The sequence below is a fragment of the Collimonas sp. genome (genome assembly GCF_035566555.1).
In the GTDB taxonomy this organism is placed as follows: Bacteria; Pseudomonadota; Gammaproteobacteria; order Burkholderiales; family Burkholderiaceae_D; genus Collimonas.
Genome location: NZ_DATMRB010000030.1, coordinates 1 through 49,003, shown reverse-complemented (window position 1 = coordinate 49,003; position 49,003 = coordinate 1). Strand labels below are relative to the sequence as shown.

The following is a 49,003-nucleotide window of genomic DNA, read 5'->3' as shown; positions in this document are numbered from 1 at the left end:
CTGTTGAGGATTGCTTAAAATTGACCCAGCGTTATCGTCGAAATTTAACCCACCCTTTGACGTTCAAATTACTCCGTGCCTGTGGATAAGTCATCTGTCTGAGGTAGCATTTCTCCTTTCTTGATTGATTTTTTTTGGCCTGTTTTTTGACTTGATCCGCTGTCTCGGAAGCGCCAGGAGTCATTGCCAGTCTCAATAATATGGCAATGATGGGTGAGCCGGTCCAATAAAGCAGTCGTCATTTTTGCATCACCAAAGACCGACGGCCATTCGCTAAAGCTTAAGTTGGTCGTGATGGCAACGCTGGTCCGCTCGTATAATTTCGACAGCAGATGAAACAATAAAGCCCCGCCAGTCTGGCTAAACGGTAAATATCCCAACTCATCCAGAATCACCAGATCCACATACATTAGCCGGTGAGCAATTTGTCCTTGCTTGCCAGCTGCCTTTTCCAGTTCCAATGCATTGACGAGTTCGATAGTCGAGAAGAAACGGACTCTTTTATTGTGTTCTCCGATAGCCTCCACTCCCAAAGCCGTCGCCAGGTGTGTTTTACCGGTGCCTGGTCCGCCAATAAATACCAGGTTGTGGGCAGCGTCGAGAAACGTGAGCGACTTCAATTGCGTAATCAGATTTTCATCAACCTTTGACTCCGTAAGATTGAAGCCGTTGAAGTCACGATGTGCAGGAAACCTTGCTGCCATCATCTGGTAAGCCATCGATCGTACCTCCCGTTCAGCGATTTCTGATTTGAGCAGCTGTTGCATAAATTTATCTGGATCGAAATCGGTCAGGCGTGCTTGCGCAATCAGCTCGGGCCAACTCTGCGCCATGCCATGCAATTTCAAGGATTTTAATTGGCCGATGATTTCATTTGACATTGTCGATCTCCGAAGAAGAGCGTAGCTGTTCATAACGTGACACATTGGCCTCTGGTTCCTCTTGCAACACCAATGGAATAGACAGGATATTTTCTTGCGGTGGCGGCCCCTTCAATCGTCCGAGAACGTTGAGAACGTGTTCACCACTTGGGCGCCCGGACTCCAAGGCGATTTCCACGGCGACCAGCACGGCTTCCAGCCCATGAATGGGAATGACGGACAAGACCTGGGCCATGACCCGGTCGCCGCCTGGATGCTTAAGTAGATGTCGTTGCAGGCTTTGCAGTGCTTCCGGCATGGTGGCAAATGGCGCACCGTTACGTAAGGCTCCTGGTTTCTGGCCAATCAAGGGAATGTAATGCTGCCAGTTGTAGATGGTTTGGTAACGTTCAAAGCTGCGAGGATGCCTGGCAATTTCCCTGCCATCGGCCACCAATACCAGCAGATCTGGATAGATGTGCAGGCTGACCACTCGATGCGCATAAGGAGTCGGCACGCTGTAGCGGCTGCGCATGAAGTGGATCAGGCTGGTGGAGGAAACCCGTACCGGCTGCTCGACATAGCCGTCAAATGGCTTTGGCATCGGCATCAATTGCAAACGCTCATCCTGTAGAACCTCACCTACTGTCATGATTTGCCATTGCGGATGCCGCAATGTGTCCCAGGCATTTCGGCAGCGTTCGGCCAGCCAGATGTTTAATTCGGCCAGCGAAGTCCAGCGCATAGTGCTAGCCTCAATCCAGATTTGCCGACGTCGATCCTGGACATTTTTTTCGACAATGCCTTTTTCCCAGCCGGAAGCGACATTGCAGAAATCCGGCTCAAAAAGGTAATGCCCGCACATGGCTTCAAAGCGGGCATTCACACTGCGCTTTTTACCTTTATGCACCTTGTCCACGGCGGTCTTCATATTGTCGTAGATGCCGCGACGAGGGATACCGCCGAATGCCTCAAATGACCGTGTATGAGCGTCAAACAGCATTTCGTGGCTTTGCGTGTAATACGCTACTAGCCAGAAGGCCCGCGATGAGGCCAGCTTGCAGTGGGCTACTTCAATACGCCGGCGCAATCCACCGATCCACGCATATTCGCAACTCCAGTCAAACTGGAATGCTTCACCATGCGCAAAGGCCAGGGGGACAAAGGCTTTGCGGAGGGGAGCATTCTTTATCTCTACTTGCAGCTTGCGGACATGGACGGCCAGCAGTACATAGCTGCCAGTAAAGCCCTGTGCCTTGATTGCTTCAAACATCGCCTTTGCCGTGCGGCGATCTCGCTTAGGGCGATGCGTGTCAGCTTGGATCCATTGACGCAATTGCTCAATATACGGGTCGACAATGCTTTCACTTTGACGCTCTGCATATTGGGGTTCTGACATTTCCGGCTCTCGCAGCCATCGTCGAACCGTATTGCGTGCCATATTGCAGCGACTGGAAATTTCTCGTATTGAGAGTTTCTCGCGGAAATACATCCGCCTAATCTTGGCTAACATGCCCACTGTGATCACTCCTTGTTCTCCTGCTCAAATACTGAGCAGATGATTCAATCACGTGGGTCAAATTTCAGCGATATTTATTGCCCGAAGTGGGTCAATTTGGAGTGATCGTCAACAGGTGTCGTCAATCGATATGCTGGCCTATTGTGGTTCACGTTTGCTGGATCTAGGTTGTGATCAAGTTGAACTCCCATTGATCGCACACATGCTTGTGTCTATATCTCAATGGGATGTCGATTTAATAGAAGTTTTTTTTGCGAGCGGCACGAAATCTCTGTATAAACCGCATGACGTATTGAAAGACTACGCGACGCAGAGAGGGTGGACAGACGCGAAACGAGTTTCTTTAGACAAAAGCTGGCATCAAGGCGTTATGGATTGCTTCGACGGCGTAGAAAGCTGCCACGCAGCATGGCACAATGCCGCTGGGGATAAGAGTAAAGTAGATAGGATGCTTTGGAGAGCTCAAGCTGCAGTACTCCTGCCAAAAATTGAAATGCACCGCATGGCTCTTGCCCCATTGATTTGCAAGAAGATGAGATTCCCTTATATTAAAGGAGAGTACAAATTTAACGATGTGAATGATGTTGAAATTGGAAATTTAGCCTACTTCGCTTCTGATACGCGTCATATGGCTGCAGGGCCAATTGTTGACTTCGTGAGAAAATTACGCGAAGTACGTAACGATCTAGCTCACTTAAAAGTTCTAGAGGAACACCGAGCTACCGATAGGGAATTGTTGCTACCTTACGATTTAACGCGCCGATAGAAAGTTTCCTTTAATTCAATTCGCTCTCCCGGCGCTCGCTTTGTTTCGGTATTTGGAGCGGTTTGTCTTGTATCAGGTCATCGTCGGGGCGTGTCCAAACGAGCCGTTTCACGAGGCTAATACGATCAGCGCGTCGTGGTTTCGGAAGGCGCCCGTCCATCGAGGTAGGCGCGCAGCTCAGCCAAAACTTCCTGTTGCGCGGTGAGTTTTGCATCGGCTGCCGCCTGCGCCAGCTCAAGGTCACGTACCTGACTTGCCGGCGCTTCTGCCTTCGCGGTCGAGGTGCCGAGTTGCGCATTCTGTGCTTGAAGCTGGATTTCCCTGTCCGCGAGCCGTGTCTCGGCAGCTTTGGCCTGTTGCTCGACGGTCTGGAGTGCTTGTAGCTTTTGTTCCAACCGCCGACTCTGGGCCTGTTGTTCGTAGAGAGCCTTTTGCGCATGCGACAGCTCAGCTACCAGACGCGCGCCTTCCTGGTTCAGGCGTGTCACAACGTCCTGCTTGACGATCAGGCCTTGCTGTAACTGGCGCATCTCCGCCTGCAGTTGCTGGATCTGCTGCTCATGCCGGCGCTGGTCCTGGTCGCGCTGCTCCTTGACCGATTGCCGGTAATGTTCGAGCACCTCGCGTGCATGCTGGTGTTTTTCTTCCAGCGACTGGCAATGCATCACATTTTCGGCCAGGCGCTCCTTCAAGTCGGCTGCTGAGTTGATTGAGCGTAAAAATCCAAGTTCACCGGCAAAAAAATAACTCGCCTTCGATTGCTAAATTGCGCAAGGAACATCGGCTTCTGTAATCTTGACTGTGCAAGATCGAATGCTGGAAACGGATTATTTTCGGACAGATATGCGGTCCAGTTAGAACGCGCAAGAATGCTTTTCCCGTAGACCTTTACGTAAGTAGTTTTGGACCTCGTTTTCCCACATGCAATTACCTAACTTCGCTTTTCCATCATGTTTTTACGTAAATCAGTTTTTACGTGAAGTCGTATGTATTAAATTACCTCATTCATAAAAATCAAAGGCTTAGGTGCATTTTTCCAGTCATAACTTTACGTTAGAGCACTTTCGCATAAGCCCTGCCGTTTTTTTCGCGCAAGACTCACAAATCCCATGATGTGAAAATATTTCGTTTTTTGTGGAAAATATGCGAATACGCTGATCAGAACCCCTATTCTTGCCGGGGACCTCAAAGATATGTATGCTGAAGTTACCACCACTTGAAAGAAATTAATGCTCCAGCGTGAGAGCTGCAATTTTTTCCAGGATGGCAGGCAATAGCTTCATGCCCGATAGCGTAACGCATTCCGGCGCAGACCGCCCGCGCAGCGCTTCGCTAAGTCTTCGCGTAGGAAACAGTAAAACAGGCCGTCAGCATTCCGCATATCGAAGCAACCGCCGCTAGCGCACCGATTCCGCCCCACACAGTCTGGACGCCGACCAAGCCGGTCAGATAACCCAACAATACGGATGACAGCATGCCGCCTAGCTGGAAAACGAGGGAAAAAAAGGACAATGCGCTAGAGCGCAAATGGTCGGGTGTGCATTGATGCAAAAGTGCATTGATGACCGCGCCGGCAATACCCAGGAATAAGGCGGTGACCATCAGGAAAATGCCTAGATCCGTGGCATGCTGGGCCCTAGCCATCATGCACAGGCCGCCTGCCAGGCCGAATAAAGAAAATGCTACGGCCAGCGCAGGCTTGCCGGAACATATCCGCAATACAATAAAAGAAAGCCAGCCGCCAAATCCCTTGACCACCAGCATCAAGGTAAGAAACACGCCGAACATCCAGGTATTGCCGGTCGTCGGCACCATGTTTTTGAGCACTACCGGCCAATAGCTTTCCAGGATAGAGATAATGCCTCCCAGTAGCATGAATCGCAGGATCAGCGGCCTGAGGCTTGTCTCTTGCCAGGCAAAGATGAGTAATTGCCGCAGCTGGCCTGACAACTTCACGGCACCTGTACTGCTCTCGCTACGTTCAGGCTCGGGGAACAGCCGCGGCGTGAGCCACAATAGAAGCAGGAACAGCAAACCGGACAAGCCAAAACCAGCCTTGTAAGGATTGGCAAACAGGCGCTGTCCGAGCAAATCCGGCACAAAGCCGCCCACCAGGGAAAATGCCGCCATTCCCAAGGCGGCAGACAGTTCCGCATAGCCGAGATGATAAGGTATGCGCTGCATCAGGCCGCGGTCGCGCAATACCTCGACATACCACGCATCTACGGTGCCCGAATTCATGGCTCTGGCCATGCCGAAACAGCCGGCGGCGAGAAACAGCAAAGGTTTCTGCTCACACAGGAGCATGATGCCGCAGCCGGCACAATTCGTCAGCAAAGACCAGCGATAGGCTCGGATGCGGCCGAGCCGGTCTGCCAAGGCCCCGAATGGCAGCTCCAGGATCACAGTGGAGAGGCTGAACAAGGCGGCGAACAAGCCGATCTCGAACAAGGAAAACCCTTCATGCACCAGCAGCAACGTCAATACAGGCAGGATCAATCCGAAACTGCCCCACATCAATGCCTGCTGAAAACGGAAGCGCAGATGAACGGTCATGAACCCGGACCCGCGCCGCTGCCGGACTCGAAGACGATATAGTCGCCATCCTCTCCCACGCCTCGCTCCGTCTCCGCAAAGCCGCAGGCGCGATAGAAGGCAGTCGCGCCATGGTTGCGGCACAGGCATTTCAGCGAATATTTCTGCAGCGGCCAACCGGGAAGCGCGGCCAGCAATGCGCGCCCTACCCCCATCCGGTGGTGACCGCGATCAACATACAGATGGTGGATGAAATGGTCCGCATCCCATATCGACACGAAGCCGGCTATCGCCCCCCGGGCATCTTCCGCCACCAGTATGGTTTCACCCCGGGTCTGCTGTTCCAGGTCAGCTAGGCGGAAAGCATCTCCAGCCATCCAGGTATATGTCTGGCGACGCGATGCCAGGAACAACTCTTGCAACACGGCCAAGTCCCGCGCCGCGGCCACGCGGACACTAATCTGCATACAGATCCTTCCTACGTAAAATCATATTCGCTTTAGCTTGGCAAGCTTGCCAGCACATCGGCGATAAAGCGCTCAGTGTCCCAGCTGCCGTCGACCGTCGCCCCCAGCCGGGTAATGACCAGTTGGCGCGACGGAATGATCACCACCAGCTGATGATTGAAACCATCCAGCCTGACCATGTCGTCTGGCAGCGACATGAAATGTTTTTTGCCGTTGCGCGACGCGTTCAGCCACAGGTGAGCGCCAAACAACCCTTCCGACTGGTTGGTTTGCGGCGTCGACATAAAATGGATCCAGTCGCGACTGACAATTTGCTGCCCATTCCAGTTCCCCTGCTGCAGAATCAGCTGTCCGATACGGCTCCAGTCCCTGGCCGACGCCAGCATGTAGCTTCCTCCCACCAGGTTGCCGGCGACATCCGGCTCAATGCTGGCGCTCCGGATCCCCAATGGCTCGAATAAGCGACGGCGCGCAAAACCGACAATACCCAGAGGCTGGTCAGAGATCGCGCGCGCCACCACCTTGGCCAGCAGGACACTGCCCCCGCTCTGATAATTGATGTGACTGCCAGGCGCGTCTTTCAACGGACGGCTGGCGACATAATGTGCCATATCGCCCGATTCATACAGCATGTTTGTGGTATCCGACCCTGGCATATAGTCTTCCTGAAAATCCAGGCCACTAGTCCATTGCAGCAGATTCTGCAGACGTATCCGGCGCCGCGGATCGGCCGGCGACGACCAGTCCGACAGCAGCGCATCCTGCTCTAGAGCCAGTTTGCCATCCTGCACCAGCACGCCTGTCAGCAACGCCGTGACGGTTTTTGTCATCGACCAGCCAAGCAGCGGGGTTTCCGGGCCGATTCCGGCCGCGTATCGCTCTGCCAGCAAGCGTCCTTGATGCATCACTACCAGCGCTTGGGTATTCCTGAGGGAAGTTGCGCTAGGCTCCTGCATGGCCTTGTCCAGCACCTCGCGCAAGCGCTCGTCGTGGCCGGCGGCTTCGCTGACAAGAGGGGTTTCGGAGAGGTGCCGGGCCTCAGGCAATCCAATGCCGGCAGCCTGACGAATCAATGTGGCGGCATCCGTACCCACCAGCAAGGTACAGCCTAGTCCCGGCCGGTACAAAGCGCTGACAGGACGGATAAATCCCAGGCCCGCGGCACGCACGGTCGCGCGGCTGCGGTCGACCCGGTATCGCACCAACAGCAGCAAAGGATTGATCGGCTCGACTTCGCGCCGGAACACCGCGTCGGCATCGCGTCCGGCCACCAGGGATTGCGTGCACAGATAATGCGCCGCATAGCCGGTTGCCGCCGGCATGGCCCAATACAATGCCGCAGCGGCAGCAAGCAAGAGCAGCAAGGCGATTGCCATCACCCCTTTCCAGATCAGCGGAACCAGCCGCCGTTTGCCGCGATAAGATTCAGACATGGCATTCCTTTTTTAAATGATCGTGAGGGATACGGCGTCCAGGATGAACCTGAGGATCGCGCTCATAATTTGATTTCCTTTTTCAGATACAAACGCTCTGACCAGATATCCTGCGCCCTGCAACGTTCGATGAGCTTGTCGGATTCGACGATAGGCAAAGACTGCTCGGTGTAGTCAATGCTGGAAATGAATTTGAGCCAGGGCTCCGCCCCCATGGCATAGATGAACACCTGGCGTGGCGAAAAACACTGAATGAACGGCCATGCGCGCTCGCAATTGGAACCGTTGAGACGGCGGTTCTGGTCGAATTTTCGCCCCAGAGGCTGCTTCAGCAACGCGCCATACAGCCACGACATGGGAGCGCCTTCACATTCCATTCCCAGGAACATGGTATCGATGCGGCCGACGATTTTTGCAACGCGCTGATACAGCTCTGGCTGCAGATTGTCAGAATCAGCCGCGAACAGCAGGCTTTTCCCGGCAACTTTGAGCGCAAATGCCATTTTGGCAGCGATATGCAAATCGCCGTGTTCGCCGAGAAACGGCAAGGCGACAATCTCGCCGCCAGGAACGGCTACCGTATCCATCTCCCCCACTTCGATGATTCTTTCGAAACCGCATGCCTGCAAGGCAAGTTTGATGGAAGGATCCTGCAGGAAGCCGACATGGCTGCGCGGCACAATCAGGGTGCCGATCCGGTGGCGCAGCTGCAACAGGCTTTCCAGAACAATGTGGTCCTGGTGATTGTGGGTTAGCAGGACATAGTCGATGCGTTCGGGCAGATCGGAAAAAGTAAAGGGATCGCTGCCGGGTTCGAGCGGATAGCCGACGATGGGATCGGTCATCAGGCTGAAGCCAGCGCTTTCCACCAGCACGGTCGCATGGTTGAAATAGCGAACCCGCACCTGACCGGCGGCGCGCTCAGGCGCAGCCGGACGCGGCAAAGGCGGGGCATCCGAGAACCAAGCCTCCACCACCGCCCGCTTCGCCGCGCCTCCTTCGACATGTTCCAGCAATGAATCGACCAGCGCCGGGCTCGCGCCATCAATGCGGGATGCAAACAAGTCATCGTACAGTGCATCTCGGAACGGCAATCGGATCCGCGCCATATGTTCCTGCGCCGTCCTGGGCGTACTCATCATGAAACTGCGGTCATCGCTGCTGGCGAGAAAACCATTGACGCTTTGCAGCGCAGGCAGGTAATACTCGCTGGCATACAGCAGGCTTTCAATGAAACGGACTGAAGGATGTCCATGCAGATCGTAGCCAAGCTCTACCAGCCCCCGGAGCGCAACGGGAATTTGCGCGTACAGCGGCGCAAGGCTGTCGCCGTCCGCCTTTTCAGCCAGCAAGGCATCGAGATCACGGACTGCATCCGCCAGTTCCAGCAATGCGGCGCACTGCACCTTGCTGCCGGCGATCAAGCTCTCTATCGCACCGACCATTTCCTTGCCGCCGTTCAGAAACGGTCCTCCGGCCATCTTTTCAGCCGAACGCTTGTGCAGCTCGGGGGCCTTGACAAAGGATTCCATGATACGCAGTTGCGAATTCTTTAGCAGCATGGCATAGGTCGCCGGCTGCAACAGGAAAGTCCAGGCATACCATTGGTTGATCAGGGGCTCGAACACAACATTGGATTTCAAGTAGATTTTCTTATTCATCGTTATGGTCAATTGCAGTAGATAGTTCCTCGCCAGCCTGTAAAAGAATCGCCGACAGACGCTGGCGCCATGCCAGCATGATGGCGTCGATGGAGGCCGCATCATGCAGCGCTTCGCTGTAACGGCACTCCAGCAGCACTTCGCCGTCGCGCACCATGGCCACCAGATTCAGGTAATGCGAGCGCTGATCCAGCGGCGCCCTGTCCTCCGCGACATTTTCCAGCGCTTGAGAAAACAGGCTGGACGCATGAGCTGCCGGCGCCGAGACGAAATCGACGCTGACTTCCGGTTGCGCGATGCGCATCCATGCAGCGGCCCCGCTACTCTCGGTCGGCGCCGGCAAGCGTTCGAATCCGAGCGCCGCCAGCGGCATCTCTTCCAGTGTCGCCTCAAGCGCATGCAGTCCCGAAAAGCGCTGGTAATCCCTATCCGGATGCAGGTAAAGCGGCAAATCGCACACAAAGCAGCCTACCGTACGCCCCACCGCCGGCTCGTCCAGCCAGCCGCGCCCATGGCGTCCGACATCCACCACCAGTGGCCCTTGCGCCCAGGCGCACAAGGCGCCGGCGGCAGCGGCGATCACCGCTGTCGCTGCCTTGAGCCTGAATTGAGCCGGCAGCTCGACCAATAGCGTCCTAGCGCTGGCGTCGTCCAGCACATGACGGATCAAGCGCTGGCTCGATTCGGTATTTTCGTCTTTGCGATCGCATGGAATTGCGACGTTATCCGTCATCTTTGCAAAATAAGACGCTGCCACGCCGGCCTGCACGCTATGAGACAATCGCCGCTCCAGCTGCCGCAGATAGCGTGGATAGGCGTCGTCGGCAAGCTCGGCCTGCACTCCCGGCGCACCCGCATTGTTCATTTGCAGCTGGTAATCACGCGACAGATCTTCCAGCAGCACGGACCAGGCATGGCTGTCGGCCAGCAATCCATGCACCAGAATGAACAAGCGGTCATGGCCGTCCGCATAACGCAGATGCGACACCCGGATCAACGGCCCCCTATCCAATTCAAAGGAAAGTTGCAAGGCAGCGCTATGTTCCTGGATAAATTTCTCCGGGGCGTTCAGTTCGCGCAGGTCATGGCTGCTGAAGACCATCTCCAGCATGCGCTCCTCAAACGGCAAGATCCGGCCTGTTTCAAGAGAACGGTCAAAGACGCAACGCAAACCGGCATGCCGCAGCAGCAAGATCCGCAGGGTGCTGAGCAAAGCCTCAGGCTGCAGTTCCTGAGCGGCCCGCACCAGCAGTGAGCGATTCCAGTGCGCGGCGGTTTGTCGCCGCAACTGGCGTCGCTGGTACGGACTGACCGGAAAATCCAGCTTTTCCATCTCTGCCGGCATCGGCCGCTCCATCGGTTTCATGCATGCGGCCAGGTCGGCAATGGTCGGACAGCTGAAGAACTCTTGCGGATCGATGGACCAACCCTGCCGGTTCAACTGGGATATGGCTCGCAGCACCAAAATCGAATCGCCGCCCAAGCCGAAATAATTATCGTCAAGATCGACATGAGACAGCTGCAGGACAGCACGCAGCACCGCCAGCAGCGCTTGCATGGCCGGAGTGGCCAGCGCTTCTTCATCGACCTCGCCAGGGGCGTCGATCAGCGGCAATTGCTGATAATCGGTTTTATCGCCGGCCGTCTTTGGCAACGCTGGCAATATGGCGAGCGCATGCGGCAGCAGATGGGCTGCAGCGGCAGCGCGCAATTCCTGCATCAGCTGGCGCACGTCGGCAGAATCGCCGGCTTCAAGGACGACGAAGGCTTCGATCCGCGCCTCCGGCCTCTCATTATCATGGCTCCTCGCCACGCGCGCGGCAGCTTCGCGGACCGACGGCAAATCCAGCAAAACACGCTCCACCTCGGCCAGTTCGACCCGTATGCCGCGTACTTTGACCTGGCGGTCGCGCCGTCCCAGAAATACAATGTCGCCTTCGGCGTTGCGCTTCACCATATCGCCTGTGCGATACATCCTGGCTCCCGGCTCAGTACAGAACGGATCCGGAATGAAAGATTCCGCGGTCAGCTCCGGGCGCCCCAGATAAGCGCTGGCCAGCGCACTTCCTCCCAGATACAGCTGCCCGCGGCAAGACGGCGCCACCGGCTGCAAGTGCTCATCCAGAACATAGGCAAAGCTGCCTGCCAGCGGCTGTCCAATCGGCACATCCCGAAGCGAAGCCGAACCGCTCAGATCGCAGGAATGCACAATCGAGGTAATGACGCTTTCTACCAAGCCGTAGGCGTTGAGCAGTTCGACCTGTCTGCCGGCGAGCTTCCGCCAACCCTGGATTGCAGCCGGATCGACCCGTTCGCTGCCCGTCACCAGCAGTCTCAGCGTGGCCGGCACCCCCCCCCCGCCCAAGGTCATTTCAGCCAGCCATGCGCGCCAGAATGATGCCGGCAGATTGACTACGGTGGCGGCATTTTCCTCCAGGCAGCGGCTGAAAGCGGTCATCGACGGCCATGCAGCCTTGTCGAACATCAGCAAACAGGCCCCGGTATGCAGCGCGGTGAAAATCTCCTCGAGAGAGACATCGAACACCGGTGACGAAAATTGCAGTACCCTGTCGCTCTCTGTCATGCGATAGGCACGATGCAAGGCTTGTATTTTATGACTGAGCGCACGATGGCTGACCTCCACGCCTTTCGGCGTACCGCTCGAACCGGACGTGAACAAGGTATAGGCGCAGGCCGCGGGAGCCAGGTCCCAAGGCAATGGCGCCTGGTCCGCTCCGCCATCTGCCTCCATCAATGCCTCGACATGCAGCCGCGGGCAATGCTGCCAGGCTGGCGCCGCTGCCGCGCCGGCAACCAGCAATACTGGCATCGCCTGCGTCAGGATCTCCTGCTGCCGCGCCTGCGGCGCCGCCGGATCCAGCGGTAGGTAGCTCGCACCGCAGCGCAAAATGCCCAGCATAAGCGATACCGCCTCAATACCGGATGAACCGCATACCGCAACTCGGCCTCCGGCTCCGACGCCGAGCGCGGCCAGATTGCGGGCCACGGTATCCGTGCGCTGCGCCAGTTCGCGGTAAGTCACGCTCCGATGTTCCGTAACGATCGCGACAGCGCTGTTATCGGCACGCAAACTGGCGCGCAGCAAGGCCAGCACATCATGCGCTTCCGGCTGCATTGGCGGCAGAGGATTGCAACTTGTCAGCAAGTGCTGCTGCGCGGCGTCCGGCAGCAGGCAAACTTCATGGAGCGGCATGGCGCCGCGGCTGCTCATCAGCATCAAAGCGTGCTGGAACTGCTGCGCCATTTGAACCATGGCACGATCCTCAAAAAGACCCGTGCGATATTGCAGGACCCCGGAAAAACCTGCGCCCTGCCGAAACAGGTTGAGTGTCAGATCGTACTCCGCCACCACTTCGCCCAGCTCTTCAAAAGCGATTTCCACGTCGCCCAAGACGAAATTGCGGCTTGGTTCTTCCTGCATGGAAAAAACCACCTGGAATAATGGCGTCAGGCTGGCGTTACGCGGGCTCGCATGCTGTTCCACCAGCTTCTCGAACGGATAGTCTTGATGGCTTTGCGCGGCCAGCACGCTGGCGCGCACCAGATCGATCCAATGCCGCAGATTAGCGGCGGCACCCAGATCGACCCGCAACACCATCATGTTGACGAAAAAGCCGACCAGATTCTCGACCTTGCTCGCTGAACGGTTCGCAACCGGCGAACCGAGCACTAGGTCGCGTTGGCCGCTATGCTGTGACAGCACCAGTAAAAACGCCGACAGCAACACCACGTAAGGCGTCGCATGAACCTCGCGGCACAGCTGCTCCAGCAGGGCGGACTGAGCGGCATCGATATTGAAGCGATATTCGCGGCCGATACCGGAAACGCCATTGCCGCGGCTGCGGTCTGCATCAAGGTCAATCAGGGGCAGACCCTGAAGCTGGCGCTGCCAGAACCTCTGCTGCACGGCAAATCGGCCGCCGGAGAAATCAGACAACTGAGCGCTGCTGTAATCGGCATAGTCCCAATCAAGCTGGGGCGCCGGCGGCAGTTTTCCGCGGCGGATGCCATCATATAACGCGGCCAGGTCGCGAGCGATCAGCTTGAATGACCAGCCGTCAACCACCAAGTGATGAAACACCATCAGCAGACAGACATGGTCTGCAGAAAATTCGACCAGCGCGGCACGAAACAAGGGCGCCCGGTCCAGACGGAAAGGGATTGCCATTTGCTGCGCCAATTGCCTTGACAAGAAGATTTGTGCTGATTCCAGCGAACCGTCCGAAAATGGAATGGCCTGCAGTTCAAACGCGGCAGAGTGACGAATGCATTGATAATCAGCATCGCCGTCGCCAACATGAAAAGAAGTGCGCAGGGCCGGGTGTCGCTTCACCAGTTCGGCCAGGGCAAGTTCGATGGCTTGCCGGTCGACGCGGCCGCGCAGGCGGATGCATTGCGGAAGATGGAACACCTGCCCGCCCATGCCCAGCCGCTCCAGGGTCCACAAGCGTCCCTGCTGAAATGAAAGCGGCGCCTGGCGACTGACGGATGGTTGCGCCTCTTGCGCCTCGGCTGACGCGGTTTCCTGCACCGGCGGCGAGTCTGCGGCCCCGGACATTGCTTGCGCTAAGCCGGCGATGGTCGGGTGGTCGAAAAATGTCACCAGCGGCAGTTCGATTCGCAAGCGTTCCTGGATGCGGACCAGGATGCGTCCAGCTAGCAGGGAGTCGCCTCCCAGTTCAAAGAAGTCGTCGGCGGGCGCGATGTGTTCATGTCCCAGGCATTCCTTCCAGATTTCCAGCAAGACCGATTCAACTGCGGACAAAGAACGCACAGGGCCGCCCGTTTCGGCACGGGCCGGCACAGCCGCGGCGACCTCCGCGCCAGCTTCCGCGGTCTCGCCCAGCTGGACCTGTGATGGGCGATGTGCCGCCGCCGAAGGTGGCGGCAACCAGAAGCGGCTCGGCTCGAAGGGATAGCCCGGCAGCGGCAGGCGTCGCCGAGCCTCGCCCTGGTAGCCATGGCGCGTATGCAGCCTGGCACCGCACGACCACAGACGGCCATAACTGTTGCTCAAGGCCTCTGCGTTCTGGATACCGCGTTCGAAGCTCGCCAGCACCAGTTCGGCCGGGCAAACGCGATGGATACGCACCAGCGAGGCCAGCAGGTCGCGCGGACCGACTTCAAGCCAAATTGCCTCGCCCATGGACGCAAGCTCTCGCACACCATCAGAAAACCGCACCGTCTGCAGCATGTGCTCGGCCCAGTAGCCAGGATCGGTTGCCTGCTGCGCAGTAATCATCCGTCCGCTGAGATTCGACACAAAAGGAATCGCCGGTTCTGCCAGCGTCATGGCAGCACAGCGCGCCGCCAGCTGCTCGGCCGCAGCCGCCATCAGCGGCGAGTGAAATGCATGTTCTGATGCGAGGCGGGATTGGCCGATGCCTTCTTCGCGCAGTTGCTGTCCGAACCGCTGAATATCATCCACGCTGCCGGAGACCACGCACTGCAATGGAGCATTGACAGCAGCCAGGCTAAGTCCGGCAGGCAAGCGCGCTAGCAACTCGTGTTCCGGCATTGTCACTGCCAGCATCGCCCCGGGCGGCTGAGCCTGCATCGCCGCGGCCCGCCAGGCCACCAGGCTGACGGCAGCCTCCAATGTAAACACCCCGGCGCAACAGGCCGCCACCAGCTCGCCCAGGCTATGGCCGATCATGTAGTCGGGCCGCACGCCGGATGCCACCCAGGCTTGATACAGGGCGTACTGATAGGCGAACAACAGCGGTTGTACGATCCGGGTCTCAGTGGCGGCTGTCTCGGCAAACATCAGCGATATGAGCTGGATACCTAGTTGCTGATCGAACAGCGCGCAAACCTTGTCCAGCGCCAGGCGAAATGCGGGCACTTCCTCGTACAGCTCACGCCCCATGCCTGGCTTTTGCGCGCCCTGGCCGGGCAACAGGAACACCACCGGCAAGTTCTGCTGCCGGTTTTCCCGCTGCTTCAGGTCGCCAGCGCTCAGCCGCTCTGCCGCCGCCTCAAGCGTATCCGCCACAAGATAAGCGCGCCAGGAAAAATCCCTGCGGCCGACCTGCAAGCTGTAAGCGACATCGGCCAGCTCCAGGCCGGTTTTGCCCTGCAGGGCGGCGCCCAGATCGGCCGCCATGGTTTGCAGGGCATGCGGAGTCCTGGCCGACAGCCGCAGGCAATGGAAGCGTTGCGCAGACGGCTCCGCCGCGCTTTCCTCTACCGCTTCCAGTACCATATGGGCGTTGGTGCCGCCGATACCGAAGGAACTGACGGCGGCACGCAGCGGTGCCGCGCTCCGCGCCAGATCCAGCGGGCTGGAATTGATGGCAAAGCCACCCTCCTCCAGGCCAAGCAGCGGATTGAACGATTGAAAATGGAGAGTCCCAGGCAGCTGCCGCCGCTTGAGCACCAATGCCGCCTTGATGGCTCCCGCCACGCCTGCAGCACTATCCAGATGCCCGATACTGTTCTTTACTGCGCCCAGCAGACAGGGTGCGGCCGCAGTACGATGCTGTCCATAGGTCGCCTTCAGCGCGGCCACCTCGACCGGATCGCCCAGCACGGTGCCGGTGCCGTGGGTCTCGACATAGGCAACCGACTCTGGCGCTACGCCAGCCTGCGCCAGCGCCGCCCGAATCACTCTGGCCTGGCCCTCCGGACTCGGCGCCGTATAGCCTATCTTGTGATGGCCGTCATTGTTGACGGCCGATCCCTTGATCACCGCATAGACATGATCTCCATCCAGCAGCGCCTGGTCATACCGCTTCAGCAGCACCATGCCGACCCCGCTGCCTTCAACCGTACCACTAGCCTCGGCGTCAAAGGCGCGGCAATAGCCATCGGCCGAAAAAATCCCGCCGCTGCGATGCAGATAGCCCGGCAGCTCGTCTGTACCGATCGACGCCGCGCCGGCCAGCGCCATCTGGCATTCGCCGTTAAGTATGGCCCGGCTTGCCATGTGCATTGCCACAAGCGATGTCGAGCACGCCGTATCCAGCGTGATCGCCGGTCCCGTCAGATTCAGCCGGTAGGCGATCTGAGTGGCCGGCTGGTTAAGTACATTGATCTGATAATGCCCCAGCGCAGCCACCACCTGCTCGTTGCCCAGCACATGGCTCAGCAGGTAATTGCTGGCGCCGCTGCCGACATAGACGCCGACGTCAATGCCCGCTTCCGGCAGCGCATAACCGGCATTTTCCAGCGACAGATAGGCGTGCTCCAGCAACTTGCGCTGCTGCGGATCCATGATTTCCGCTTCGCGCGGCGTGTAACCGAAGAAAGCCGCATCAAAATTGCCGGGATCGGCCATCATGCCTTTGGCGGAAACGAAACGCGGGTTGGCAAGCACAGTTTCGGCCACGCCAAGCTGCCGCAGGCTGGCGTTGTCATGGCGGGTGATGCCATCGCGTCCGTCCATCAGCATCGACCAGTATTGATCAAGCGTCACTGCGCCCGAGACACTCGCACTCATGCCGATGATGGCCACGTCCGCGCCGTTGCCGCCGACCTGCTTGGCGACGGCTGCCGGCGCAGCGGCGGCGCCATGAGAGCCATCGCCGGAAATCCATCTCGCCAGCGCCCGCACCGAAGTGTGGCGGAACAGCTGGTCGATATCGATTTCCCTGCCAAAATGCCCGTGCAGCCGCATCTGGCATTGAATCAGGGCCAGGGAGTGGCCGCCGATATCAAAGAAATTGGCATCCGGATCCACTTCCTGCAGCCCCAGGACGTCGCGCCAGATGGCAGCAATCGCTGCTTCCGAGGCATTGAAGTCGTATTGGCGCGGCTGTGCCAAAGGTGTATCAATAGTGCAAGTCAGCAAGCGCTTGCGGTCGATCTTGCCGCTGGCGGTAAAAGGCAACGTTGCCAGCTCGACAATGACATCCGGCACCATGTAAGCCGGTAAATACTCCTCGGCATGGGCCTTTAGCTCGCCTGCGGCAAATCTCGCCTTCCCGCTGCTTTCGACGAACGCACACAGCTGGGCGGCCTGCGCGCCGTGGGCGCGGACCACCACGGCGACCTTGGCAACGCCGGCGTGGCGCCCAAGCACGGATTCGACTTCACCCGGTTCGATCCGAAAACCTCTCAGTTTCACCTGTTGGTCATTGCGTCCCAGGAATTCAATATTGCCGTTGCGATCAAAGCGAGCCATGTCGCCAGTACGGTATAGCCAGGGATCGGCGGCGCCGCCATAAGGATTGGGCAGGAAACGTTCGGCCGTCAGCTGCGCCTGATTCAAGTAACCGCTCGCCAGCGCGCGGCCGGACAAATACAGTTCCCCTGCCGCGCCAATTGGCAAACGCGACAGGTCGTCTGCCAGGATATGCGTGCCAATGTCGCCAACCGCTTTGCCAATCAGCACCCGCTCGCCGGCGCACCGCCAGATTGTCGCGTAGATGCTCGCCTCGGTCGGGCCGTAGGCATTGAACAGCACAGTCTGCGGCAATGCCTGCTTGGCCAGCGCCGCGGTCGCCGGCAGCAATGCTTCACCCGCGGCAAAGATCGCCTTCAACGGACTGCCGGCATCGAAACGGTTCGCCTGCAGGAACAGGTGCAGCATCGACGGCACGAAATTGACCAGCGTCACCCCGCTATCGGCTATCAGTCGCGCCAGATAGATTGGATCGTATTGCCCATCCTGGCGTGCGATCACCACGGCAGCGCCTGCCACGAAGGGCCACAGCATTTCCGTCAGCGAGACGTCGAAGGAGACCGCGGTTTTCCACAGCACCCGGTCGGCGCCGGACAAGGCGTAATGCCGCTGCAAGTCCTGGAACAAGGCCAGGATGCCATCCTGCCGGCACAGCACTCCCTTGGGCTGTCCGGTGGAACCGGATGTATACAGGATATAGCCGGGGTCGCTGGACTGGACTAGCGCCGGCGCCGGCAAACAGTCAGGAGCCAGCGCTGCCAGTGCATCGCAGGTAACAAAGCGGATCGCATGCTGCTGCAGGAATTGCGGCGCCGCCTGCGTACCGACAATCAGGCAAGGCTGGGCATCCGCTAGCATGTAGTCCATGCGCATGGATGGCAGCGCCGGATCGAGCGGCAAGTAAATAGCGCCTAGCCGGAACAGTGCCAGCACCGTCAGCAGCCCGGCGGCCGAGCGTTCCGCGCATACCGCCACAGTGGAGCCTTTTTGCACGCCCATGGCGGCCAACGCCGCGACCAGTTGCCCGCTGCGTTCGGCCAGCTGCGCATAACTGATGTGCTGAGCGCCATCGATGATCGCCACCGCTTCCGGCTGGCGGCACGCAATCGCCAGCAAGCGGTCGCCCAGGCTATCGGCGCTCACCGCACAGTCCGGAGCGCCCCAGGCAGAAAGCAGCTGCTCGCTAGCCGAAGGCAGCCACGCTGGCGCATGCGGCAGGCCCGCCAAGCGCAGCAATGCCTGCTGCTGCACGTAAGCCAGTTCCGCAACATCTTCAGCATCGAAGACATCGGTCCGGTAGCTGATCCAGCAGACCAATTGCTGGTCGCTGGCGGCTACCGAGAAATCGAACTGGATTGGAAAGCTGTTGACCGCATGGCCATCGCGCGACTGCAGCATCGCCAGATCGGCCGGCGCCAGCTGCCGCAGAATATGGAAACTTGTATAGTTGAACAGCACCTCGCCCAACTCGACGCCGCCGGCTTCCTGGCGAATTTTCTGCGAAGGATAGAAACGATGCCGATAGATGCTGGATTCAGTCTCGAATACCGAACGGACCTGGTCGATGGCCGGCGCGCTCCTGCTGCAGACAGCACGCAGCGGCACCGAGTTCAGGAACAGGCCCACTACCTTGTCGGCATCTTCGGTTTCCGGCCGCACATGCGTCACCGTCGACACCACGACATCGTCGTGTCCGGTCAACACGCTGAGGGCATGCAGATGGGCGGTCAGCAGCACGCTTTTGAGCGGCACATTGGCGCTGCGGGCCACACCCCGCAACGCAGCGGCCAGCTCCGCGGATATGGCAACCTGCAGATACGCGACCTGCTCGCCAGCCTCTGCCGCCAGCACCGGCTTGCGCCGCAAGGATGTCGGCCTGACCCCGGCCAGCATCGTCCGCCAGAAATCCCGATGGCTGCCGCTGGCGAGCGCAGCTCTTTCCAAGCCGATGAAATCACGATAAGTAGTCCGCACAGGTTCGAAGGACAGGGGCGTTCCCGCCAGCAACGACACATACTGCTGCAAGAATTCCGTGGTCAAGGTCGCTTCGCTCCAGCCGTCCAGAATAGCGTGATGAAAGCTCCAGACCAGCTTGAAGCGGCTATCGTCCAGTTTAAAAACAAAACTATGGAATAACGGCGCCTGAGCCGGGTCAAAGCGCCGGAATCTTTCCTGGTTCATGAATTCGCTGATGCTGGCCGTCTGCTGCCCGTGGTCCAGTTCCCGCAGGTCGCTTACCGTCAGCGGAATTCTGGCCTGCTCATGCACCAGCTGCAGCGGCACCGAGAAATTTTCCATATCGAGCGAAGTCCGCAGCAAAGGATGGCGTGCGGCCAGCAGCGCCAGGCTCTCGGCGAGATATGCTTCATTGCAAGGATGTGCGACGACATAACCGATTACATCGTGGTACAGGCTGGAATTGCTGTGGCGATGGCTGTGAAAAAGCATGCCTAGCTGCAGCTGGCTTAACGGATATGCATCGCTGACGCCAACCGGAAGGCGTGCCGCGTCGGCGGCGCTCAGCAGCGCCGGCTGCGGCGCGCTGCAGGCCTCAGGCACAGACGCCAGCGGCTTGCGCTGTTCCAGCAACACGCTCAGCGCCTCGATGCTCTGGCTGCCAAAAAGATCCTGGATATCAAATTCAATTCCCAGTTCCTGCGCCTTTGCCTTCAGCCGGATGGCTAGCAGAGAATCGCCGCCGAGATCGAAAAATCCCTCGCTGATGTCAAAACCGCTGCGCCCCAGCACGTCTTCCCACAACTGGTACAGGCGTTGCTGCAGGCCGCTAAGCTGTCGGGCAGCCGGAACTCGCTCGACAGCAGAAGTCACCAGGCGCGGCAATGCCGCGCGGTCGATCTTGCCATTCGCCGTGAGCGGCATGGACGGTACCCGGCAATAGCACGTCGGTTGCATATACTCTGGCAATCTGCCCTGCAGATGGCGGCGCAATAGCGCCTCTTCCGGCACCACGGCCGCATCCGCATCGGCGCTCCAGTAAAGCAACAATTGCTTGTCGCCCTGGGCCGTGACATCCGCCACGGCCACAGCCGCCAGCACGCCTTTGCATTGCAGCAGTGCCGCTTCGATTTCCGCCGGTTCGATCCGGAAGCCGCGCAACTTCAGCTGCCGGTCGCTGCGTCCCAGATAACTGAGCTGGCCGTCGTGACGCCAGATGCCAAGATCGCCGCTGCGGTACATGCGGGCGCCTGGCTGCTTGCTGAACGGATCAGGCAGGAAGGCCGCGGCAGTCAGTTCTGGCCGGTTGAAGTAGCCGTGGGCCAATCCCGCGCCACCGATATAGATATGGCCGACAGCGCCAGGCAAAGCCTGCTCCAGCTGTTCGTCCAATATATAGACAGAGGTGCCGCGGATAGGCGCACCGATCGGCACCGTCGCGCCATTGATTTTTCCCCGTATCGGATAGGTAGTCGCGAAGGTGGTGGTTTCGGTCGGTCCGTAGCCGTTCACTACAGTGCCGTCAAGCAGCAAGGCCTGAGCCCTGGCCACATGGTCAGCAGACAGCACGTCGCCGCCGCACAGCAGGTAACGCAGCCGGCTCAGGGAAGCCGGCGCATAGTCCACCATCGCCGAAAACAGGCCGCTGGTCAACCACAGGATCGTGATGCCCTCGTCGTCGATCAAGCTGCCCAGCTTGTCCAAAGGCGTATCCGGCGCCTCCGGCACAACCAGCGTTGCACCGTTGAGCAATGCAGCCCAGATCTCGAAAGTGGAAGCGTCAAACGCCGTCGGCGCGAACTGCAGGAATACATCGTCCGCGGAGACGTCGACATAATCGGGTTGATAAGCCAGGCGCAGTATTGCCTGTTGCGGCACAAGCACTCCTTTTGGCAGGGCGGTAGTGCCTGAGGTGTACATCAGGTAGGCCGCAGCCTGCGGCCGCAATGGAATATCGGGCAACTCCCCGGAATGGCTGGCAATTTCCTTGCGCTGCTCTTCCAGCACCAGCAGATTCAGGAAACTGTCCTGCAGGACGGCCACCCGTTCAAGCATCGCCTCGCTGGTGATAATGACGCCGGCGTTACTGTCGTCGATCAGATATTGCAACCGCTCGGCCGGATAGCGGCTATCCAGCGGCACATAGGCGCAGCCTGCGTTCAGCACCGCCAGCATGCTGACCACGGCATCAATGCCGGGATCCAGCAGGATGCCGATATGGCTGCCTGGCGCAATGCCCAGATCGAGGATATGCCGGGCCAGCTGGTTGGCGCTCTGGTCGAGGCCGGCAAAATCGAGCTGGCGCGCACCGCAGCGGATGGCGATGCGCTCAGGCTGAGACTGTCGCAGCTGCTTGATAACGCTACCTATGGAGGACGGCAACAAAGGCCAGGGATGGTTGTGCTGCCAGTCTTCCAGCAGTGGCTGCAACGACGCGGGAAGCAGCCCGATTTGCTGCATCGGCCGCTCAGGGTAGCTAGTGAGCGCCTGCAGATAATGGGTATACGCCTGCCCCATGCGTTCAATGTCAGTCAGCTGGAACAGATCGGTATTAAAAGCCAGGCAGCAATCCATTCCCGCCGCTGTCTGTTCCGCGAACAAGGTGAGCTCGTATTGCGCGTAGCGGTACAGATCATTACGGCGCACCATGGTCAGCGCGCGATCGCTCGCCTTCGCCTGCGGCATTGCCGCCGTCGCGTCCTGCGTATTCTGCAGCACGAAATTGACTTGAAACAGCGGACTGCGGCTGTAGTCGCGTTCCGGGTCGATATGCGCCACGACCTGGTTGAAGGACAACTCCTGATGCTTCAGCGCATCCAGCGTGGTCTGCTGCTCGCGCTGCAGCAGATCGGTAAACGACACGCAGCCGGCGCACGAGGTGCGCAAGGCAAGCAGATTCGCAAAGAAGCCGACGATTTGTTCGCTGCCGGGACGCAAGCGATTTGATGCCGTGGTGCCGATGCAAAAATCGTCCTGGCCGGAGTAATCGGCCAGCAGGCGGCGCCAGGCCGCAAGCATGACTGTAAACAAGGTGCTGCCATGACGGCGCGCCAGAGCTTCGGCCTGGGCGCGCAGTGGCGGCGCTATCGGAAAGAAATGCAGGTCTCCGCAATGCGACTGCAGCTTCGGCCTGGCGGCCGCCAGCGGCAGGTTCAAGCTCTGCACTCCGCGCAGCTTGCCGCCCCAGTAATCAAGGCTGGCGTCAAATGATCCGGCTGTTACGGCCTGTTTTTGCCACAAGGCATAATCCGCATACTGCAATGCATCCTCGCCAGGCGCCGCCAGCGCGTGGCCCTGCCGGCGCGCATCATAGGCGGCCCACAGCTGTTCCAGCATCAGGTCCAGCGACCAGCCGTCGGCAACCAGATGATGCACGGTCAGGACGACGAAGCGACGTTCTGCGCTGACATGATGCAGGCTTACCCGCAGCAGCGGTCCATTGGCCAGATCGAAAGGCAGCGCGACATCGGCGGCGACATGCCGGGAAATCTGTTCTTCCGATACCTGCGCATCGTGATGATGTTCCTCAACCGTAATTTCAAGCAGCGGACGGATTACTTGGAACAGCGATCCTGCAGTTTCGGTAAAGTTGCTGCGCAGCACCTCGTGCCGCGCCGCCATATCCTGGACTGCGGCCACGAACGCCGCGCGATCCAGCATTCCATGCACATCCAGGACATGGGGGATATGGAAATGGCTTGAAACTCCGCTGATGGACATCTGCAGCCACAAACGATGCTGCTCGTCGGAAGCAGGAATCGCCGCCGGGCGCGCCTGGCGGGAAATCCCGGCGAAGGCTTGATCCGGGCTGATACGCGAAAAAGCGGCCAGCAGCCTGTTGCGTTTTGTTTCGATGGATTCATTCAGCGACATCAGACCGGCACTCCCGAAGATGAAACGATTTTGAGCAAGGCATCCATATCCTCCGGCGCCAGTTGCTCGAACAGGCTTTCAAGCCGGTTTTTCTGCTTTGCATCCATGGCAATCGCCATCAGGACCTTGCTGCCGTAGTCGTCTAGCAGAGGCGCTGCAAAAAGCAATTGCGGCGACAGCGACAGAGCGTAGCGCCGGTTTATCCGGCCGGTCAGCTGGATGACCTGGATCGAACTGCCGCCCAGCATGAAAAAATTGTCGCTGCAGGCGATATCCGCAACGTCAAGCACGGCTGCCCACTCGCTTGCGAGCTCGCTCTGGAAGGCAGTCTTTTCACGGCTCGGCGGCGCATGTTGCCGGTCATTGGCGTCGAGGATCTGGCGCAGGCGCCGACGGTCCATTTTTCCTGTCGGCAGCATCGGCATGCTGTCCAGCACATCGATGCGCTGTGGCCGCATATAGTCAGGCAGACAGGCGGTGACGTGATCGTGCAAGCGTTCCGGATGACAGCCGGCGCTGTCGCGCACCGTTTCGACATAAGCGTGGAGCTGCCTGACGCGCCCCTGGATTTCGACCGGCACCACCGCGCACAAGACCACGCCAGGAAATGCCAGCAGGCAGGCTTCGACTTCGCGCAACTCAATCCGGTTGCCATTGATCTTGACCTGCTCGTCAAGACGGCCCAGATAATGGATGACGCCGTTTTCGTCCAGCGTCGCCAGATCGCCGGAGCGGTACATGCGCGCTCCGGCCGCCGCGGCATAGGGATCCGGCATGAAATTTTCCGCAGTCAGGTCGGCCCGGCCGACGTAGCCGCGCGCCAGACCCGTTCCGCCGATATACAGCATGCCGCGTCCGCCCAGCGGGCAAGGGTCAAGATTGGAATCCAGCACATACAGGGAAACGTTGTCGATCGGCCGCCCGATCGGCACACATGCGAGCGCGGCGGTACTGCTCGGCAAGCAGGCCCAGGCGCTGACATCGATCGCTGCCTCGGTAGGGCCGTACAGGTTGTACAGCCGGCAGCCGGGCAGTTTCCGGTAAAACATGTCGGCCTGTTCGGCATACAAGGCTTCGCCGCTGCACACCACCAGCTGCAACTGAGGAAAATCCTGCTCATCAAACGCATCGAGAAATGCGCTCAGCATCGACGGCACGAAATGCACGACGCCGATCCCCTGTTCCACCAGCAATTTCTTTAAAGCTTCCGGATCTTTATGGATGGCAGGCGGCGCGACCAGCAGTTCAAAGCCGCTTTGCAGCGGCCACAAGAACTCCCAGACGGAGACATCGAAGTAATACGGTGTTTTCTGCAGCACGCGCGGCGCTTTTCCCTGCTCCAGCAAACTTCCGTGCCAATCGAGCCGATTGATCAGAGCGCGATGCGTATTGGCCACGCCTTTGGGCGTGCCGGTTGAGCCGGAGGTATAAATGACATAAGCCAGGCTATCGAGATGAATCGGCTGAGATTCCAAGGGTTGGGCCGACAGCCATTCCTGCCGGTGTTCCAGCGCGCAAATCGCCATGCCGCTAGCGGCCAGATGCTGCGGGCAGGCAGCCTGGGTCAGCAAGATGCTCAGGCCGGCGTCGCGCACGATCTGCCCGGTACGTTCCGGCGGCGCTTCGGGATCCAGCGGCACGTAGGCGGCGCCGGCGCGCAGGACGGCGACGATTGCCAGTACCATTTCGATAGAACGTTCGCAGCACAACCCGACCAGGGAATGCGGCACGACGCCGCGCTGCCGCAGGTAGCCCGCCAACCGCGCCGACTGCTGGTCCAGTTCCCGGTACGTCAGCCACTCGCTGCCAAAGCCCAGCGCCATGGCATCCGGCGTCCGCGCCACCTGCGCGGCAAAGCGCTCGACCCAGCTCGCACCGTCCGCGTCGCTGCCCGCGCCATGCCAGTATTGTTCCAGGCGGCTCCGCTGCTCTGCCGAATGCACTTCGATAGCATAAGCTCCGCTATCGTCTGCTTGCAGATATGCCGCCACTACCAGCTCGAAACTGGCAGCGAAAGCAGCTGCCTGCTCGGCTGACATGCGGGCCCGGTTGAATTCGATGTTGAGTGCAATGCCATCCGTCACCTGGTAGGCCAGGTTAAGGTCGAACGGACGCTCGTTGCTGCTGACGGGCAGCAGTTCCGCTTCGACGCCATGGAATCCGATGGGCGCATCCTGGACAAAAAAGGCTTCTGATATGCTGACATTGAAAATCGTTGTCTCTGCTAACGCGCCGGCGCCGCGCAGGGCAGCCACCATCTCGGTCAGCGACAACTGCTGGTGCAACTTGCTTTCCGCCCGCTGGGCTGTGATCTGCGCCACCACTTCGGAGAGAGTCTGCCCGCGCTGCAGCGAGATCCACATCGGCAGGTTGTTCACATAGCATCCGCTGGCTCCCTTGAAGCCGCGCGGCCGCATGTTGACTGGGTAGGTGATGACGAAATCATTCAAGTCATGAACACGCGCCAGTGTCACCGCATACAGACTGGACATGATCAGGAACAAGGTAGTCCGATTCTGCTTCGCACTGTTTTTCAGCCGTCCCAGGGTGTCGGCATCCAGGGCGAAGCGGTGACTGCTCCAGCCCTCCTCCTGCTCAGAGCCGGGAGCAGGCAGGACAACGCCCAGCTGGCGTCCGCTCAGGGCCTGCCGCCAGTAGGCAATATCCTGCTCTTGCTGTGAAGAATGCAGGTATTCCGCTTCGAGCGACAGATAGCTGGAGAAATCCGCCATTTCCGCCACCGGCATCGCGCCGCCAGCCGCAAAGTGGTTGTACAACAACGTGAGGCATTGAATGATGTAGGCTGCGGAAAAGGCATCCGAGATGATATGCGGAAAAGCCAGTACCAGGATATGCTGGTCGTTGCCGGTTCGCCGCAATGAAAAGCGGAACAGCGGCGCCTTGTCGAGGGCGAAAACCTGCGAGGTCCTGGAGGCTATCCATTGTTCCGTATCCTGCTCGCCAGGTGCTGGATCGCCGCTGGCGTCGACGAAATCAAGAAAGACGTCGATCCGCCCTGCCACATGCCGCAGCACCCGGTCGCCGTCGGCCTTGAAGCTGGACCGGCATCCTTCATCGTAGTCATGAACGAAGCACTCCAGCGCACGCCGCAGGGCGTCCGGCTCCAGATGGCCGGACAGACGAAACACCAGCGGCGTTGTGTAAGCCGCAGAAGCTGGATTCAACGACCATTCCAGCCAAAATCGATACTGGAATGTGGAAAGCGGAGTAGTACGCATGGGGAAACCCTGAGGTTGATTCAAGTGGATACAGTCAATGACGGCTAGTGCGAGGGATCGTTGTCAAGCCGGGGTCGCCGAGTCTTGCCTGGAAAATGAACGCTTGAAGAAATCGCTATAGCAATGCGGCAGCCGCGGGCCGAAGACATTCGCGATATCGCTTTCACTGAAGGTCAATGCGCCATCCAGGTACCCAAGCGACTGGTTCAGCTGGTTCTGCAAAAACTGGAATATCTGCGCCGCGCAATATTCGCTGTGGCGGTACGTGTGCAGGGCAGTCATCGCCATGCCCGCTGCAACCTGATCCAATCCCATGCCGATAAAATCGTCGAGCCCGGGCGTCGCCGTTTCCTGTGGGTGGTTTCTCAGTTCATCGATGTGGGTCAGCAGCAGCTCACCCTGGGTGCCCAGATTGGCGCGGCACAGCTGGTCGGCAACGCCGACGATCTGCGACAGGCCGGCCAGCATGTGAGCACGTACCGTACCGACTGGCCATTGCGACGCCGTATCGCATGCGGCTAGATCTCCTTGCAGTAGCATGGACAAGTCTTCACGGGCAATCTCATGCGCCAACGGGCTGGTATTCTCCGCAGACCAAGACTCGAAGCCCAGCAGTTCCTCCCGAAACGACTGGCTGCGCGGATTGGCTGGCGCGCCCTCCAGGGCATCGACCAGCGACCTGAGCTGGATTGCCGCCCGCACTGCAAACATGTATTTTTCAGCTTCCAGCTTCATGAAAAGCGCAGCATAGCGATAAAAGCCGGGATCATTGGAAGAGGCTTCCGCCGAACCAGGCACGCTAGGGCCGATCATGGCGCCATAAGCCTGTCCGACCATCGCCTGCGGCCCCGCGCAAACCGAATTGCGGCCGATCAGCAGACCGGCGTTTTCGGCAATATGATAATACTGGCCGGCATCCAGGCAGGCAGCGCCGGGATCGCCGCCGGAAGCCATCATCTTGACCAGCGAGATATGGACGATGCGGTGCATGCCGAGCGACATGCGATAGATAATCGACGGCACCACCGGTATGCTGTCGGCATCGATCTTGTCTTCGCGGCGACGGATCAGGTAGGCCGGCAGCAATTGGCAAAGTTTGCTGATGAACCACAGGTCAACCGTGGACACGGCTCCCGGGCGGCCGCGGCTGGCGCAATAATTTTCACGGATCGCAGAGATGGTTGGCAGCACCGCATCCCAATGATTGGCGAACTGTCGTAGGGACGACAGGTTCATGGGCAGCTCGTGATGGAAACGACTGCCATCGTAGTTGCAGCGGATAGCTTCCATCTCGACGCCTTCACGCGAATCCTTTGGCGCAATTTCCTCCCCCAAGGGCCGAAAATAGCTGTCGCGGTACGGCACCATTGCTCCCAGCATCGAGCGCCAGTAAAATTCCGGCTGGTCGAGCGCGCGCGGGCCGTGATATCCCGACTCGTACAAGCTGTCGATTACCGCGAAATCAAATTTTTTCTGCATTGCAGTTCCCCACAAAGATGGCTGTTCGGACAATTGGAAGTTGTTCAGATGAGAAGCATGCGAGTTTCAAACCAGCTCAGGCGCCCGCGATCGAGGCTGCCAATCGCCATGCCGCGTTTCAAAGCGGCATTGAGGTTGGCTTGTTGCTGTTGCCAAGTTCATGCCGGCGCCTCAGTTTGCCGCGCAGCGCACGCCACAGGCTGGCCCATTCAATCCGGCAGACAGTCCTCACCGCGCGCGGCGACCACCACCAGTAGTTGACATTGATCGCGTCGCTTTGTGATTCAACGTAATGCCACCATCCAGGCGGCAAATACAAGACCTGCCCCGCTTCCAGCACGAAGTCATGGCGCTCGGCGCCGGCAAGCAGGGGAAAGCGTTCAAGATCCGGCGCACTCATGTCGACCGGGCTGTAGATCACGGGCATGCCGCTGTCCTGCTTGTAGTAGACACGGGACGACTGGCCAGGGGCAAACAAAACCCAGCGCTTGCTGCCGTACAACTGGACGTTCAGGTTTTCGTGACGATCGAAATGCATCGGCGAGGACATCCCTTTCGGTCCAAGCCAGAAGCCTGGTCGCAGCACCAGTTTCTTGCGCAGCCAGCCGGGCATCCAGCGGGGGAATCCCGAATCTTCATGCAAAGGCGCAATCTCAGACTTCAGCTCTGGTAGCTCGTTGAATATCGCGGCATAAGTGATATACCCGCCGTAAGCGCTGCCCTGCTCCAGCATGCCCTGTATTGTCGTTCCCAATTTCGCCTTTGCATAATGGCGTTGCCCGAGATACTCGGCGGGCTGGGTCGGCACCGGCGACACTCTGGACCTTTCCACCAGGACCTCGCGCGCGCCGTGCTGCTGAGCGAAGAAGGATGGCGTCCAGCGTCCAAACGCCGGCCAATGTTCTATATACCCTTCCAGCAGCGCTGGCCGGGTCCGGCCTTTCAACACCTGGCGCAAGTCTGGATGCTGGTCGCGGCGAATGCGCGGAATATCAATGACCATGCGTTTATCCATCACTCAAGCCTCCAGACCGGCCGCCGCAAAGCCGGACGCATTCCAGCGGCCGTCCTCGCCCAGGCGCAGGACATCGCCTGGCACCCAGCGGATTACCTCGGTCTCGCCTTGCAACAAGCGGATGCGCTGCTCGATCAGCGCCAGTACTTCGGCTTCCGTCGGCTCGCCATTGACCCAGCCGATATCGCTGATCTCGACGCCGACGCCACAGTAGCCGTTAGCGTATGGCGCAAATGCGGGCGTCCGCGCGCGCAGGCAGGTTTCAGCGATCCCCTCGGGACCCAGCGTAATGGAAGGGCCGTCGCCTGACTCGCCGGCCTGGGGAAGCTGCTGCAGCTCGGTCAGTGGCAGCACCATCCAGAACGTGAACAAGCCTTGCCAGAACGGCGCCTTGGGCAATTCCCGGCAGCAGCTCAGAATCAGGTCCGGCGGACCGCGCTTTGCCAGCGATTGATCGATAACGTCGCTGACCGAACCCATCGCATCACAGCCGCTGTCGACTAGCAGGATGACTGAGAACTGCGGAGTGGTGACGCGGTAGCAGTTCCCCCAGTTGCGGATATTCCCCACCGGCACCGCCGCCCCTACCGTGGGCTGTTCACCGTAGAAAGGCAGGATATCGATCTCGATATCGCCGATCTGGACAGTCTCTCCCCACGACGGCGACAACGCTGCCTGCCCCACTTCGCGCAGCGACTGATGCATGTCTTCCTGCGACAGCAGCGAGGCGAACGGGATGTGCGGGACGATGACCGGAACGCCGCCATCGCCGCCATTGCGCAAGATGGACGGCAGATGCCAGTGGTCGAGATGGCCGTGTGAAATCAGGATTGCGTCAACCGGGGCCGACAAGTTGGATGGTGCAAGGTTCAGATCAGGCAGGCCGACATTGCCGCCGATCGCCAGGCTGATGGGATCGATCAACACCCGCGTCGTGCCGGAGGAAATCAGCAGAGAAGCGTGTTCCAGGCGCTGGACGCCCGGCCCCTCGAACTCCGGCCAGGACAAGGCGGCTGCCGCCAAGGGGCGCCGGTATTCCAGCAGGCGCGGCTCGGCCAGCGCCTCGGACAGCGGCTGCCATTCGTTCCGCTGCAATGCCCGGCGCAGCAGCGCACCCAGTTGCGGCAACTCGGCAGCACCGGCCTGGCATATGTATGGCTCGCGATCATCCGTCAGCAGCGCCAGGGTCCACTGGCTGCGGTCCTGGTGCAGATCGTAGAGCAACGCCTTGCTGGCGATGCAGCCGCCCTCAGCGACCGATTCGATATCGAACAGCTCTGCCAGCGCGGGATGCAGGATAAAAGCTGCGCGCAGTATTTCGGCACATGCCGCCGGTTCAAAATTAGCCTTGAGGAAGCGCAGCATGATGTCTTCCTGAAGCTGGATCAACTGCCCGACATCGTGGGTCCGTGTTGCCAGGATTCCCGTATTCAAAAACACACCTAACTCATCGTTGACTGCCATGCGAATCCCCGGAATCATAAAATATGAGAGCTGCCTGCGTTCAAGCGCCTGTCGGCCAGGCGCCATGCGCGCAGCGCATTGAGACTTAGCGCGGCGACGCCTCACGCACGCTTAAAGGCCGCATGTCGACCCAGGTTGTCCGTATCCATTCGAGACATGTTGCCTTGTCGCCGGCCAGGCCGGCGCTGCGCCAGCCGTGCGGCACGGCTTTGTGCTGCGGCCAGATGGAATACTGCTCTTCATGGTTGACGACAACCTGAAAGACGACCTCATTTTCCAGCGTTTTTTCCGATCCCATTCTGCCTCCTTTGGCGACTGAAGAACGCCATGACCATGCCAGGCGTCGTGCTTTTCTTGAACAAAATGTCGTCGGCCAGCGGCGGGAAAGCCGCGGTGACGATGACAGAATTTACTCCAGGCAACGCGTGGAATTCGTGGCGCCAGAAAGCAATACATGGACTTCGCCTGCGTATTGCCTACCTAAAAATCACCGACATCCGGCAGCGGAAACGCGGTACCGGAACAAAGGGAAGTTATATAAGCAGACGGACAAGAACTTGAGACACGCAACACCGGCCTTGAGCTGAATTTTGGTTTCACTACCTCAACGCTATTGGTGTTGGAATATATATAATCAGGCGGAGATTGCCATCCTGTAAAAGTTTACAGGTGCCCAGGCCGCGGAATTTTTGGCATGATCGGCAATATCATGGATGGTCTTCAGGCTGGTTAGATACACCCGCGGAATGGCCGCAACGTTAACGCCAGCTTCCGGAGCAGAACAGCATGACGACGATGCCCAACGCCATACTGATCCCGATAAAACGGCCCGCTGCGCTTCACCGCCTGCTGGTTCTTCATCACGCCTGCGGTTCGGCTTCGAGCTATTTCCGCTGGGTCGCCGCCTTTCCGGAAAATATCGAAGTGTGGCTGATCGAACTGCCCGGCCGCGGCCGCAGCGCAAACTCGCCTGCACTGTCTACGTTGACGGCGGTGCGCAACCACCTGATGCAATTGCAGCCCTTGCTGCCGGATCGTTACGCTGTCTTTGGCCATAGCATGGGCGCCCTGCTAGCCTATTGCTTTGCGCACGACATGGAGCAACTGGGCCGGGCGCCAGCATGGCTTGGCGTGTCCGGCGCGAACTCGCCATTTTCACCCCGCCCGCGTGCGTCCGGGCCGCTGCATACGCAGGGCCGCGAAGCTATTCTTAACTATCTCAAAACGCTGGGTGGAACCCCGGACGAGATTTTCGAGCATAAGGAGATTGCCGAGATGCTGGTCCGGATGGCGCAGGCAGATTTTTGTCTAGTAGAAAAATATTTTCCGCTTCCGCGGATTGCTCCGCTCGCGCTACCGATGACTGTATTCGCAGGCCGTCAGGATCATTTGCTGAGCACAGGCGGCCAGCAAGCCTGGTCGCATGCCAGCCGCACCAATGTCGGCTTCCGTCACTTCGAGGGAGGTCACTTCTATCTCTTCGACGACGCCAATCAGGTGCAGGCATCCATTGCGGACGCCTTGAACCGCGCCACTGCTGAAATAGAATCCAGCGGTGGCTGATGCGGCAAGCACAAGCAGTAGCGCCTACTGTCGGCGACATGCTGGCTTCCATTGCTCTACCTGTTCCTTTGCTTGCGAAGTTGACCCTATCCAGTTGATCCAGGCGTCACTGCCGCGCAAAGGCAGCAACCCGGTCGTACGATCCCTCAAAGCCCAGCGCACATAAAGCAGCATGGATCTGTTACAAGCTGCGGCGTTGCTTTCGAGATTTGGTCGCTTCGATGTCGGTGCCCGAAGCGTACGAAAACCGACTAGATTTTTAATGTAAATTCCGCATCGCCTACCCTCTTTCTTGGTGAGAACCGGCCGCTATATTTAGCTTCCCGGATCGGTGGTTTGCTTTTCCTCCACAGTTGTGAAGGCGTTGCGCGTAGGCGTGGTTGGTTGCGGCGGCACCGGCAGTGCCGTGGTTTCATTGCTGGCACGGCTACGTTCACATCCTATCAATGTCATTGGAATTGTTTGTTTTGTGATGACCTCGCAAATCAAGCATAATTGAGCACCTATTCCTCGGTTGAATGAGGTTTTTTCGGTATCCGGCACCGTTTTTGATTGAGGGTGCCTATCTCTTTCAATATTACTTACATTACTTACGACGAAAAATTTCCATGAGTCAAACAAATAACAAGAATACGGTAGCAAACGCCAAACGCAAGCGCTTCTCCCGACGTAAATTTCTTGGGGCTGCCGTTGGCGCAGCAGCCGTATGGGGCGGCTACTCGGTCCTGTTCGGCGGCCAGTTCCGCGCCGCCAAGGCGGATCGCACGGTGGACGTGCTGCTGATCGGCGGCGGCATCATGAGTGCGACGCTCGGTGTCTATCTGTCCGAGCTGGAGCCTGGCTGGACCTATGAAGTGTTCGAACGCCTGGACAAAGTGGCGGAAGAAAGTTCGAATGGCTGGAACAACGCGGGCACCGGCCACTCGGCGCTCTGCGAACTGAACTACACCCCGATGGACGACAAGGGTGAAGTGCATATTACCCAGGCGATCGGCATCAACGAGAATTTCCAGATTTCGCGCCAATTCTGGTCGCATCAGGTGCGCAAGGGCGTTCTGGGCAATCCGCGCGAATTCATCAATTCGACACCGCACATGAATTTGGTCTTTGGTCCGGAGAACCGTGAATTCATTCGCAAACGCGTCGCGGCCCTGAAGGCGTCGCCGCTGTTTGCTGGCATGGAAATGACGACGGAACCGACCAAGATTGTTGAATGGATTCCGATCATGATGGAAGGCCGCAAGCCGGACGAGATGGTCACCGCCACCCGTTCGCCGCTCGGCACCGATGTCAACCTGGGCTCGATTACCCGCCAGTTCTACAAGCATCTCAGCAGCAATGCGGGCAGCAAGATCACCACCGGATATGAGGTGCGCTCGATCACCCGCAATGAGGATGGCTCCTGGCGTGTATCGGCTTTCGACATCAAGGATAGTTCCAAGATTCAGACCGTTGACGCACGCCACATCTTCATCGGCGCCGGTGGCGCCGCATTGCCGCTGCTGCAGCTGTCGGGCATTCCTGAAGCGAAGCAGTATGGCGGTTTCCCGGTAGGCGGCGAATTCCTGGTCACGGATAATCCCGCCATTACCTCGCGCCATCTGGCCAAGGTCTACGGCCTGGCGGATACGGGTTCGCCACCGATGTCGGTGCCGCATCTGGATACCCGAGTGCTGGATGGTAAAACCGTGCTGCTGTTCGGGCCGTTCGCCACCTGGTCCACCAAATTCCTCAAGAACGGATCATATTTCGATATTGCAAAGGCAACCACGCCGTCCAATATCATTCCGCAACTTCAAGTCGGCGCCCATGAGTTTGCACTCGTCAAATATCTCGCGCAGCAATTGGAGCTGTCCAGGGAAGACAAGATGGCGGCGCTGCGCCGCTACATGCCTGAGGCAAAGGACGAAGACTGGCGTTTGTGGCAAGCCGGCCAGCGTGTGCAGATCATCAAGAACATCCCCGACAAGGGCGGCGTACTGAAGCTGGGTACCGAAGTCGTGGTTTCCGAAGATCGCTCCGTGTCTGCATTGCTGGGCGCGTCACCTGGTGGCTCTACCTCGCCAGCGATCATGCTGTCACTGCTGGAGAAAGTTTTCCCCGATCAGATGAAGACACCTGCCTGGCAGAAAAAAATTCGCGAGATCGTTCCCACTTATGGACAAAAGCTCAATGAGAACCCGCAGCTGCTTGCGACGACATGGGCAAGCACCGCTGAAACTTTGCAATTGACTATCGCATCGCCAAGTTTGGAGGGCTTCGTTCAAGGGGCAGTTCCCATCGAGCACCCTGGACAAGTGAAAAAAGTGCCGGATATCGCGCTATAGTGCTGCGAAGCTCGGTGTAAGCGATATCCACTTCTCCAGTTATGCGAATTGCGGATGTGCCAGTACTCCCTCAGATGCAACCAACGATTTCTCGAGACCTCCCTAGTGAACGCTGTTTCCTTGGCCAGCACAAGGAAACAGCGGACCTGCCTCAACTCTATGACAACGAGACCGTGACGATTACGTCAATGATCCCCGAGCTAGTGAATTTCGGCTCTGACGTGAATGGCGTCGTTGATAAACGTTGCTATCTCGTCTTCCGACCGCCCTCCCACGATGGTCAATGATCTGACCTTGAAAGTTGGAACGGACGACACGCCAGCGTTCCGTGTTCTTGCAATTTCAGTCTCCGTCTTCTTGATCTCCGCCTCGTCCTGCAAGAGCGCATGGACCTCCTCGCGTTGGAATCCGTAATGCGAGGCGATCTCGCTGAGCGTCTCCAGGTCCGAAATATTGCGCCGCTCATGGAAGAATGCGTGCATCAGCGCCGATGCTAAGGCGTGCTGCGTGCCACGTACCCTGGCGGCACGCAACAAAGTGTGGGCGTATATCGTCCTATAGACGTATGTCTGCTTGCTGAGGTCCAGGTGCAAGCCGGAGGCTCGCGCCTCTCCTTCAGGTCGTTCGAAAGCGTGCACCATGTTCGTAATGCCTTTACCCCGAAAATAGTCCGCCAGACTAAGACCTTCTGGTGGTGCATGAGGCATCAACTCATATGGGTGGTGTTCGACATCGACATCCAAATTCGGGAATCGTTCGGACAAAACCTTGTCCAGCCGATGCTGCCCAATGACGCACCATGGGCACACGATATCTGAATATAGATCTATTTTTAGCCTAGACATACCTTCTCCAATTGATAGAAAAATTCAAGCCGCAGCACGGCAACGCATGCCTTATCGGAAGCCAGGGATGGCGAAGATGCGATCGACGTTGCCGATAGTCGTTTCGCAGTTGTTGCGTTCGATGTGCAAACGCCAATGCAAGTCGGCGATTTCCTCTGCCTTGATGCGCGGTACTTCTGGCGGAAAGTACGCGGCATTGGGTGCATCGTCGTGTCCAGAGGGAACAACAATCCCGGCGATCGCGACGAAGCCCGCAAACACTCCGTCTGCGGCGACATCGCGATTGAGGATGCGGACGTAGTTCAGCAGCGCGCCGGCAGCTACACCAAAGGGCGCTGTCAGGATGAGGGGGCGCTGCGCCGATGCGGCGCTGGTAAATAGAATGGTTCCCGATTTCTGCGCCACCATGTCCGGCAGCACGGCTTGCACGGCGACGATGGGAGCCAGGACGTTGAAGTTCAGGTGATACTCCTGTTCTTCGACGCCAAGCTTATGTGGTGGCGACATCTGGCCGGCGGGGCTTGGACTGTACTCCAGCACGTCGATCGGGCCGAAGCGCTCCTTCACGCTGTTAAGCGCGGCAGTCAAGCTAGCTCGATCCAGGACATCCGCCTTGAAGCCCTTGGCCGTGATTCCCTGATGGGCCAGGCGCTCGGCGAGACTGCTGGTCTTCTCAAGATTGCGGGCCAGTAGCGCGACCTGAAAGCCTTCCCTGCCAAAGCGTTCGGCAATGGCGAAGCCCACACCCTCACCGGCGCCTACGATAGCGATCGTTTTTTTCATTTAAAACTCCATGGATGACATCGACGCAAGTCGCCAGCGAGTTGGATCAGTGCGTCGATTGGTTACGAACAATTTGTACGTGACACTATCTTTGATATCGCATACATTCACAAGAACGCACAATTAAGTGCGGAACGAACACCGATGTTCCTTACTGAAGAATTTGGAGAGTGTCGTGGCTAATTCGAAGCCGTCGCAAGTTAAGACGCTTGAACCCGATGTCGAGACCGAGGCCGAGTGCCGGGCGCTGGCGCAGGTGCTGGACCGAATCGGGGATAAATGGACCGTGATGGTGGTCGGCGTTCTTTCGGGCGGACCACAGCGTTTCACCACCATTCTGCGCACCATCGGCGGGGTGTCGCACCGCATGCTCACGCTGACCTTGCGAGGCCTGGAACGCGATGGCCTCGTCACCCGGACGATCTACCCCACTACTCCTCCCAAGGTGGAGTACGAACTCACGAGCATGGGGAGTTCCTTGATAGGGCTGCTAAGGGCGCTTTCATCCTGGGGAAGGGACAATCGTCCGGGGATTGAGGAAGCCAGGGCGCGCTACGATACGCAAGCAGAAGCGTCGGAGGCGTGAGATGTCTGCCGCTGGCTGGTCTTCGCCTGAGGTCGATATCCCAAGACACGCTGTCGCCACGCACCGTCGAAGCAAACTGCCTGTCCTCATAGCTATTGCTCCAAACCTTCGATAATACGGAAATCGCGTTCGGCAGCAGTCCCCAACGCTCGCAACGCAGCTTGATAGGCCTCACTGGCATACGTCCGTTGCGCCAGTTCAAAACTGGCGAATTCGACGACAACCGTGCGCTGCTTCAGGCCCGCTTCATGGACTTCTAGTCCGCCCGTGGTTCTTGCCAAAATGGTTCCGCCGTTCGCCGCAATCGCCACCTCGGCCAGCTCGCCATAATTTTTCAATGCGGACTCGTCCGATACCGATCGATACGCAACTACCCAATATCCCTTGTTCATTTTCTTTCCTTTAATGTGCGCCAAAATTAGATAACGATTGCCACCGTCCGTCCGGCTTTCGAGTCTTCCACAAACCGGAATGGGACAGCCTTCTACATTGTATTGTCCTATCCGCTTCGGCCACGAAAACCAGGCCGATGGCGGAATCGGTTGTTCTCGCAGCTGCCGTCTACCACTTGCCGAGGTGCGCGCCGCCGTCAACGCGCAACACTTCGCCAGTGACTTGTTTTGCTTCGGTCAGATAGACGACGGCATCGGCGATGTCTTCGGTGCTGGAAATCGTGCCCATGGGCGACAGCGACTTGAGGAAATCCTTCGGATTGTCTTTGTGTAGCGGGGTATCGACGGTGCCAGGCGCTACCACGTTGACGCGGATGCCGTTTTTCGCATATTCCATGGCCAGGCTGCGGCTGATCGCATCGATGCCGCCTTTGGTGATCATCGGCACGGTAGTGGTCAGAGCGGCGTTCGGAGTATTGACCAGGATGCTCGTGATGCCGACGATGCTGCCGCCGCGTTTTTGCTCCAGCATCTGTCTGATCACCAGCTGGCTGATATACAGATAACCTTCTAGGTTGGTGTGCACCAGCGCATTGAAGTCTGCCGGCGTGTAATCGGTGAAGGGCTTGGCGAAGAAAATGCCGGCATTATTGACCAGCCCGTCAATGCCGCCGAATTTCTGCCTGGCGCTCTCGACCACCTTGACGGCGGTGGCCAGATCGCCGATATCGCCGTCCACCAGGACCAGCCGGTCGGAAGGCTCGAATGCCTCGGACTTGCTGACGTTGCGCGAGGTGGCGACGACGTTATAGCCGCGCGCCAGGAAAGCACGAGCGATTCCTGCGCCTATGCCCTGCGAGGCGCCGGTAACGATGATGGTTTTTTGCTGTTGCGTCATGATGAGCTCCAAAATAGTTGGTTTCAGTGAAATCCGGTCTTGCATCAAGTTCCGGTGAAGTTCACTTTACGTCGACGATTCAGGGCGATAAAGGCGGTTTCCAGAGTTATAGTTATTCCTCGATGTAATCAATGACGCCTTCATTCCGCGGATATGAGCCTGGGCCGGGCTCGGTTCGTGGCTTGGACGTTGATCGACTATACTTGCCGCTATTAGTGAAATAAGCGGCCTCTCCGACCATCGAGTTAATACATCAGGTAGCGCATCCGGCATGAAACGCAACTTCCACAATGTCCTGCTAGGCAGCATCGAGCTGTTCTGTCTGGCGGCTGAACATGGCAACTTCACGTCCGCGGCAAACGCCGCCGGGGTGACGCCGGCCGCAGTTAGCCGCTCGATCTTGCGGCTCGAGGAGCGTCTGGGAGTGCGCCTGTTTGTACGGACGACACGACAAATCCGCCTGACCAGCGCGGGGCAAATATATTTCAACCAGTGTCGGCTGGCTTTGGACCAGTTGGTCGACGCCGAACACGAAATCACCGGCGGGCAGAGTGCGCCGTCCGGGGTGCTGCGCATCAGCATGCCTACGCCCTACGGCCACTATCGTGTGCTGCCGCTTCTGCCAGAGTTTCGAGCGCGCTATCCCGAGGTTCAGGTCGAGACCCATCTGAGCAATCGCAACATCGATTTCGCCGATGAAGGCTATGACCTGGCCATCCGCGGCCGCTCACCTCCCGATTCCACTCTGATCGCTCGCAAGCTTGAGGACGCCGAGCTGGTGCTGGTCGCCACGCCGGCTTACCTGAAGCGCGCCGGTGTACCGCAGACGCTGGAAGATTTGCAGCAACACGACTGCATACAATTTGAGCTGCCCAGCACCGGGCGTAAAATCGCCTGGCCGTTCCATGTCAACGCTCAGGAAATCATCGAAGTCGTTACGCCCAGCAGCTATTGCTGTTCCGACGATGCGCTGGGCATCGCGACTCTGGCACGCAACAGCGCCGGACTGGTCCAGACCTATCGTTTCATCGTCGAACAGGATCTGGCGCGCGGCGATCTGGTCGAATTGCTGCCGCAACATGGCGGCACATCGCGGCCCTTCCTCCTCCTGTATCCGCATGCGCGTCATTTGTCGCTGCGGGTTCGCACCTTTGTTGACTTCCTGGTCGAAAAACTGCATCCGCATTAAGCATCGGCGCGCCTGAGCGGATATTCTTGGCGAGCTTGCCCTGCGTCATGATTTCCTCCCGCATCTGCATCCCCTCCTCCCCTTGCCTGCTACGGCAGCAGCGATAATCCCCTCTAAGAACTCCACTGCAATCCGCCGAGAATAGCGCTCCATTGATTACCCCGTGTAATAACAGTAAATCTGGAAACGGCCTTTATCCGCCCCATTGACGGACGTACAGTCCATCGCACCGGAACTCAATGCGAGACCGGATTTCACAGAAACCAATCATTGGGGGTTCACCATGCTTAACCCGTTCAAACATGTCGTCTGCGCGAGTCTGCTCGCTGCTGCCGCACTGGTTGCCGTCGTGCCGGCGCTGGCCCAGCCCATTCCTTATCCGGCAAGCTTCAAGAGCGAAATTGTCAACGCTGACGGCGTCAAGTTTTATGTACGTGTCGGCGGCAGCGGTCCTGCCGTAGTGCTGATCCATGGCTTCGGCGATACCGGCGATATGTGGACGCCACTGGCGCTTGCGCTGGCTAAAAACCACCGGGTTGTGGTGCCAGACCTGCGCGGCATGGGCCTCTCTTCCAAGCCCGACGATGGCTATGACAAAAAAACGCAGGCAGGCGACATCCGCGCCATCCTGGACAAGCTGGGTATCGACAAAGCGGACATCGTCAGCCACGACATCGGCACCATGGTCGCCTATGCCTATGCCGCCAGCTATCCCGATAAGACTACGAAACTGGTAGTGATGGATGGCCCTGTGCCGGGCATCCCGCCGTGGGAACAGATCGTTCGCCTGCCTGTACTTTGGCACTTTGATTTCGGCGGTAAAGATGCACTGCGGCTAGTCCAAGGCCGGGAGCGCATCTACCTGGACCGCTTCTGGAATGACTTTGCCGGCGACCCTAGCAAGATTGATGAAGGCACACGCGCCCATTATGCGAAGCTGTATGCGCGCCCGGGAGCCATGAAGGCGGGTTTTGCCCAATTCCAGTCCATCCGCAAGGATACCGTGGACAACGCAGAATTTGTGAAGACCAAGCTCACCATGCCGGTCCTGGCTGTGGGTGGCGAGAAGTCCTTCGGTGAAAGCCAGGCTGAGCAGATGCGTAACGCCGCAAGCAATGTGACGGCAGTGATTATCCCCGGCTCCGGCCACTGGCTGATGGAAGAGGCTCCTGCCGCGACGGTGCAAGCGGTGCAATCCTTCCTTGACGCGAACTGAGCTGGTTTGTTGTCATGGCGGGCGCAAGAACAGGCGCCCGCCCTGCTCCACATTTTTACAATAGTCTTATTGTTTATTACTCAAGGAGCCATCATGTATTTCCCCACATTACGATCTGCCGCGTTGAACAGGCACTTGATTGCAACCGGCGTTCTTGCTCTGATCGGCGGCTCGGCCTTGGCCGTCCCGACCACTTATAACCTTGACCCCAGGCACACCTATCCCAGCTTCGAAGCTGATCATTTTGGCGGCATTTCAGTGTGGCGCGGCAAGTTCAACAGAAGCAGCGGCGTCGTCACGCTTGATGTCGCGGCGAAGACTGGCACAGTCGACGTGTCGATTGATGCCGAGTCGATCGACACTGGAAATGCACCGCTCGACACCAAGCTGAAGTCCGCTGATTTTCTCGATGTCGGCAAGTATCCGAGCGCGACCTTTAAAGGCAGTTCGGTTCGCTTCGAGGGCGATACGCCGGTCGCAGTCTCGGGCACGTTCACCTTTCATGGGGTAAGCAAACCGCTGACCTTGAAGATTGAGTCGTTCAAGTGCTTCGTCAATCCCTTGATCAAGAAAGAAGTGTGCGGTGCGGACGCCAGTGCACAATTCGACCGTGCCGATTACGGCGTGGCGTGGGGCACCAATTATGGATTCAAGACACTCACCCGCCTGCAGATTCAGGTTGAAGGCGTGAAGGCCGACTAAGTCTGCTCCGGCCAGGCCCTGAGCTTTGCCCCTCAGGGCTTTCAAGAAATCGCAGCATGACTTGCCGGGTTGACGGTGCCAGGAGCCGCCATCGCGACTCACGCGCCCCGCAGCTCACGCACACCCTTACCTATCCGCCGGCGCAGCAAGGTGCGCAAAGTGACGCCGTCCGCATACCCGACTTGCTCAGCAATGCGATCCACGGTGAGCGTGCTCGTCTTGAGCAGATGAACAGCGCGTTCCACCCGCAGATCCTGGATGTACTCGACGGGCGTTTTACCAAGTACCGCGTTCAGGCGGCGCGTCAAGGTCCGCTTGCTGGTCGCTAATGCATCGGCGGCGTCATCGAGCGAGATGGCCGCAGCGAGGTGCTCACGTACCCAGCGGTCGAAATGTTCTACCAGCGGGTCCGAATGGGCAAGGTGATCGGAGATCGCGTACACGGATTGCGACAGCCGCACATCGAAGACCAGGTACTTGGCGACAAGCGCTGCAAGCTCGGGGCTGCTGTGGCGGATCAGCCAGAGCGCCAGGTCGAGGTGGCTCAAGGCCGCTCCGGCCGTCAACGCGCCGCCGCTGGGAACGACGATGCGGTGTGCATCCAGGTGCACCTGCGGGTAACGCTGCCGGAACAGCGGCGAGAGCCACCAGGTGGTGGTGGCAGAGAGACCGTCGAGCAAGCCGCTTTCAGCCAGTACGAAGGTGCCTGTACAGGCGGCTGCAACGCTGGCGCCGCCACTGCGCCATGCACGCAAGGCAGCTGATGCGTCGACCACATCGTCGCGGCCGAGCGCAGGCACAAGCGTTTCGGCCGTCATGCGATTGATCGCCGGCAAGACGACCCAGTCGGGTGCCGGCGCGCCGCTCATGTCTCGTATCGGCACTTGCATTCCAAGCGCTGTATGCACCTGCGGCCGCATGCCCACCACGGTAATCTCGAAGCCCGCAGCGGCCATCCCCGTCGCGCTCGCAAGGCTGTTGGCCATCGTCAAACTGTCGAGCACGGTGGTGAGGCCAGTGTCGAACACTCCCTCGAGCGCGAGAACATAAATTCGCATGGCGGTATTGATACCAAAATAGTCGATTGTGACAATGTACCTCAAGCCAGCCCTTTCGTATAGTCACCCTTACCGCATGAATCCCTCACGCGAACACTAAGGAACAAAGATGATTACGCACGCTTTATTTGTCCGACTTGAAGCCAAACCAGGAAAGGAGCAAGCGGTGGCTGATTTCCTTATCGCTGGCCTTGAACTGACCAATCGTGAGGCGACCACACCGATCTGGTTCGCCCTCAAGCTGTCGCCGACCACGTTCGGTATCTTCGACGCCTTCGCGAATGATGAGGATCGCCAGGCGCACCTGCACGGCAGCATGGCCGACGCCCTGATGGCGCGCGCCGGCGAGTTGCTGGCAAGTCCGCCATCGATCGAGCCGATCGAGGTCCTGGCCATGAAGAATCAACTGGCCTGACGCATTTTTAGCGTCCCTTCTGGCGTCCCGATTCAATTGCATCCATCTAGACGGAGTAACTCATGTCAATTCATTACAAACTAGGCGCCTTGATTGCCGCCCTTGCGTTTTCCAGCGCGTCTCATGCACAAACGCCTTGGGTCAAGCCAGAGCGAATCCGTGGCGACATCGTCTCGTTCAAAGGCGAAATACTGACTGTACATCGGAACAGCGGCGATACCGTGCAAGTCGACGTCAAGCCGGAGATCGGGGTTTCGGCTTTTAAACCCGCCAAGCTTGCCGACGCCAAAGTCGGTTCATACGTGGGTACGCCGGCGCTCACCGGCAGCGACGGCAAATTGACCGCGACGTCGATGATCGTTTTTCCTGAAGCGGCGCGCGGTACGGCCGAAGGACATTTCGCTTATGACTTCGGTCCCAAGAGCACGATGACGAATGCCAACGTGGTGTCGATTGTCACCGGCGCCAGTGGCCGTGAACTGAATCTCTCATACAAGGGCGGCTCCAGTACGGTGACGGTGCCGAAAAACGTCTCGGTCGTGACGCCGGTGCCGGCCAGCACTGCCGATCTGACGGCGGGCAAGAAGGTCTTCGTCGTGGTGACGCCGGGCGCCAACGGCATTTATGACGCCCACGTGCTGTTCGTCGAAAAAGACGGCGTGGCGCCGCAGTTCTAACGCGCGACGAAGACCTCCCGTTCCGCCGATTCTTTAACAAAGCCTGCGCAGCTTTGCGAGGATGGAGTCAGCGGAAACGGTCCACATAAATGATTTGCAGTTTCGCTGCAGCGGGAAAGCAACTGATCATGGCTTTTCAGAAAAAGACCCAGAAACCCGGTGCGTTTCTCTCCTCTCACGCTGAATCCATTCTCAAGGATGCACGCAAAGAGCTGAAAGATCCGACGCGCCGGCTGCTAGGCAAGCAAATTCTCACGCTCGGCGGCATAGCGATGCTGTCGGGCTGTGATTTGTCCAATGACACGTCTGTGAACGCCATGCTGCGCAAAATATCCTCGTTCAACGACAAGGTGCAAGCGCTGCTGTTCAATCCCAACCAGATGGCGCCGACCTATCCGGCATCGATGATCACGCGGCCGTTTCCCTTCAACGCGTTTTACGACATAGACGATGTGCCCGCAGTCGACGCTGCTTCCTACCGGCTGCAGGTGAGCGGCCTGGCGAATGGCAAGCGTGCCTGGACACTCGACGAACTGCGGGCAATGCCGCAGGAAAACCAGATCACGCGCCATATCTGCATCGAAGGATGGAGTGCGATCGGCCGCTGGGGCGGCGTGCGCTTTTCCAGTCTCCTGAAGCATGCGGGCGCCGACATCACGGCGAAGTACGTGTCGCTGCACTGCGCAGACAACTACTGGACCAGTATCGACATGCCCACTGCATTACATGCGCAAACGCTGCTTACCCTGACCTACGACGGCCAGGTGCTGCCACCGAAATACGGCTTTCCGATGAAGCTGCGCATTCCGACCAAGCTCGGCTACAAAAATGCGAAGCATATCGTGGCGATCAGCGTGACGAACGAATACCCTGGCGGGTACTGGGAGAATCAGGGCTACAACTGGTTCGGCGGGTCCTGAACGGCAAGCATGCCATCAGACTTGCTTGGCAAATATCGACATATGCCGCGAAACGTAGTTGAGCAATTCCACGGCCGCCGCCGGCAGAGGTCTTCCGGCTTTCACCAGCAACCGTGCATGGACGTTGCGGAACAGGGAGTGATCGATCGGCACCACCGCCAGACTGCCGGACGCAATTTCGCGGTAGGCGGCAAATTCGCCAATCAGCGTCATGAAGTTTTCATAGGCAACAAACTGCTTGAGCGCAGTCAGTGAATTGGATACAAGCGTTGGCCGGATCTTGATGTTTTCCGCCAATTCCAGCATCGCGGCAGCATAGCCGATGCCAAAGGTCGACGGCATGATGGCAAGTGGATAGGAGAGCATGTCTGCAACGCTGGCCGCCCCGCCGCGCACGGCCAGGGGATGATCGCTGCGGACCAGCAGTACTACGGGTTGCAAGGCGCTGGCACGGTACTCGATCAGCGGATGCGGTGGCGGATTGTAGGCAAGGCCGATATGCGCCCGGCTTTCGGCGACCTCGGTCAAGATCTCGTCCACCGCCGAAATCGTCATGTTGATTTCAATCTTCGGATAGCGCGCACAAAAAAGTGCGAGCACCTCATTGACCAGAGGGTCGACATAGCCTTCGCTGAGCACCAGCCGCACCTCGCCTTGCTGCAGGCCCTGCAGCGAATGCAGCTGGTCGGTCAGTTTTTCCTGGTGTGAGCGGTAGCCGCGCCAGAATTCGAGCAAATGCATCGCCGCCGCGGTCGGCTTGACGCCACGCGCCTCGCGCTCGAAAAGCGTTGTTCCCAGCTCCTCTTCGAGCAATTTGATCTGCCGGCTGATGACCGACGGCGAGGTGTTAAGACTGTCGGCCGCACCGCGGATGGTCCCGTGCGTCAGAACCTCCCGAAAATAGCGCAGACGCTGTTGATTGATCTCCCGCATGCACTTGCCTCCCGGTGGCAGGCACTGCCCGGCATGAGATTCCAGCCATGCGGTGCTGCGTTGCTTCAAATAGAACGAAGTGTGAATTTAGTTGCTCTTGCTCGCTATGTCAATCATTGCCATGATCTGCAGCATCTGAATGGAATATGAAATGCCATCAAGGAGACCAACATGTTATCCGTCCACACCGCAGATGCTGCCGATGATGTGAGCGCGTCTGATCAAAAAAACATGCATGTCGCAAAAGAGGCAAACCTGCAAGCCGTCTCCGCTGGCGGCGCTGCCGGTGAGCTGAGCGCGCTTTATCAAAAAATCAACTGGCGACTGTTGCCTTTCTTGTTGGTCGGCTACCTGTTTGCCTATCTGGACCGGGTCAACATCGGCTTCGCCAAGCTGCAAATGCAAAGCGATCTCGGCTTTTCCGATGCCGCCTACGGTGTCGGAGCCGGCATTTTCTTCATCGGCTATGTACTGTTCGAACTGCCGAGCAACCTCATGCTGCCAAAAGTGGGCGCCCGCAAGACATTTTCTCGCATCCTGATACTGTGGGGCATCACCTCGGCCAGCATGCTGTTCGTACATAGCGTCCCGATGTTTTATGCCATGCGCTTCCTGCTCGGCGTTTTTGAGGCAGGTTTCGCGCCGGGAATTATCTATTACCTGTCGTGCTGGTACGGTCCGCAACGCATGGCGCGCGCCATCGCGCTGGTCTTTCTCGCCGGTCCGCTCGGCGGCATTATCGGCGGTCCCTTGTCAGCCTGGCTCATCACTTCTCTCTCCGGTACAGCTGGCCTCGCCGGTTGGCAGTGGATGTTCCTGGCCGAGGGACTGCCTTGCATCCTGCTGGGCATTGCCGCAGGTTTTTTTCTGCCGAACCGGCCGGCTGACGTCGGCTGGCTGAGCCAAGGTGAAAAGCAGCTGCTCGAAGCTGAACTGACGACCGCCACCGCCCCCCACTCCTTCTGGGCCGTGGCCAGGAATCCAAGGATCTATGTGCTTGCCGCGGCGTACTTTTGCATCATCGCGACGATTTATGCACTGAGTTTCTGGCTGCCGAGCCTGATTGCAGCGCAGGGCGTGACCGATACCCTGCAGCTCGGCCGCTACTCCGCGCTTCCTTACATTGCGGCTGCCTTCGCCATGTACTACATGGGGCGCCGCTCGGATCGCGTGGGCGAGCGCCGTCTTCACTGTGCAATACCGGCCGCGGTTGGCGGCTTACTGCTCGCTGCCTCGATTTTCACCGACGGCCACCTGACGGCCTCACTGGTTCTGCTGACTCTGGCGATCTCGGCGTTCTGGATGGCATACACCGTGTTCTGGGCCATGCCATCCGAGCACATCAAGGGCCAGGCTGCGGCTGGCGGCATTGCCTTGATCAACACGATCGGCTTGTCGGGCGGTTTTTGGGGGCCAGCCATCATCGGATGGGCCAAGGTCTCCACCGGCAATTCCCATCTGGGGATCTTGATCATCGCTGCACTGCCGATTACCGCGGCATGCATCATCCTTGTCAGCAAACCACCAGCGGCACGCTAATTCAATGTCGCTATCTACGTATCTTAACCATTCCGATCGATAAGGATCGGCAAGCAGAGGAGCTACCATGCTAATGCATCTCTCAACCTGGCCTGAAGTCGAACAGTTCATCGCACGCAGCCGCACCATCGTCGTACCGATCGGCTCTAATGAGCAGCATGGTCCCACCGGGCTGCTGGGCACTGACTGGCTCTGCCCGGAGATCATCGCACTTGAGGCGGAGAGGACGGCCGACATCCTGGTCGCGCCGACCTTCAACATTGGCATGGCCCAGCACCACCTGGCCTTTGCCGGCACGATTTCGCTTCGCCCCTCCACCTTCATCGCGGCTATCGGCGATTGGATCCGTTCGCTGACGGGACACGGCTTCGAAAAAATCCTGTTCCTGAACGGTCATGGCGGCAATATTGCTTCGATCGAAGCGGCCTTCTCCGAGGTCTATGCCGATGCCAGTTTTGCCAAACGTCGGGCCGGCTATGCCTTGAAATTGTGCAACTGGTGGGACCTGCCGGGCGTTGGTGAACTGGCACGGGAGCAATTCCCGTCAGGGCATGGCGCGCATGCGACGCCGTCCGAAATCGCCATCACCCAATGGGCGCTCCCGCATGCCAGAAAGTCCGCTCATTACGCACCGCAGATCGCGCCGTCCGGCCCGATTCGCGAGGCGCTCGAATTCCGTGCGCGCTATCCCGATGGCCGCGTCGGCTCTGATCCTGGCCAAGCCACCCCTGAAAAGGGCGAGGCGCTGGTGAAATTGGCGGCCCAGAGCCTGGCACAGGAATTGGACGCCTTTAGCCTTGAGCCAGTCCCCGCATAAGGCTACTTCGCCGCCGTCAATCGGATCTGCACGGGGAGCCCACTTTTTTAACTGCTGCAAACTCACAAACGCACTGAGAGGAATATATGTCTGACGAAATCAACCAACGTCGCCGCACCTTTTTTGGCGCTGCGACCATGGCCATCGCCGCCACGCAACTCGGCATGATCGGCTCCGCCCAAGCGCGGTCAGGCGCGCCAGGTGCTGCAGGACTGCCCACATTCAAACTGGGAACGAACACCTCGTTCGGTCCCTTGAAGCAGATCGATGCCGGTGTCCTGAATATAGGCTACGCCGAAGTTGGGCCTAAGGATGGACCTGTGGTCATTCTTCTGCACGGCTGGCCCTACGACATTCACAGCTTTGTCGATGTCGCTCCTTTGCTGGCGTCGAAGGGCTACCGAGTCATCGTTCCGCATCTGCGCGGACATGGCACGACGCGCTTTCTCTCGGCCGACACATTCCGCAATGGCCAGCAATCGGTGGTTGCGCTCGATATCATTGCCTTGATGGATGCGCTAAAGATCGAGAAGGCAATTCTTGGCGGCTTTGACTGGGGCGCAAGGACGGTGTGCATCATGGCGGCGCTGTGGCCGGAGCGCTGCAAGGCGATGGTCTCGGTCAGCGGCTATCTGATCACCAATCTTGATGCCGGCAAGCAACCGCTGCCGCCCAAGGCGGAATACTCGTGGTGGTATCAATACTATTTCGCCACCGACCGTGGCGCGGCGGGCTACGATCAATACCGGCGGGATTTCGCCAGGCTTATCTGGGAAACCGCGTCGCCGAAGTGGCAATTCGATACGGCCACGTTCGACCGCAGCGCGGCCTCCTTCGACAACCCGGATCACGTCGGCATCGTGATTCACAATTACCGCTGGCGCCTGGATCTCGCTGCAGGCGACCCGCGCTACGACAGTCTGGAAAAACGGCTGGGCGAAGGACCGGTGATCAGCGTTCCTGCGATCACCCTGGAAGGCGACGCCAATGGCGCGCCCCACCCCGACCCCGCGTCCTATCGCAAAAAATTCTCGGGAAAATATGCGCATCGAACGATCAGCGGGGGTATCGGTCATAACCTGCCGCAGGAGGCGCCACAGGCCTTTGCCCAAGCGATTATCGAAGTCGATAGCTATTAGTTGATGCATTGACGTCGGCGCCTAGTGGCGCCGACGACTTGAACGTCCGCGATCACTTATGAATCGTTAAGACAAGTGGCGAGTTATCGATTGAAGGAAATACCACTAGGCCGGCAACTTCATCGTTTTCTTTCCATGAAACATATGCAACAAGTGCTTGATCTCGCAAATCAAAATTATATAAATCTACTGTCGACTCTTTTCTGGCGCGTTGCAGAGTATTCACAATATTTGCATACATTCTGTTCGTTTGCTTGCTGAATTGACCCGCCCGCCATACCCTCGCGAACGCCGTTCCGCGTAGGACGGCTCTGTAATTTCGGTACGCAGATAGCGCCAGACGGTGTTTCTGGAGATGCACTCGGCGCTGGGATATCGGACACCTAACCAATTCGAAGCACAACACGTTCGGCAAGCGGCTTAGTTTCTCGATCAACCTTGGTCCAGCCCGAGGGGTTCATATATGGACGCCCTCAATTTGCAAGTGGTAATTCGGTTTCACGGTGAAAGGTTAGATTGCATCCATATATTCGGTCTGCTGGCAGAGCCAGCGCCCTAATGGAATTTGCCGGTTGATGCCTCTATCAGTCC

33 protein-coding genes are annotated in these 49,003 nt (G+C 58.5%); 13 read left to right on the top strand and 20 right to left on the bottom strand.

Features of this window, described 5'->3' with window-relative positions; all coding sequences use genetic code 11:
* Positions 1–68 precede the first annotated feature (68 nt).
* Both istB and istA read right to left on the bottom strand, forming a co-directional pair.
* A complete protein-coding gene (gene istB / locus VNZ65_RS04600; protein WP_325666523.1) occupies positions 69–881 on the bottom strand; it encodes an IS21-like element helper ATPase IstB in 813 nt (270 codons plus the stop codon).
* A complete protein-coding gene (istA, locus tag VNZ65_RS04595) occupies positions 871–2,373 on the bottom strand; it encodes an IS21 family transposase (RefSeq protein ID WP_414649047.1) in 1,503 nt (500 codons plus the stop codon). The genes istB and istA overlap by 11 nt, the downstream gene beginning before the upstream one ends.
* A 58-nt stretch (positions 2,374–2,431) precedes the next feature.
* Between istA and VNZ65_RS04590 the strand changes: the two genes are divergently transcribed.
* Positions 2,432–3,145 (top strand): hypothetical protein, encoded by a 714-nt coding sequence (locus tag VNZ65_RS04590; protein ID WP_325666521.1) that lies wholly within the window; start codon positions 2,432–2,434, stop codon positions 3,143–3,145.
* 125 nt (positions 3,146–3,270) lie between these two features.
* Here the strand turns inward: VNZ65_RS04590 and VNZ65_RS04585 are convergent, their stop codons facing one another.
* The 11 genes from VNZ65_RS04585 to VNZ65_RS04535 all read right to left on the bottom strand — a co-directional run bounded on the left by VNZ65_RS04585 (position 3,271) and on the right by VNZ65_RS04535 (position 30,711).
* Complete coding sequence (locus VNZ65_RS04585) at positions 3,271–3,837, bottom strand: hypothetical protein (protein WP_325666519.1); 567 nt, start codon at positions 3,835–3,837, stop codon at positions 3,271–3,273.
* Positions 3,838–4,477: 640 nt separating this feature from the next.
* Positions 4,478–5,662 (bottom strand): MFS transporter, encoded by a 1,185-nt coding sequence (locus VNZ65_RS04580; RefSeq protein WP_325666533.1) that lies wholly within the window; start codon positions 5,660–5,662, stop codon positions 4,478–4,480.
* Positions 5,663–5,697: 35 nt separating this feature from the next.
* Positions 5,698–6,147 (bottom strand): GNAT family N-acetyltransferase, encoded by a 450-nt coding sequence (locus tag VNZ65_RS04575; RefSeq protein WP_325666517.1) that lies wholly within the window; start codon positions 6,145–6,147, stop codon positions 5,698–5,700.
* 32 nt (positions 6,148–6,179) lie between these two features.
* Positions 6,180–7,580, bottom strand: coding sequence for a serine hydrolase (locus tag VNZ65_RS04570; RefSeq protein WP_325666515.1), 1,401 nt, complete (start codon positions 7,578–7,580; stop codon positions 6,180–6,182).
* A 62-nt stretch (positions 7,581–7,642) separates the two neighbouring features.
* A complete protein-coding gene (locus VNZ65_RS04565; protein ID WP_325666513.1) occupies positions 7,643–9,223 on the bottom strand; it encodes an MBL fold metallo-hydrolase in 1,581 nt (526 codons plus the stop codon).
* A gap of 10 nt (positions 9,224–9,233) precedes the next feature.
* Positions 9,234–23,216 carry a non-ribosomal peptide synthetase/type I polyketide synthase gene (locus VNZ65_RS04560; RefSeq protein ID WP_325666511.1) on the bottom strand — a complete coding sequence of 4,661 codons (13,983 nt, stop codon included), beginning with the start codon at positions 23,214–23,216 and terminating at the stop codon, positions 9,234–9,236.
* Positions 23,216–26,455: an amino acid adenylation domain-containing protein gene (locus tag VNZ65_RS04555; RefSeq protein ID WP_325666509.1), complete on the bottom strand. Its 3,240-nt coding sequence runs from the start codon at positions 26,453–26,455 to the stop codon at positions 23,216–23,218. The genes VNZ65_RS04560 and VNZ65_RS04555 overlap by 1 nt, the downstream gene beginning before the upstream one ends.
* 63 nt (positions 26,456–26,518) lie before the next feature.
* Positions 26,519–27,934, bottom strand: coding sequence for a hypothetical protein (locus tag VNZ65_RS04550; protein WP_325666507.1), 1,416 nt, complete (start codon positions 27,932–27,934; stop codon positions 26,519–26,521).
* A 118-nt stretch (positions 27,935–28,052) separates the two neighbouring features.
* On the bottom strand, positions 28,053–28,949 hold the full coding sequence (locus VNZ65_RS04545; RefSeq protein WP_325666531.1) for a cupin-like domain-containing protein: 897 nt from the start codon (positions 28,947–28,949) through the stop codon (positions 28,053–28,055).
* A gap of 3 nt (positions 28,950–28,952) precedes the next feature.
* The gene (locus VNZ65_RS04540; RefSeq protein ID WP_325666529.1) at positions 28,953–30,389 is read right to left on the bottom strand and encodes an MBL fold metallo-hydrolase; all 1,437 of its coding nucleotides are present in this window, start codon (positions 30,387–30,389) and stop codon (positions 28,953–28,955) included.
* A 109-nt stretch (positions 30,390–30,498) separates the two neighbouring features.
* On the bottom strand, positions 30,499–30,711 hold the full coding sequence (locus VNZ65_RS04535) for an MbtH family protein (protein WP_325666505.1): 213 nt from the start codon (positions 30,709–30,711) through the stop codon (positions 30,499–30,501).
* Between the two features lie 488 nt (positions 30,712–31,199).
* Here VNZ65_RS04535 and VNZ65_RS04530 point away from each other — a divergent pair, with 488 nt between their 5' ends.
* Together VNZ65_RS04530 and mqo are read left to right on the top strand one after the other, a co-directional pair.
* The gene (locus tag VNZ65_RS04530) at positions 31,200–31,976 is read left to right on the top strand and encodes a thioesterase II family protein (RefSeq protein ID WP_325666503.1); all 777 of its coding nucleotides are present in this window, start codon (positions 31,200–31,202) and stop codon (positions 31,974–31,976) included.
* 608 nt (positions 31,977–32,584) lie between these two features.
* On the top strand, positions 32,585–34,303 hold the full coding sequence (gene mqo, locus VNZ65_RS04525) for a malate dehydrogenase (quinone) (RefSeq protein ID WP_325666527.1): 1,719 nt from the start codon (positions 32,585–32,587) through the stop codon (positions 34,301–34,303).
* A 200-nt stretch (positions 34,304–34,503) separates the two neighbouring features.
* On the opposite strand, the gene VNZ65_RS04520 is transcribed toward mqo, so the two are convergent.
* Both VNZ65_RS04520 and VNZ65_RS04515 read right to left on the bottom strand, forming a co-directional pair.
* Positions 34,504–35,148, bottom strand: coding sequence for a DsbA family protein (locus VNZ65_RS04520; protein ID WP_325666501.1), 645 nt, complete (start codon positions 35,146–35,148; stop codon positions 34,504–34,506).
* A gap of 51 nt (positions 35,149–35,199) precedes the next feature.
* A complete protein-coding gene (locus VNZ65_RS04515) occupies positions 35,200–35,931 on the bottom strand; it encodes an SDR family NAD(P)-dependent oxidoreductase (protein WP_325666499.1) in 732 nt (243 codons plus the stop codon).
* Positions 35,932–36,106: 175 nt separating this feature from the next.
* On the opposite strand from VNZ65_RS04515, the gene VNZ65_RS04510 reads away from it, so the two are divergent.
* Positions 36,107–36,517, top strand: coding sequence for a helix-turn-helix domain-containing protein (locus tag VNZ65_RS04510; RefSeq protein ID WP_325666497.1), 411 nt, complete (start codon positions 36,107–36,109; stop codon positions 36,515–36,517).
* A gap of 92 nt (positions 36,518–36,609) precedes the next feature.
* Here the strand turns inward: VNZ65_RS04510 and VNZ65_RS04505 are convergent, their stop codons facing one another.
* Both VNZ65_RS04505 and VNZ65_RS04500 read right to left on the bottom strand, forming a co-directional pair.
* Entirely contained in the window at positions 36,610–36,909 is a 300-nt protein-coding gene (locus VNZ65_RS04505) for a DUF1330 domain-containing protein (RefSeq protein WP_325666495.1), read from the bottom strand.
* Between the two features lie 169 nt (positions 36,910–37,078).
* Positions 37,079–37,807 (bottom strand): SDR family oxidoreductase, encoded by a 729-nt coding sequence (locus VNZ65_RS04500; protein ID WP_325666493.1) that lies wholly within the window; start codon positions 37,805–37,807, stop codon positions 37,079–37,081.
* Between the two features lie 271 nt (positions 37,808–38,078).
* Between VNZ65_RS04500 and VNZ65_RS04495 the strand changes: the two genes are divergently transcribed.
* From VNZ65_RS04495 to VNZ65_RS04485, 3 genes are all read left to right on the top strand, one after another.
* Positions 38,079–38,996 carry a LysR family transcriptional regulator gene (locus VNZ65_RS04495; protein ID WP_325666491.1) on the top strand — a complete coding sequence of 306 codons (918 nt, stop codon included), beginning with the start codon at positions 38,079–38,081 and terminating at the stop codon, positions 38,994–38,996.
* Positions 38,997–39,279: 283 nt separating this feature from the next.
* Positions 39,280–40,212, top strand: coding sequence for an alpha/beta hydrolase (locus tag VNZ65_RS04490; protein WP_325666489.1), 933 nt, complete (start codon positions 39,280–39,282; stop codon positions 40,210–40,212).
* A 93-nt stretch (positions 40,213–40,305) separates the two neighbouring features.
* Positions 40,306–40,914: a YceI family protein gene (locus VNZ65_RS04485; RefSeq protein WP_325666487.1), complete on the top strand. Its 609-nt coding sequence runs from the start codon at positions 40,306–40,308 to the stop codon at positions 40,912–40,914.
* Positions 40,915–41,012: 98 nt separating this feature from the next.
* Here VNZ65_RS04485 and VNZ65_RS04480 read toward each other — a convergent pair whose 3' ends face one another.
* Positions 41,013–41,972, bottom strand: coding sequence for a GlxA family transcriptional regulator (locus tag VNZ65_RS04480; RefSeq protein WP_325666525.1), 960 nt, complete (start codon positions 41,970–41,972; stop codon positions 41,013–41,015).
* A 109-nt stretch (positions 41,973–42,081) separates the two neighbouring features.
* On the opposite strand from VNZ65_RS04480, the gene VNZ65_RS04475 reads away from it, so the two are divergent.
* From VNZ65_RS04475 to VNZ65_RS04465, 3 genes are all read left to right on the top strand, one after another.
* Positions 42,082–42,387 carry an antibiotic biosynthesis monooxygenase gene (locus VNZ65_RS04475; protein ID WP_325666485.1) on the top strand — a complete coding sequence of 102 codons (306 nt, stop codon included), beginning with the start codon at positions 42,082–42,084 and terminating at the stop codon, positions 42,385–42,387.
* A gap of 62 nt (positions 42,388–42,449) precedes the next feature.
* Positions 42,450–43,064, top strand: a complete 615-nt coding sequence (locus VNZ65_RS04470) for a hypothetical protein (protein WP_325666483.1) — start codon at positions 42,450–42,452, stop codon at positions 43,062–43,064.
* Positions 43,065–43,192: 128 nt separating this feature from the next.
* On the top strand, positions 43,193–43,984 hold the full coding sequence (locus VNZ65_RS04465; protein WP_325666481.1) for a molybdopterin-dependent oxidoreductase: 792 nt from the start codon (positions 43,193–43,195) through the stop codon (positions 43,982–43,984).
* 15 nt (positions 43,985–43,999) lie between these two features.
* On the opposite strand, the gene VNZ65_RS04460 is transcribed toward VNZ65_RS04465, so the two are convergent.
* Complete coding sequence (locus VNZ65_RS04460; RefSeq protein WP_325666479.1) at positions 44,000–44,917, bottom strand: LysR family transcriptional regulator; 918 nt, start codon at positions 44,915–44,917, stop codon at positions 44,000–44,002.
* Positions 44,918–45,148: 231 nt separating this feature from the next.
* Here VNZ65_RS04460 and VNZ65_RS04455 point away from each other — a divergent pair, with 231 nt between their 5' ends.
* The 3 genes from VNZ65_RS04455 to VNZ65_RS04445 all read left to right on the top strand — a co-directional run bounded on the left by VNZ65_RS04455 (position 45,149) and on the right by VNZ65_RS04445 (position 48,412).
* A complete protein-coding gene (locus VNZ65_RS04455; RefSeq protein ID WP_325666477.1) occupies positions 45,149–46,456 on the top strand; it encodes an MFS transporter in 1,308 nt (435 codons plus the stop codon).
* 67 nt (positions 46,457–46,523) lie between these two features.
* Positions 46,524–47,273, top strand: coding sequence for a creatininase family protein (locus VNZ65_RS04450; protein WP_325666475.1), 750 nt, complete (start codon positions 46,524–46,526; stop codon positions 47,271–47,273).
* Between the two features lie 86 nt (positions 47,274–47,359).
* Entirely contained in the window at positions 47,360–48,412 is a 1,053-nt protein-coding gene (locus tag VNZ65_RS04445; protein ID WP_325666473.1) for an alpha/beta hydrolase, read from the top strand.
* A 52-nt stretch (positions 48,413–48,464) separates the two neighbouring features.
* Here VNZ65_RS04445 and VNZ65_RS04440 read toward each other — a convergent pair whose 3' ends face one another.
* Positions 48,465–48,638 carry a hypothetical protein gene (locus tag VNZ65_RS04440; RefSeq protein WP_325666471.1) on the bottom strand — a complete coding sequence of 58 codons (174 nt, stop codon included), beginning with the start codon at positions 48,636–48,638 and terminating at the stop codon, positions 48,465–48,467.
* Positions 48,639–49,003 lie beyond the last annotated feature (365 nt).

Excerpts from the sequence above, each read along its gene's own strand:
- istB (WP_325666523.1), bottom strand. The coding sequence starts at position 881 with ATGTCAAATGAAATCATCGGCCAATTAAAATCCTTGAAATTGCATGGC.
- istA (WP_414649047.1), bottom strand. The coding sequence starts at position 2,373 with ATGTTAGCCAAGATTAGGCGGATGTATTTCCGCGAGAAACTCTCAATA.
- VNZ65_RS04580 (WP_325666533.1), bottom strand. The coding sequence starts at position 5,662 with ATGTGGGGCAGTTTCGGATTGATCCTGCCTGTATTGACGTTGCTGCTG.
- VNZ65_RS04575 (WP_325666517.1), bottom strand. The coding sequence starts at position 6,147 with ATGCAGATTAGTGTCCGCGTGGCCGCGGCGCGGGACTTGGCCGTGTTG.
- VNZ65_RS04570 (WP_325666515.1), bottom strand. The coding sequence starts at position 7,580 with ATGTCTGAATCTTATCGCGGCAAACGGCGGCTGGTTCCGCTGATCTGG.
- VNZ65_RS04560 (WP_325666511.1), bottom strand. The coding sequence starts at position 23,216 with ATGTCGCTGAATGAATCCATCGAAACAAAACGCAACAGGCTGCTGGCC.
- VNZ65_RS04555 (WP_325666509.1), bottom strand. The coding sequence starts at position 26,455 with ATGCGTACTACTCCGCTTTCCACATTCCAGTATCGATTTTGGCTGGAA.
- VNZ65_RS04550 (WP_325666507.1), bottom strand. The coding sequence starts at position 27,934 with ATGCAGAAAAAATTTGATTTCGCGGTAATCGACAGCTTGTACGAGTCG.
- VNZ65_RS04545 (WP_325666531.1), bottom strand. The coding sequence starts at position 28,949 with ATGGATAAACGCATGGTCATTGATATTCCGCGCATTCGCCGCGACCAG.
- VNZ65_RS04535 (WP_325666505.1), bottom strand. The coding sequence starts at position 30,711 with ATGGGATCGGAAAAAACGCTGGAAAATGAGGTCGTCTTTCAGGTTGTC.
- VNZ65_RS04530 (WP_325666503.1), top strand. The coding sequence starts at position 31,200 with ATGACGACGATGCCCAACGCCATACTGATCCCGATAAAACGGCCCGCT.
- mqo (WP_325666527.1), top strand. The coding sequence starts at position 32,585 with ATGAGTCAAACAAATAACAAGAATACGGTAGCAAACGCCAAACGCAAG.
- VNZ65_RS04520 (WP_325666501.1), bottom strand. The coding sequence starts at position 35,148 with ATGTCTAGGCTAAAAATAGATCTATATTCAGATATCGTGTGCCCATGG.
- VNZ65_RS04515 (WP_325666499.1), bottom strand. The coding sequence starts at position 35,931 with ATGAAAAAAACGATCGCTATCGTAGGCGCCGGTGAGGGTGTGGGCTTC.
- VNZ65_RS04505 (WP_325666495.1), bottom strand. The coding sequence starts at position 36,909 with ATGAACAAGGGATATTGGGTAGTTGCGTATCGATCGGTATCGGACGAG.
- VNZ65_RS04500 (WP_325666493.1), bottom strand. The coding sequence starts at position 37,807 with ATGACGCAACAGCAAAAAACCATCATCGTTACCGGCGCCTCGCAGGGC.
- VNZ65_RS04495 (WP_325666491.1), top strand. The coding sequence starts at position 38,079 with ATGAAACGCAACTTCCACAATGTCCTGCTAGGCAGCATCGAGCTGTTC.
- VNZ65_RS04490 (WP_325666489.1), top strand. The coding sequence starts at position 39,280 with ATGCTTAACCCGTTCAAACATGTCGTCTGCGCGAGTCTGCTCGCTGCT.
- VNZ65_RS04485 (WP_325666487.1), top strand. The coding sequence starts at position 40,306 with ATGTATTTCCCCACATTACGATCTGCCGCGTTGAACAGGCACTTGATT.
- VNZ65_RS04480 (WP_325666525.1), bottom strand. The coding sequence starts at position 41,972 with ATGCGAATTTATGTTCTCGCGCTCGAGGGAGTGTTCGACACTGGCCTC.
- VNZ65_RS04475 (WP_325666485.1), top strand. The coding sequence starts at position 42,082 with ATGATTACGCACGCTTTATTTGTCCGACTTGAAGCCAAACCAGGAAAG.
- VNZ65_RS04470 (WP_325666483.1), top strand. The coding sequence starts at position 42,450 with ATGTCAATTCATTACAAACTAGGCGCCTTGATTGCCGCCCTTGCGTTT.
- VNZ65_RS04465 (WP_325666481.1), top strand. The coding sequence starts at position 43,193 with ATGGCTTTTCAGAAAAAGACCCAGAAACCCGGTGCGTTTCTCTCCTCT.
- VNZ65_RS04460 (WP_325666479.1), bottom strand. The coding sequence starts at position 44,917 with ATGCGGGAGATCAATCAACAGCGTCTGCGCTATTTTCGGGAGGTTCTG.
- VNZ65_RS04455 (WP_325666477.1), top strand. The coding sequence starts at position 45,149 with ATGCATGTCGCAAAAGAGGCAAACCTGCAAGCCGTCTCCGCTGGCGGC.
- VNZ65_RS04450 (WP_325666475.1), top strand. The coding sequence starts at position 46,524 with ATGCTAATGCATCTCTCAACCTGGCCTGAAGTCGAACAGTTCATCGCA.
- VNZ65_RS04445 (WP_325666473.1), top strand. The coding sequence starts at position 47,360 with ATGTCTGACGAAATCAACCAACGTCGCCGCACCTTTTTTGGCGCTGCG.